This window comes from Azonexus sp., from assembly GCF_047638095.1.
Classification (GTDB): Bacteria; Pseudomonadota; Gammaproteobacteria; order Burkholderiales; family Rhodocyclaceae; genus Azonexus.
On the sequence record NZ_JBLJBW010000002.1, the window covers coordinates 55,930 to 110,025 of the forward strand.

General features: G+C 59.5%; 58 protein-coding genes and 1 tRNA gene (1 of these 59 only partly in view). 20 read left to right on the plus strand and 39 right to left on the minus strand.

Annotation, left to right across the window (positions count from 1 at the left end):
- A protein-coding gene (locus ACM62Q_RS00860; RefSeq protein ID WP_415033081.1) for an exodeoxyribonuclease III crosses the window boundary here: on the plus strand, positions 1 to 684 show its 3' portion. It extends 99 nt beyond the left edge of the window; 684 of the gene's 783 nt are visible here — the last part of the coding sequence; the start codon falls outside the window, past its left edge; the stop codon is at positions 682 to 684.
- Between the two features lie 9 nt (positions 685 to 693).
- Here ACM62Q_RS00860 and dtd read toward each other — a convergent pair whose 3' ends face one another.
- Both dtd and ACM62Q_RS00870 read right to left on the minus strand, forming a co-directional pair.
- Entirely contained in the window at positions 694 to 1,146 is a 453-nt protein-coding gene (gene dtd, locus ACM62Q_RS00865) for a D-aminoacyl-tRNA deacylase (protein ID WP_415033082.1), read from the minus strand.
- Positions 1,137 to 1,544 (minus strand): HIT family protein, encoded by a 408-nt coding sequence (locus ACM62Q_RS00870; RefSeq protein WP_415033083.1) that lies wholly within the window; start codon positions 1,542 to 1,544, stop codon positions 1,137 to 1,139. Before ACM62Q_RS00870 ends, dtd begins: the two co-directional genes overlap by 10 nt.
- Positions 1,545 to 1,700: 156 nt before the next feature.
- On the opposite strand from ACM62Q_RS00870, the gene ACM62Q_RS00875 reads away from it, so the two are divergent.
- From ACM62Q_RS00875 to ACM62Q_RS00910, 8 genes are all read left to right on the plus strand, one after another.
- Positions 1,701 to 2,687, plus strand: coding sequence for a LysR substrate-binding domain-containing protein (locus ACM62Q_RS00875; RefSeq protein WP_415033084.1), 987 nt, complete (start codon positions 1,701 to 1,703; stop codon positions 2,685 to 2,687).
- Between the two features lie 75 nt (positions 2,688 to 2,762).
- On the plus strand, positions 2,763 to 3,242 hold the full coding sequence (aroQ, locus tag ACM62Q_RS00880; protein WP_415033085.1) for a type II 3-dehydroquinate dehydratase: 480 nt from the start codon (positions 2,763 to 2,765) through the stop codon (positions 3,240 to 3,242).
- A 62-nt stretch (positions 3,243 to 3,304) separates the two neighbouring features.
- Positions 3,305 to 3,760 carry an acetyl-CoA carboxylase biotin carboxyl carrier protein gene (accB, locus tag ACM62Q_RS00885; RefSeq protein WP_415033086.1) on the plus strand — a complete coding sequence of 152 codons (456 nt, stop codon included), beginning with the start codon at positions 3,305 to 3,307 and terminating at the stop codon, positions 3,758 to 3,760.
- Between the two features lie 9 nt (positions 3,761 to 3,769).
- Positions 3,770 to 5,128: an acetyl-CoA carboxylase biotin carboxylase subunit gene (gene accC / locus ACM62Q_RS00890; RefSeq protein WP_415033141.1), complete on the plus strand. Its 1,359-nt coding sequence runs from the start codon at positions 3,770 to 3,772 to the stop codon at positions 5,126 to 5,128.
- Between the two features lies 1 nt (position 5,129).
- Complete coding sequence (gene prmA / locus ACM62Q_RS00895; RefSeq protein ID WP_415033087.1) at positions 5,130 to 6,023, plus strand: 50S ribosomal protein L11 methyltransferase; 894 nt, start codon at positions 5,130 to 5,132, stop codon at positions 6,021 to 6,023.
- A complete protein-coding gene (locus ACM62Q_RS00900; RefSeq protein WP_415033088.1) occupies positions 5,999 to 7,114 on the plus strand; it encodes a DUF3426 domain-containing protein in 1,116 nt (371 codons plus the stop codon). The genes prmA and ACM62Q_RS00900 overlap by 25 nt, the downstream gene beginning before the upstream one ends.
- Entirely contained in the window at positions 7,111 to 8,049 is a 939-nt protein-coding gene (locus ACM62Q_RS00905) for a carbohydrate kinase family protein (protein ID WP_415033089.1), read from the plus strand. Before ACM62Q_RS00900 ends, ACM62Q_RS00905 begins: the two co-directional genes overlap by 4 nt.
- A gap of 121 nt (positions 8,050 to 8,170) precedes the next feature.
- Positions 8,171 to 8,246 (plus strand) — tRNA-Lys (locus tag ACM62Q_RS00910).
- Positions 8,247 to 8,556: 310 nt separating this feature from the next.
- Here the strand turns inward: ACM62Q_RS00910 and polA are convergent.
- Positions 8,557 to 11,283, minus strand: coding sequence for a DNA polymerase I (gene polA, locus ACM62Q_RS00915; RefSeq protein ID WP_415033090.1), 2,727 nt, complete (start codon positions 11,281 to 11,283; stop codon positions 8,557 to 8,559).
- Between the two features lie 3 nt (positions 11,284 to 11,286).
- Between polA and ACM62Q_RS00920 the strand changes: the two genes are divergently transcribed.
- Genes ACM62Q_RS00920 through ACM62Q_RS00965 form a run of 10 tightly spaced genes read left to right on the plus strand, consistent with a single transcriptional unit; the run spans position 11,287 to position 16,758 of the window.
- The gene (locus ACM62Q_RS00920; RefSeq protein ID WP_415033091.1) at positions 11,287 to 12,015 is read left to right on the plus strand and encodes a TIGR00730 family Rossman fold protein; all 729 of its coding nucleotides are present in this window, start codon (positions 11,287 to 11,289) and stop codon (positions 12,013 to 12,015) included.
- Between the two features lie 30 nt (positions 12,016 to 12,045).
- Positions 12,046 to 12,384, plus strand: coding sequence for a DUF2782 domain-containing protein (locus tag ACM62Q_RS00925; RefSeq protein WP_415033092.1), 339 nt, complete (start codon positions 12,046 to 12,048; stop codon positions 12,382 to 12,384).
- Positions 12,385 to 12,394: 10 nt separating this feature from the next.
- Positions 12,395 to 13,192 (plus strand): BPSS1780 family membrane protein, encoded by a 798-nt coding sequence (locus ACM62Q_RS00930; RefSeq protein ID WP_415033093.1) that lies wholly within the window; start codon positions 12,395 to 12,397, stop codon positions 13,190 to 13,192.
- Between the two features lie 3 nt (positions 13,193 to 13,195).
- Positions 13,196 to 13,972 (plus strand): BPSS1780 family membrane protein, encoded by a 777-nt coding sequence (locus tag ACM62Q_RS00935; protein WP_415033094.1) that lies wholly within the window; start codon positions 13,196 to 13,198, stop codon positions 13,970 to 13,972.
- Positions 13,965 to 14,624 carry a nicotinate-nucleotide adenylyltransferase gene (nadD, locus tag ACM62Q_RS00940; protein WP_415033095.1) on the plus strand — a complete coding sequence of 220 codons (660 nt, stop codon included), beginning with the start codon at positions 13,965 to 13,967 and terminating at the stop codon, positions 14,622 to 14,624. The genes ACM62Q_RS00935 and nadD overlap by 8 nt, the downstream gene beginning before the upstream one ends.
- A gap of 10 nt (positions 14,625 to 14,634) precedes the next feature.
- The gene (gene rsfS, locus ACM62Q_RS00945) at positions 14,635 to 15,003 is read left to right on the plus strand and encodes a ribosome silencing factor (RefSeq protein WP_415033096.1); all 369 of its coding nucleotides are present in this window, start codon (positions 14,635 to 14,637) and stop codon (positions 15,001 to 15,003) included.
- Positions 15,000 to 15,470, plus strand: a complete 471-nt coding sequence (rlmH, locus tag ACM62Q_RS00950; protein WP_415033097.1) for a 23S rRNA (pseudouridine(1915)-N(3))-methyltransferase RlmH — start codon at positions 15,000 to 15,002, stop codon at positions 15,468 to 15,470. The genes rsfS and rlmH overlap by 4 nt, the downstream gene beginning before the upstream one ends.
- Positions 15,470 to 16,054 (plus strand): Maf family protein, encoded by a 585-nt coding sequence (locus ACM62Q_RS00955; protein ID WP_415033098.1) that lies wholly within the window; start codon positions 15,470 to 15,472, stop codon positions 16,052 to 16,054. Before rlmH ends, ACM62Q_RS00955 begins: the two co-directional genes overlap by 1 nt.
- A 48-nt stretch (positions 16,055 to 16,102) precedes the next feature.
- On the plus strand, positions 16,103 to 16,522 hold the full coding sequence (locus ACM62Q_RS00960; protein ID WP_415033099.1) for a putative toxin-antitoxin system toxin component, PIN family: 420 nt from the start codon (positions 16,103 to 16,105) through the stop codon (positions 16,520 to 16,522).
- The gene (locus ACM62Q_RS00965) at positions 16,519 to 16,758 is read left to right on the plus strand and encodes a CopG family transcriptional regulator (protein WP_415033100.1); all 240 of its coding nucleotides are present in this window, start codon (positions 16,519 to 16,521) and stop codon (positions 16,756 to 16,758) included. Before ACM62Q_RS00960 ends, ACM62Q_RS00965 begins: the two co-directional genes overlap by 4 nt.
- A 98-nt stretch (positions 16,759 to 16,856) precedes the next feature.
- On the opposite strand, the gene ACM62Q_RS00970 is transcribed toward ACM62Q_RS00965, so the two are convergent.
- The 29 genes from ACM62Q_RS00970 to ACM62Q_RS01110 form a co-directional block, all read right to left on the minus strand.
- Entirely contained in the window at positions 16,857 to 17,630 is a 774-nt protein-coding gene (locus ACM62Q_RS00970) for an enoyl-CoA hydratase (protein ID WP_415033101.1), read from the minus strand.
- Between the two features lie 158 nt (positions 17,631 to 17,788).
- The gene (locus tag ACM62Q_RS00975) at positions 17,789 to 19,411 is read right to left on the minus strand and encodes a methyl-accepting chemotaxis protein (protein ID WP_415033102.1); all 1,623 of its coding nucleotides are present in this window, start codon (positions 19,409 to 19,411) and stop codon (positions 17,789 to 17,791) included.
- Positions 19,412 to 19,735: 324 nt separating this feature from the next.
- A complete protein-coding gene (locus ACM62Q_RS00980) occupies positions 19,736 to 21,703 on the minus strand; it encodes a polysaccharide biosynthesis protein (protein ID WP_415033103.1) in 1,968 nt (655 codons plus the stop codon).
- A gap of 6 nt (positions 21,704 to 21,709) precedes the next feature.
- Complete coding sequence (locus tag ACM62Q_RS00985) at positions 21,710 to 22,261, minus strand: sugar transferase (RefSeq protein ID WP_415033104.1); 552 nt, start codon at positions 22,259 to 22,261, stop codon at positions 21,710 to 21,712.
- 4 nt (positions 22,262 to 22,265) lie between these two features.
- Entirely contained in the window at positions 22,266 to 23,198 is a 933-nt protein-coding gene (locus ACM62Q_RS00990) for an NAD-dependent epimerase/dehydratase family protein (RefSeq protein WP_415033105.1), read from the minus strand.
- 3 nt (positions 23,199 to 23,201) lie between these two features.
- A complete protein-coding gene (wecB, locus tag ACM62Q_RS00995; protein ID WP_415033106.1) occupies positions 23,202 to 24,332 on the minus strand; it encodes a non-hydrolyzing UDP-N-acetylglucosamine 2-epimerase in 1,131 nt (376 codons plus the stop codon).
- The gene (locus ACM62Q_RS01000) at positions 24,325 to 25,335 is read right to left on the minus strand and encodes a polysaccharide biosynthesis protein (protein ID WP_415033107.1); all 1,011 of its coding nucleotides are present in this window, start codon (positions 25,333 to 25,335) and stop codon (positions 24,325 to 24,327) included. The genes wecB (ACM62Q_RS00995) and ACM62Q_RS01000 overlap by 8 nt, the downstream gene beginning before the upstream one ends.
- Positions 25,336 to 25,398: 63 nt before the next feature.
- The gene (locus tag ACM62Q_RS01005; RefSeq protein WP_415033108.1) at positions 25,399 to 26,256 is read right to left on the minus strand and encodes a dTDP-4-dehydrorhamnose reductase family protein; all 858 of its coding nucleotides are present in this window, start codon (positions 26,254 to 26,256) and stop codon (positions 25,399 to 25,401) included.
- A gap of 7 nt (positions 26,257 to 26,263) precedes the next feature.
- Entirely contained in the window at positions 26,264 to 27,487 is a 1,224-nt protein-coding gene (locus tag ACM62Q_RS01010; RefSeq protein ID WP_415033109.1) for a glycosyltransferase family 4 protein, read from the minus strand.
- A 3-nt stretch (positions 27,488 to 27,490) separates the two neighbouring features.
- Positions 27,491 to 28,681, minus strand: coding sequence for a glycosyltransferase family 4 protein (locus ACM62Q_RS01015; RefSeq protein ID WP_415033110.1), 1,191 nt, complete (start codon positions 28,679 to 28,681; stop codon positions 27,491 to 27,493).
- Positions 28,682 to 28,761: 80 nt separating this feature from the next.
- Positions 28,762 to 29,886 carry a glycosyltransferase gene (locus ACM62Q_RS01020; RefSeq protein ID WP_415033111.1) on the minus strand — a complete coding sequence of 375 codons (1,125 nt, stop codon included), beginning with the start codon at positions 29,884 to 29,886 and terminating at the stop codon, positions 28,762 to 28,764.
- A 17-nt stretch (positions 29,887 to 29,903) separates the two neighbouring features.
- Positions 29,904 to 31,787, minus strand: a complete 1,884-nt coding sequence (asnB, locus tag ACM62Q_RS01025; RefSeq protein WP_415033112.1) for an asparagine synthase (glutamine-hydrolyzing) — start codon at positions 31,785 to 31,787, stop codon at positions 29,904 to 29,906.
- A 38-nt stretch (positions 31,788 to 31,825) separates the two neighbouring features.
- A complete protein-coding gene (locus ACM62Q_RS01030; RefSeq protein ID WP_415033113.1) occupies positions 31,826 to 33,277 on the minus strand; it encodes an oligosaccharide flippase family protein in 1,452 nt (483 codons plus the stop codon).
- Positions 33,255 to 34,556, minus strand: a complete 1,302-nt coding sequence (locus ACM62Q_RS01035) for a glycosyltransferase (RefSeq protein WP_415033114.1) — start codon at positions 34,554 to 34,556, stop codon at positions 33,255 to 33,257. The genes ACM62Q_RS01030 and ACM62Q_RS01035 overlap by 23 nt, the downstream gene beginning before the upstream one ends.
- A gap of 5 nt (positions 34,557 to 34,561) precedes the next feature.
- Positions 34,562 to 35,686 (minus strand): class I SAM-dependent methyltransferase, encoded by a 1,125-nt coding sequence (locus ACM62Q_RS01040; protein ID WP_415033115.1) that lies wholly within the window; start codon positions 35,684 to 35,686, stop codon positions 34,562 to 34,564.
- Positions 35,683 to 36,561, minus strand: a complete 879-nt coding sequence (locus ACM62Q_RS01045) for an NAD-dependent epimerase/dehydratase family protein (RefSeq protein WP_415033116.1) — start codon at positions 36,559 to 36,561, stop codon at positions 35,683 to 35,685. The genes ACM62Q_RS01040 and ACM62Q_RS01045 overlap by 4 nt, the downstream gene beginning before the upstream one ends.
- Positions 36,558 to 37,646, minus strand: coding sequence for an ATP-grasp domain-containing protein (locus ACM62Q_RS01050; RefSeq protein ID WP_415033117.1), 1,089 nt, complete (start codon positions 37,644 to 37,646; stop codon positions 36,558 to 36,560). The genes ACM62Q_RS01045 and ACM62Q_RS01050 overlap by 4 nt, the downstream gene beginning before the upstream one ends.
- Positions 37,612 to 38,316 (minus strand): metallophosphoesterase family protein, encoded by a 705-nt coding sequence (locus ACM62Q_RS01055; RefSeq protein ID WP_415033118.1) that lies wholly within the window; start codon positions 38,314 to 38,316, stop codon positions 37,612 to 37,614. Before ACM62Q_RS01055 ends, ACM62Q_RS01050 begins: the two co-directional genes overlap by 35 nt.
- Positions 38,317 to 38,326: 10 nt before the next feature.
- Positions 38,327 to 39,436, minus strand: coding sequence for a DegT/DnrJ/EryC1/StrS family aminotransferase (locus tag ACM62Q_RS01060; RefSeq protein ID WP_415033119.1), 1,110 nt, complete (start codon positions 39,434 to 39,436; stop codon positions 38,327 to 38,329).
- Between the two features lie 2 nt (positions 39,437 to 39,438).
- Positions 39,439 to 40,428, minus strand: a complete 990-nt coding sequence (locus ACM62Q_RS01065) for an NAD-dependent epimerase/dehydratase family protein (RefSeq protein WP_415033120.1) — start codon at positions 40,426 to 40,428, stop codon at positions 39,439 to 39,441.
- Between the two features lie 91 nt (positions 40,429 to 40,519).
- Positions 40,520 to 41,602, minus strand: a complete 1,083-nt coding sequence (wecB, locus tag ACM62Q_RS01070; protein WP_415033121.1) for a non-hydrolyzing UDP-N-acetylglucosamine 2-epimerase — start codon at positions 41,600 to 41,602, stop codon at positions 40,520 to 40,522.
- Positions 41,599 to 42,687 (minus strand): DegT/DnrJ/EryC1/StrS family aminotransferase, encoded by a 1,089-nt coding sequence (locus ACM62Q_RS01075; protein ID WP_415033122.1) that lies wholly within the window; start codon positions 42,685 to 42,687, stop codon positions 41,599 to 41,601. The genes wecB (ACM62Q_RS01070) and ACM62Q_RS01075 overlap by 4 nt, the downstream gene beginning before the upstream one ends.
- 173 nt (positions 42,688 to 42,860) lie before the next feature.
- Positions 42,861 to 44,240, minus strand: a complete 1,380-nt coding sequence (locus ACM62Q_RS01080) for a Fic family protein (RefSeq protein WP_415033123.1) — start codon at positions 44,238 to 44,240, stop codon at positions 42,861 to 42,863.
- A gap of 6 nt (positions 44,241 to 44,246) precedes the next feature.
- Complete coding sequence (locus tag ACM62Q_RS01085) at positions 44,247 to 45,698, minus strand: ATP-binding protein (RefSeq protein WP_415033124.1); 1,452 nt, start codon at positions 45,696 to 45,698, stop codon at positions 44,247 to 44,249.
- Between the two features lie 11 nt (positions 45,699 to 45,709).
- Positions 45,710 to 46,285, minus strand: coding sequence for a UDP-2-acetamido-3-amino-2,3-dideoxy-D-glucuronate N-acetyltransferase (wbpD, locus tag ACM62Q_RS01090; protein WP_415033125.1), 576 nt, complete (start codon positions 46,283 to 46,285; stop codon positions 45,710 to 45,712).
- 3 nt (positions 46,286 to 46,288) lie between these two features.
- Positions 46,289 to 47,347, minus strand: coding sequence for a Gfo/Idh/MocA family protein (locus ACM62Q_RS01095; protein WP_415033126.1), 1,059 nt, complete (start codon positions 47,345 to 47,347; stop codon positions 46,289 to 46,291).
- An 11-nt stretch (positions 47,348 to 47,358) separates the two neighbouring features.
- A complete protein-coding gene (locus ACM62Q_RS01100) occupies positions 47,359 to 48,654 on the minus strand; it encodes a nucleotide sugar dehydrogenase (RefSeq protein ID WP_415033127.1) in 1,296 nt (431 codons plus the stop codon).
- Positions 48,655 to 48,726: 72 nt separating this feature from the next.
- Complete coding sequence (locus ACM62Q_RS01105; RefSeq protein ID WP_415033128.1) at positions 48,727 to 49,095, minus strand: MarR family EPS-associated transcriptional regulator; 369 nt, start codon at positions 49,093 to 49,095, stop codon at positions 48,727 to 48,729.
- Between the two features lie 174 nt (positions 49,096 to 49,269).
- The gene (locus ACM62Q_RS01110; RefSeq protein WP_415033129.1) at positions 49,270 to 49,836 is read right to left on the minus strand and encodes a Uma2 family endonuclease; all 567 of its coding nucleotides are present in this window, start codon (positions 49,834 to 49,836) and stop codon (positions 49,270 to 49,272) included.
- Between the two features lie 126 nt (positions 49,837 to 49,962).
- Here ACM62Q_RS01110 and ACM62Q_RS01115 point away from each other — a divergent pair, with 126 nt between their 5' ends.
- Positions 49,963 to 50,196 (plus strand): PIN domain-containing protein, encoded by a 234-nt coding sequence (locus ACM62Q_RS01115; protein WP_415033130.1) that lies wholly within the window; start codon positions 49,963 to 49,965, stop codon positions 50,194 to 50,196.
- 397 nt (positions 50,197 to 50,593) lie between these two features.
- Here ACM62Q_RS01115 and ACM62Q_RS01120 read toward each other — a convergent pair whose 3' ends face one another.
- From ACM62Q_RS01120 to ACM62Q_RS01150, 7 genes are all read right to left on the minus strand, one after another.
- Positions 50,594 to 50,920, minus strand: a complete 327-nt coding sequence (locus ACM62Q_RS01120) for an addiction module antidote protein (RefSeq protein ID WP_415033131.1) — start codon at positions 50,918 to 50,920, stop codon at positions 50,594 to 50,596.
- Complete coding sequence (locus ACM62Q_RS01125) at positions 50,913 to 51,236, minus strand: type II toxin-antitoxin system RelE/ParE family toxin (RefSeq protein WP_415033132.1); 324 nt, start codon at positions 51,234 to 51,236, stop codon at positions 50,913 to 50,915. The genes ACM62Q_RS01120 and ACM62Q_RS01125 overlap by 8 nt, the downstream gene beginning before the upstream one ends.
- A 290-nt stretch (positions 51,237 to 51,526) precedes the next feature.
- On the minus strand, positions 51,527 to 51,829 hold the full coding sequence (locus tag ACM62Q_RS01130; RefSeq protein ID WP_415033133.1) for a BrnA antitoxin family protein: 303 nt from the start codon (positions 51,827 to 51,829) through the stop codon (positions 51,527 to 51,529).
- Positions 51,830 to 52,073: 244 nt separating this feature from the next.
- A complete protein-coding gene (locus ACM62Q_RS01135) occupies positions 52,074 to 52,388 on the minus strand; it encodes a type II toxin-antitoxin system RelE/ParE family toxin (RefSeq protein WP_415033134.1) in 315 nt (104 codons plus the stop codon).
- Positions 52,385 to 52,636, minus strand: coding sequence for a type II toxin-antitoxin system ParD family antitoxin (locus tag ACM62Q_RS01140; RefSeq protein WP_415033135.1), 252 nt, complete (start codon positions 52,634 to 52,636; stop codon positions 52,385 to 52,387). The genes ACM62Q_RS01135 and ACM62Q_RS01140 overlap by 4 nt, the downstream gene beginning before the upstream one ends.
- Positions 52,637 to 52,817: 181 nt before the next feature.
- Positions 52,818 to 53,531 (minus strand): transposase, encoded by a 714-nt coding sequence (locus tag ACM62Q_RS01145; RefSeq protein ID WP_415033136.1) that lies wholly within the window; start codon positions 53,529 to 53,531, stop codon positions 52,818 to 52,820.
- A gap of 33 nt (positions 53,532 to 53,564) precedes the next feature.
- Positions 53,565 to 54,096, minus strand: a 532-nt coding sequence (locus ACM62Q_RS01150; RefSeq protein WP_415033137.1) for an ISAs1 family transposase, incomplete at its 5' end; no start/stop codon positions are given.

A 54,096-nucleotide genomic window follows, 5' to 3' on the forward strand; every position in this document is an offset into this window, starting at 1 on the left:
GTCCAGGAGCTCAAAGCCCAGCTCCCCGATTTGAGCGCCGAAATGCAGCAGCCCGCCGGCTTGCATGCGCACTACCATGCGGCGCAAAAAAAAGGCTACAGCGGCGTCGGCATCTGGTCGCGCGAAGCGCCGACAATGATTCAGGCCGGTTTCGGCGTGCCAGAGTTCGATGCCGAAGGCCGCTTTTTACGCGTCGATTTGCCCGACCTGACGGTCATTTCTTTGTACCTGCCCTCCGGATCGGCTTCGGATGAACGTCAGGCGTCCAAATTCCGCTTTCTTGCTGCTTTTTTACCGCAACTGGCGGCATTGCGCGCAGAAGGTCGCGAAATCGTCATCTGCGGCGACTGGAATATCGCGCACCGGGAAATCGATTTGAAAAACTGGAAATCGAACCAGAAAAACTCCGGTTTTCTCCCCGAAGAGCGCGCTTGGCTCAGCCGTGTTTTTGACGAACAAGGCTGGGTCGATGTCTATCGCAGCCTCTACCCAACGGCGGGTGACAGCGCCTATACCTGGTGGAGCAACCGTGGTCAGGCCTGGGCTAAAAATGTCGGCTGGCGCATCGATTATCAAATTGCCACTCCCGGCATCGCCGCCCGCGCCCGCGAAGGCGCGGTATACAAAGAGGAGCGCTTTTCCGACCACGCGCCACTCATCATTGATTACGACTGGCCGGCTTGAGCGGTGATTTCACTGTGTTTGGCGCGAATCGACAAACAGGCTGACCGGGCCATCGTTCACCAGGGCAACTTGCATATCCGCGCCAAATACCCCGGTTGGCACGTTTTTGCCGGTAATTTCGTGCAATTTGGCGACAAAATCGGCGAACAAGGGCGCGGATAACTCGCCGCGTGCCGCTTGACTCCAGGAAGGACGATTGCCCTTTTTCACCGAGGCGAAAAGCGTAAATTGCGGTACGGCCAGAATCTCGCCGTCACAGGTTTGCACGCCACGATTCATGACCCCTTCCGTATCCGGAAAAAGGCGCATATTGGCGATCTTGTGTGCCATCCACGCGATATCCGCAGCGCCGTCTGCCGGCTCAAACCCCGCCAGGACCATCAAACCCGGGCCAATCGCGCCGACAATTTTCCCTTCGACCTCAACGCTCGCCGAGCGCACCCGCTGAATAATCACCCGCACGACAAAGCCTCCCGCAAACGCCTGGCGTAATCTTCCAGAATCGGGCGCGCCGGCTCCTTGCGCGGCCAGGTCAGCGCCACGCCGTCATCGGCATGGCGCGGCACAAGGTGCAGGTGTACGTGGCCAACGGTTTGCTCCGCCGCCTTGCCGTTACATTGCAAGAGCATCAAACCGGGCGGCGCAAATGCCGCCGCCACCGCTTGCCCCACCCGATGCGCTGTGCGCATCATGGCTGCGGCCTCGTCTGCCGTCAGTTCGAGCAAGGTCGGCGCATGCCGCTTATGCACCACCAACACATGCCCCGGATTCACCTGCCCCAAATCCATGAAAGCAAGCGTGTGGGCATCTTCAAAAACGCGAGCCGCCGGTAGCTCACCGGCGATAAGGCGGCAAAACACGCACTGTCCAGGTGGCGACTCATCAACAAAATACGGCATCTGATTTTCTCCTCGGCAGGCAGCCAAGCCCTATTTTCCTCTTTCGCTGCCCGCCGTCCTGCGCTAGGCTGCATGGATCAAAATTTTTTCATCGCAACACACGAAAGATCAAGAAAAATGAATTTCGTACGCAATCTTACCTTGCGGCAGCTGCAAATTTTCGTTGTCGCAGCGCGCCACCTCAGTTACGCCCGGGCTGCGGAAGAATTGCATTTGACCCCGCCGGCGGTATCCATGCAACTCAAGCAGTTGGAAGACAACGTCGGCCTGCCATTGTTTGAGCGCCTGGGGCGCGGCGTGGGTTTGACTGGGGCAGGAGAATTACTCGTCCATCACGCTTTGCGTATTCTGGGCGAAATCAAAGATGCCGAAGCCAGCCTGCAAGCCTTGACCGGGGCCGAAAGCGGACAAATTACCGTGGGCCTGGTGAGCACCGCCAAATATTTCATGCCACGTCTTTTGGCCAAATTTGCCCAGGCAAACCCGGGCATCGATGTGCAATTCACCGTTGGCAACCGCGCTTCCTTATTGCAAAAATTACAGGACAAGACCATTGATCTTGCCGTGATGGGGCGTTTGCCACAAGAAATCGATGCCCATACCGAACCGCTTGCCAGCCACCCCTATGTACTCATTGCGCCACCGGATCATCCCCTGGTTGGTGCGAAGGGCTTTGAAATGCACGAATTGCGCACAGATACCTTCTTGTTGCGCGAAGATGGCTCCGGATCGCGCCGCGTTGCCGAAGATATGTTCAAGCACCACCTGTTCATTCCGGGGCGCAGCTTGAGTCTGGGCAGCAATGAAACCATCAAGCAAGCCGTTATGGCCGGCATGGGAGTGAGCCTGATTTCCCTGCATACCCTTTCCTTGGAATTGCGCACCGGGGCATTAAAATGTCTCGATTTACAGGGAACACCCATCGAACGCACCTGGTACATCACGCATATGGCAACCAAACGCCTGATGCCGGCGACGGCAAAATTCCGTAATTTCTTGCTCAATGAAACGGTGTATGCGCTCTCGGAGGAGTTCGATAGCTATCTGCCGCCACAGCGCCGGCGCGGCAATCAACACATCGCTTGCATACCTCTCAATGATTAAAAAGCGCCCGCTGCGCTGCGCCTTGCTCTTCAGTAAACTGGACAAAGTTCCTGTAATTACGGCAAACTTGCTGCCATGACGAAGCGAAAAACTGCGTCCAAGCCAACAGAAAAGCCCCGCATCCTGGTCATGCACGGGCCTAATCTGAACCTGCTTGGCACCCGTGAACCCGAGCACTACGGGCGTTTGACCCTGGCCGACATCAATCTGGGCTTGGTGAAATTTGCAGAAAATTCAGGCGTTGAACTGGAAACCTTTCAAAGCAACCACGAGGGCGCGCTGATCGAGCGCATCCATGCCGCGCGCGAACAGGGTGTGCGAGCGATCATCATCAACCCTGCCGCTTACACGCATACGAGCGTTGCGCTGCGCGATGCCTTGGCAGGCGTCGCCATTCCCTTCATCGAGGTCCATCTTTCGAACGTGCACGCACGGGAGGGCTTTCGCCAGCATTCCTATTTTTCCGATTTGGCCATTGGCGTCATCTGCGGTCTGGGGCACGAGGGTTACCGGTTGGCCCTGGAGTACCTGCTCAACCGAATCAATCTCGACTAAAACGGCAATTTGCCGACATCTTACGATTACATGCGCACAAACTGCGCGAATACGGAGTCAACATGGATTTGCGTAAACTCAAAAAATTGATCGATCTCGTTCAGGAATCGGGTATTTCCGAACTGGAAGTCACCGAAGGCGAGGAAAAGGTGCGTATCGCCAAGCATGTCGGCGTAGCCGCTGCGCCCATGCAATACGCCCTGCCGGCAGCCGCGCCGCAAATGCTGCCGGCAGCCGGTGGTGGCTCGTCGGTCAATCTGGACGAAGAGGACGATCTGCCGGCAGGCCACATCGTGAAATCGCCCATGGTCGGTACCTTCTACCGCTCGCCTTCGCCGGGGGCGGATGCCTTTACCCAGATCGGCAGTGTCGTCAAAAAAGGCGACACCCTGTGCATCATCGAAGCCATGAAGCTGCTCAATGAAATCGAGGCAGACGCCGATGGCACGGTCAAAGCCATTTTGGTCGATAACGGCGAACCGGTCGAATTCGGCGAGCCGCTTTTCGTGATTGGTTAAGTCATGGCGATGTTCGAAAAAATCCTCATTGCCAACCGTGGGGAAATCGCCTTGCGCGTGCAGCGCGCTTGCCGGGAAATGGGCATCAAAACTGTCGTCGTGCACTCTGAAGCCGATCGCGAAGCGAAATACGTCAAGCTCGCTGACGAATCGGTGTGTATCGGCCCCGCCGCTTCCGCGCAGAGCTATTTGAATGTGCCGGCCATCATTTCTGCCGCCGAAGTCACGGATGCTCAGGCGATTCACCCCGGCTACGGTTTTCTTTCCGAAAACGCTGATTTTGCCGAGCGTGTGGAATCTTCGGGTTTCGTTTTTATCGGCCCGCGTGCCGAAACCATCCGTCTGATGGGTGACAAGGTCTCTGCCAAGGACGCCATGAAGGCCGCCGGCGTGCCTTGCGTGCCGGGTTCTGACGGCGCATTGCCCGAAAATCCGCAAGAAATTCTGCAAATTGCGCGCAAAATCGGCTATCCGGTCATTATCAAGGCGGCTGGCGGTGGCGGTGGGCGCGGCATGCGCGTGGTGCACACCGAAGCGGCATTACTCAATGCTGTCGCCACGACCAGCCAGGAGGCCGGCACTTTCTTCGGGAATCCGTCGGTATACATGGAGAAATTTCTGGAGAATCCGCGCCATGTGGAAATCCAGATTCTCGCCGACCAACATCGTAATGCCGTCTATCTTGGCGAGCGCGACTGCTCGATGCAGCGCCGCCACCAGAAAGTGATCGAAGAAGCCCCGGCCCCGCACATTGCTCCACGCATGATTGCGCGCATTGGCGAACGTTGCGCCGATGCCTGTCGCAAAATCGGCTATCGCGGTGCCGGCACTTTCGAGTTCCTCTACGAAAACGGTGAATTTTATTTCATTGAAATGAATACCCGCGTTCAGGTGGAGCACCCGGTGACCGAGATGATTACCGGCATCGACATCGTGCAGGAGCAAATTCGCATCGCCGCCGGTGAGAAACTGAGCTTTCGCCAGCGCGACATCGTATGCAAGGGGCACGCCATCGAATGCCGCATTAACGCCGAAGATCCCTTCACGTTCGTGCCATCTCCCGGCACGATCGAGTTTTATCACCCACCGGGCGGCCCGGGTATCCGGGTTGATTCGCACATTTACCAAGGCTATCGCGTACCGCCGCATTACGACTCCATGGTCGCTAAAGTGATTGCTTACGGCGACACCCGCGACCAAGCCATTCGCCGCATGCGTATCGCCTTGTCGGAAATGAACATTCAGGGCATCAAGACCAATATCGCGCTGCACCAGGAACTGATGTTCGACGCCCGTTTCAACGAAGGCGGCACCGCCATTCATTACCTGGAGCATAAGCTCGCCCAGAAGGACGAGGTCAAACGCTGACATGGCATGGCAAAACCTCAGCTTCCTGACCGACGCGCACAGCGCCGAACCCTTGTGCGATGCCTTGATGGAGCAGGGGGCTTTGTCCGCCAGCATCGAGGATGCTGATGCCGACACGCCGGACGAACAGCCGCAATTCGGCGAACCCGGCAGCCCCACCACGCCCGGCTGGCAGCGCTCGCGCGTTCTTGCGCTGTGTGACGCCGATGCCGATGTCGTGCAGTTTTTGCGACAAGCCTGTGCGCAACTGAATCTGCCGCAAATCACCGAATTCACCGTCAGCCCGGTGGAGGAGCAAAATTGGGTGCATATGACACAAGCCCAATTCGAGCCGATCCGGATTTCTGAGCGCCTGTGGATCGTCCCCTCCTGGCACGACAGCCCGGACCCGAAGGCGATCAACTTGGTGCTCGACCCCGGCATGGCCTTTGGCACCGGATCGCACCCCACGACCCGCCTCTGTTTGGAATGGCTGGAAAAAACGATTACTCCCGGCTGCAGCCTGTTCGATTACGGCTGCGGCTCGGGCATCTTGGCCATCGCCGCAAGTAAACTTGGTGCCAGCGAAGTGTGTGGCCTGGATATCGACCCGCAAGCCGTCGAGGCGGCGCGCAACAACGCCAGGCAAAATGACGTTATCGCCGATTTTTCGCACAATTCGCCACCAGATCACCAAAAATTCGACGTAGTTGTCGCCAACATTCTGTCGAATCCACTGCGTGTTCTGGCTCCGGCGATTTGCGCCCTGGTTCGCCCTGCTGGCGGTCAGCTGGCGCTTTCCGGAATTTTGCGCGAACAGGCAGAGGAAATCATCGCGGTGTACGCGCCGTGGATTACGCTAAAGGTGGCCGATGTCTGTGAGGACTGGGTATGTCTGAGCGGCCGCAAAATCTGATGCGCAGCCGCTGTCCAGAGTGCGCCACGATCTTTCGTGTCACCTCTGAACAGCTGCGCTTGAAGGCGGGCAAAGTGCGCTGCGGCCAATGCCGAGCGGTCTTCAATGCTTTCGATCAGCTTCTCGTCGGCAGCGGGGCGCAAGACAATCCGCCCACCATCATGCCCATGCCGTCGATCGCCCCGCAGCCGATCCCGGCCAAGCCGGAAAAATCGACGCAAACGGCACCCGCACCAACGCCCCCTGCACCCGCTGTGCCCAATATCCCAGAAGAACCGGCCCAGACGGCTCCCCCTGGAGACGCGCACAGGCTCACGCAAGAAACCTTTGCCGTAGAAATGACCAGCGCTGACGCTATGGCGGCGGCGCCCCCCCCCGCTGCCAGCGCAGTGCCTCCGGAAACCTGTACCCCCCCCGCAGAGCTGCCGGAAACCCTGGCGGCTGCGCCAATTCCGGCTCAGCTCGTGGTGGCAGATGCGCCACCAGAAACCCTGGAACAGACCTTGCACGCTGCGCGCGCCGCAGGTTTGGTCGCCGCCCGCGAAGTCGGCGACAGCCCGGCCTACAACCGCTGGTCGGCCGCAGCGCTATCCACCGGCGGCCTGAGCGATTTCGACGAACCTGCCCGCCGCCCCCTCTGGCCCTATCTCATTCTTGCGCTGCTGTTTGCCTTGAGCCTGCTCGGCCAGCTTGCCTATCACTACCGCACCGCACTCACGCTGCGCCTGCCCGCCCTATTGCCCGCCTACCAAACACTGGGTGTCGACGTTCCCTTGCCGCGCGAGGCGTCGCTCATTGCCATTGAAGCCTCCGATCTGCAAGCCGATCCGGCGCGTGGCCTGTTCGTTTTGCGCAGCACGCTAAAAAATCGCGCCAATTACGACCAGGCTTGGCCACAACTGGCACTCAGTTTGACCGACGTCAACGACCGCACGCTCGCCCGGCGCATGATTAACGTCGCTGATTATTTGGGGGCGCAACACCCGCCGGCATTCGCCGCGGGCAGCGATGTCGACGTGCGTTTATGGATCGATGCGCGCGATATCGAAGCGGCCGGTTACCGACTTTATCTCTTCTATCCACCATCATGAAAACACTTATCTGCGGCTCGCTGGCTTACGACAACATCATGGTTTTTCCCGATCGTTTCCGTAACCACATCCTGCCAGAGCAAATCCACCTGCTCAACGTTTCCTTCCTCGTACCGGAAATGCGCCGCGAATACGGTGGTTGCGCCGGCAACATTGCCTACAACCTTAAACTGCTGGGCGGCAACCCCTACATCATGGCCACGGTCGGTGACGACTGCGCTCCCTATCTAGAACGCCTGGACGCCTTGCGTCTGCCGCGCACCCATGTTCGTCAGATCGCGGGCAGCTTTACCGCGCAAGCCTTCATCACCACCGACCTGGACGACAATCAGATCACCGCCTTCCACCCCGGCGCGATGAGTTTTTCACATCAAAACAAAGTTGCCGATTCCGGCGCGCAGCTTGGCATTGTCGCCCCCGACGGGCGCGACGGCATGTTGCAACACGCCGAAGACTTTGCCGCCGCCGGCATTCCCTTCTTTTTCGATCCCGGCCAAGGCCTGCCGATGTTCGATGCAAACGAACTCCTGCATTTCCTCGACCTCGCCGATTACGCCTGTTTCAACAGCTACGAAGCGCGTCTGGCTTGCGATCGCACCGGTCAAAATATTGAACAACTCGCCACCCGCGTCAAAGCGCTCATCGTTACCAGCGGTGGTGAAGGTTCGCAAATTTACGCCGACGGCGAAACCATTCACATCCCCTGCGCCCCGGCACAGGCCATCGTCGATCCCACCGGTTGCGGCGACGCTTACCGCGCCGGCCTGCTCTATGGCATCGCCAATGGCTACGATTGGCCCACCACCGGCCGCCTGGCAGCCCTCATGGGGGCGATAAAAATCGCTCACCGTGGCGGCCAAAATCATCACCTCACCCGCCGCGAAATCGACGAACGCTACCGTCAAGCCTTCGGCGAACTCCCCTGGGCCAAATAAAGACCGACGAAGGATAGGACTTGCCGACAAAAACAACACTTTGCGACTCGCTTTGAGTTTTTCACCGCGAAGCCTTGACCAGTACAGCGCAGTTTTCCTATAATTTCGCCTTTCAGCATGCGGGTCGGTAGCTCAGTCGGTAGAGCAGCGGACTTTTAATCCGTTGGTCCCGAGTTCGAATCTCGGCCGACCCACCAACAGAAAAGCCTTCCGGGGCAAGCAAAAAAGCCAACCAGTCGGTTGGCTTTTTTGTTTTCTACGCACCCACATCCGTTGCTCGAGTCCGTTTGCCGGGGCATCTACGATCGTTTGTTTTTGCGCGCACCGCATAAACCTCGACAGGTAAAAACGCACACCTTGGTTAAGCGCCCGCACCACCAGCGCATCATGCACGTCCTGCAGGTGCTTGATGCCGATCTGCTGCGGCAACATGGCTGTCTCTTCGGCGGCGGTAGCTGCATCGCCTTGCGTTAGGTCACCCTTGGCAGACTAAATTTCGGGGGAAGCTCAGTGCGCGGCTTCCCAGTTTGGTCCGATGCCGATATCCACGACCAAGGGGACTTTTAGGCTCAAGACCTGCGTCATCAAGCCGGGTAGTTGGGCGCGCACGGCATCGAGCTCGGCGGTGGGGACTTCGAGCAGCAGTTCGTCGTGCACTTGCAGCACCAGGCGGGTGGCGAGGTTTTCGCGCTCCAGCCAGTTTTGCACGGCGATCATGGCGCGTTTGATGAGATCGGCGGCGCTGCCTTGCATGGGGGCGTTGATGGCGGCGCGTTCTGCGCCTTGGCGGCGCATGGCCTGGCTGGAGCGGATTTCGGGCAGCCATAAACGGCGTCCGCAAACGGTATCGACATAGCCTTTTTCGCGCACCATGGCGCGGGCTTCTTCCATATAGCGGGCGACACCGGGGTAACGCGCGAAGTAACGGTCGATATAGGTTTGCGCGGCGCTGCGCTCCAGCCCGAGCTGGCGCGCCAGACCGAAGGCGCTCATGCCGTAGATCAGACCGAAATTGATGCTTTTGGCGACGCGCCGCTGCTCCGCATCGACCGCTTGCGGCGTGCTGCCGAAAATCTCGGCCGCCGTGGCGCGGTGCACGTCTTCGCCCTGGGCAAAGGCGTCCATCAGGCGCGGGTCGCCGGAGAGGTGCGCCATGATGCGTAATTCGATCTGCGAATAATCGGCCGACACGATGTGGCTGCCGGCCGGTGCGATGAAGGCGGTGCGTATCCGGCGGCCTTCTTCGCTGCGCACCGGAATGTTCTGCAAATTCGGCTCGCTGGAAGCGAGTCGCCCGGTGACCACGGAGGCTTGCGAAAAATGCGTATGCACCCGGCCGGTGTGCGCATTGATCATGCGCGGCAGTTTGTCGGTATAGGTGTTTTTCAGCTTGGCCAGGCTGCGGTGTTCGAGCAGCAGCTTGGGCAGGGGGTAATCGAGCGCCAGCTCGGAGAGCACTTCTTCGTCGGTAGAGGGCGCGCCGCCCGCTGTTTTTTTCTTGACCGGGAGTTTTAGCGTGCCAAATAAAATTTCGCCCAGCTGTTTGGGGGAGGCGAGATTGAAAGGCTGGCCAGCGAGTTCAAAGGCGCGCTGTTCGAGCTGGAGAATTTTCTGCCCCAGTTCATGGCTTTGCCGGGCCAGCTTGTCGGCATCGACCAGAATGCCGTTGCGCTCCATTTGCCAGATGACTTGGCGCACCGGCAGGTCGATTTCGCTATACACCGCATTCAGGCCGGGTTCTGCCGCCAGGCGGGGGTGCAAAACCTGGTGCAGGCGCAGGGTGAAATCGGCGTCTTCTGCTGCGTAGGGTGTGGCTTGTTCCAGCGCCACCTGGGCAAAACCTATCGCTTTTGCGCCCTTGCCGCACAGACTTTCATAGGAGATCGGCGTCAGCCCCAAATGGCGCTGGCTGATGGCATCGAAACCGTGTGCCGCGCCGCTCCATTGGCCGGCTTCCAGGACATAGCTTTGCAGCAAGGTGTCGTGGGCGATGCCGGCGAGCGTGATGCCGTGGTTGGCGAAAACATGCTGATCATATTTGGCATTTTGCAGTACTTTTTTGTGCGCGGCGCTTTCCAGCCAAGGGCGCAGCCTGTCCAGCACTTCGGCCAGCGGCAGTTGCGCCGGCGTGCCGGGGGCGGCATGCATCAACGGCAGATAGGCCGCTTCGCCGGTGCTGACGGAAAAAGACAGGCCGACCAGGCGGGCGGCGAAGGGGTCGAGATCGGTGGTTTCGGTATCCAGCGCGGTCAGCTCGGCTTGACTGATTTTGTCCAGCCAGTGGGCCAGGCTGGGCCAATCGAGGATGCAGTCATAGTGCAGTTGGGCGGGGGCGACGGGGATTTCTGGCACCGCGCTCGGGGTGCCAGAGGTTGTGCTGTCTTCGTCCGCGCCCTCGAGCTCGCGCAGCCAGGAGCGCAGGTTATAGCGGCTATAGAGGGCGCGCAGCGTTTGCGGCTCAGGTGGCCTTGGCGCAAGTGTTTCCGGGGCGGGTAAAGCGGGCAAATCGCAGGCGACGGTGACAAGCTTTTTCCCCAGCGGCAGAAATTCCAGGTGCTCGCGCAAATTTTGCCCGACCACGCCTTTGATCTGCGCGGCGTGCGCCATCAGGTTTTCCAGGCTGCCGTATTCGCTCAACCATTTGACGGCGGTTTTCGGGCCGCATTTGCTCACCCCGGGAACGCCATCGACGTTGTCGCCGACCAGGGCGAGGTAGTCGATGATTTTTTTCGGCGGCACGCCAAATTTGGCCTCGACGCCGGCCACATCGAGCAATTCTTCGCTCATGGTGTTGTACCAGCGTACGCGGGGGCTGACGAGCTGCGTCAAATCCTTATCGCCGGTGGAGATCAAGACGTCCATGCCGGCCTTTTCAGCCTGGCGGGCGAGCGTGCCAATGACATCGTCTGCTTCGACACCGGCCACGCTCAGCACCGGCCAGCCGGCGGCGGCAATGGCGGTGTGGATGGGTTCGATCTGGGCGCGTAGATCGTCCGGCATGGGGGGGCGATGCGCTTTGTAGGCGGGAAACCAATCATCGCGGAAGGTTTTTCCCGGCGCATCGAAAATGACTGCTCGATACTCTGCCTTGTGGTCATTCTGCAGACGACGTAGCATGCCGAGCACGCCGTAAATTGCGCCCGTCGGCTCGCCGCTGGGGCTGCGTAAATCGGGCAGGGCGTGATAAGCGCGGTAAAGATAGGACGAACCGTCCACCAACATCAGGAGAGGCATGGCATGACCGAGTGTGAAAAGCTGGTAAAAGGCGTGGAAGTCGAGGCCTTGCGCAAAAGCGCGCGGGCGCGTGAATCCTGGCGCATTCTGGGCATTATGTCAGAGTTCGTCGAAGCCACTGACCGTCTGGCGGCGATCAAACCGGCGGTGAGTATCTTCGGTTCGGCGCGTACCGCGCCCGGCACGCCCTATTATGAGTTGACGGAAAACATTGCCCGTCTGCTTTCGGATTCCGGGTTTTCGGTGATTTCCGGCGGCGGCCCCGGCATCATGGAGGCCGCGAACAAGGGTGCGTTTTACGGCAAATCGCCGTCGATCGGCTTGAATATCCAACTGCCGCACGAACAGCAAAGTAATCCCTATCAGGATATTTCGCAGACGTTCCGCCACTTTTTTGCGCGCAAATACATGTTTGTGCGCTTTGCCAGCGCCTATGTCGTCATGCCCGGCGGGTTTGGTACCCTCGATGAGCTGATGGAAGCGCTCACCCTGATCCAGACCAGCAAAACCCAGCGCATTCCGATTATTTTGGTGTGCTCCGATTTCTGGCGCGGTCTGGTCGATTGGTTTCGCGATACGCTCGTGCGCGAGGGGGTGATTGCGCCGCAGGACATGGACTTGATTCAGCTGATCGACGAACCGAAAGCCATTGTTGAGGCAATTTTCAAACACTACGAATATTCTTCCTTCCTTCCCCACCCGGGCGAGCACGACCCCCTTCTCAACCTGTAATAAAATCGCGCCTCTTGCCAAGGAAAGCCCATGCGCCGTCTTTTGCCGCTTCTGTGTTTGTTCGCCCTTCCCGTTTTTTCCGTCGGGGCTCAGCCAGCGGGCAATCAACCGCTGCCTGCCGTGCCGCCGCCACCGCCGGAGATGGAGGCCTTCGATGCGGCGCTCGAACCGCAGGTGACCATCGTCAAGAACGAAAAAGAAACCCGCGAGGAATATCGTTCGGGCGGCAAGCTCTACATGATCAAAGTCACGCCCGCCGTCGGTAAGCCCTATTACCTGGTGGACCGTCACGGCGATGGCATCATGTTAGAGAGCGAAACCAACCCACATCCCGTGCGCCCGCCGATGTGGATCATCCACCGCTGGTAAATTCAAACGCATGAGCGAGCAAAAGCCGATCGACGGCGAATCCAGGCGTCTGGATGCGGACGGCAACAGCCTGCCCGCCTTTCCCGTGCCGCCCAAGAATTTCCAGGGCAACAGCCAGACCGTAGATGCCGGGGCCTGCTTTGACTGGCTGACCCAAGGCTGGGCGATGTTCATCGCGCATCCTGGCATCTGGCTGGGCAGCAGTGTCTTGTTGCTCGTGTGCATCATGGCGATTGCCATGCCGCCCTTGATCGGGCAAATCGCCATTCATCTTTTATTGCCGCTTTTTGGTGCCGGCATGTTGCAGATTTCGCGCAGCATCGCCGAAGGGCGGGAGCCGCAGATCGCCGAGCTGTTCGCCGGTTTTCGTCACCAGGCCGGGCAGCTCGTCATGGTCGGCGTATTTTTTGCCTGCGGAATTTTCGGTATTGCCTTGTTCGCCACGCTCCTGGTGGGCGGTGGGTTGATCGGTGGCGGGCTGGTCGGCAATGTGGCGGGCTTGAGTATTGCCCTGGGCGGTGTCGTGCTCACCGGCTTACTGGTGCTCATCCTTTCTGCGCCGGTCATCATGGCCACCTGGTTTGCGCCGGCGCTGGTGTATTTTCACGACATGCCCGCGCTGGACGCCATGAAGGCGAGTTTCGCCGCCGGAGCAAAAAACTGGCTGGTGATGATCGTGTTTGGCTTGCTTTTACTCATTGCCGCATTTTTTGCCTTGCTGCCGGTGGGCATCGGCATGCTCTTGCTCTTGCCGATTGCCTCGGCGGCGGTTTACGCCTCTTACCGCGACATTTTTCCGGGAGCCTGAACGGTGCGCGCCCAAAATTTGCCTGCCGTTGCCGGCTGGCACTGGCTACAACAAGGCTTTGCGATTTATCGGCGTAATCCCCTGCTTTTCGCCATGCAGGTGATGAGCTACTGGTTCATCATCGTTTTCATTAATCTGCTGCCGGTTTTGGGCGCGCTGGTGGCGGCCCTGATCAACCCGGCCCTGCTCGTCGGCTTGATGCTCTCGGCGCGTCATCTGGAGCACAACCGGCCGATTTCACTCGCCACCCTGTTTGATGCCTGGCGTGGCAATTACAAACCTTTGCTCTGGCTGGGCGGTTTATACCTGCTGGCCTCTTTGGCGGCCCTTGCGCTTTCTGCACTGGCCGACGGCGGTGATTTTCTGCGTTTTTTGCTGGCCGGCGACAAGGTCGAGCGGGCGGCGCTGGAAGATGGCGATTTCGGCTTACCGGTCTTGTTTGCGCTGCTCGGGCTGGTCCCCGTTTTCATGGCCTGGTGGTTTGCGCCGGTGCTGGTCGCCTGGCATCAGCAAGGCGTCGGCAAGGCCTTGTTTTTCAGTTTCATGGCCTGTGTGATCAACTGGCGGCCCTTTCTGGTGTATGGCCTGGGGCTGTGCCTGGTCGGCGGTGTCTTGCCGGGCATGGCCTTGGGCGTGCTCGGGATGATTTTGCCGAGCGGCCTGGCTCCCCTTTTGGGGGCGCTCGCCATGTTTGCCCTGGTCGGCGTTCTGGCCCCGACAATTTTTGCCAGTTTTTACGTTGCCTACCGCGATATTTTCGGAATTTCAGAAATTGTCTGAGGCGCGCCGCGCCATCGGGCTTTATGGTGGCACCTTCAATCCGGTACATCATGCCCATTTGCGTCTGGCGGAAGAGGCCTGCGACAGCCTGGGTTTGCAGGAAGTGCGCTGGATTCCCGCCGGTTGGCCGCCGCATCGCCCGCCGCCAGAAGTCAGCGGCGCACAGCGCCTGGCCATGGTGCGCCTGGCGATTGCCGACAATCCGCGGTTTTCGCTCGATAGCGCAGAAGTAGACGCGAGCACCCGCAGTTACACCGTGCATACCCTGCAACGCTTGCGCGCACACTTTGGCCCGCAGCAGCCTTTGGTGCTTTTGCTGGGGGCGGATGCGGCGGCGGCTTTGACGACCTGGCATCAATGGCCGGAATTGTTCGCGCTGGCGCATCTGGCGATTGCCGAGCGCCCTGGTTATGCGCTCGATCCGGCACAGTTACCGAGCGCCTTGGCGGCAGAGTTTGCGCAACGCGCCGCCCCGGCCGAGGCGGTGCACAAGGCTCCCGCCGGTTACGTCGTGCATTTTCCCCTGACGGCGCTGGCGATTTCCGCCACCGGCATACGCCAGGCACTCGCGGCCGGGCAGTCGGTGCGTTATTTGCTGCCGCAGAAGCTTGTCGACTATATTCGGGCGCATTCCCTTTACACCTCTCTTTGAAACGAAACGTATGGACATTCACACCCTGGAAAAAATCGTCGTCGACGCCCTGGAAGACATCAAAGGCAAAGCGATCGAAGTCATCGACACGCAGCAGCTGACCCCGCTTTTTGAGCGCATGGTGATTGCCACCGGCGACTCCAACCGGCAGGTGCGCTCGCTTGCCGACAACGTGCAGAAAAAAGTACGCGAGGCCGGTGGCAGCGTGGTGTCGGTCGAAGGCGAAGACAGCGGCGAATGGGTGCTGGTGGATTTGGGCGAGATGATCGTGCACGTCATGCAACCGGCCACGCGCGCGTACTACAACCTAGAAGAGCTGTGGCAGGCCAGCCCCGCCCAGCCCCGCAAACCGGCGCTGGCCCCCGCGCGCGAGGCATGAAACTTGCCGTTTTCGCCGTCGGCCATCGGCAACCCGACTGGGTCAATGCTGGCTGCAGTGAATACCTCAAGCGCCTGCCGCCGGAAATGGCGGCGCGCATCGTCGAAATCAAGCCGGAGCCGCGCGGCAGCAAAACCCGCGAACAACTGTTGGCCGCCGAGCGCACGCGGATCGAAGCAGCGCTCGCCGCCGGTACCCGTTGCGTCGTGCTCGACGAAAAGGGCAGCGACCTCACCACCTTGCAGCTCGCCCGGCAGCTCGAACTTTGGCAGGTCGACGGACGCGATGTCAGTCTCATCATTGGCGGTGCCGACGGGATCGATCCTGCCCTGAAAGCCCGCGCGGCTGAAAAAATCCGCCTCTCCAGCCTCACCCTGCCCCACGGCATGGCCCGCCTGATTTTGTGCGAACAGCTTTACCGGGCGGTGAGCGTGCTCAAAAACCATCCTTATCATCGCGAGGGCTGATGCGCCTTTACCTTGCTTCGCGCAGCCCGCGCCGGCGTGAATTGCTGCATCAGATCGGCATCGAGTTCGATACCCTGATCGGTGCCATTGCGGTCGATGAAACACCGCAAGCGGGCGAAGCGCCGGCCGCCTATGTCGAGCGGGTCAGTCGCGCCAAGGCAGCGCAGGGCATTGCTTTGATCCAGGAACGCCGGCTCGTGGCACATCCTGTGCTCGCAGCGGATACCACGCTCGAAATGGATGGCGAAATCATCGGCAAACCCAGGGATGGTGCCGAGGCCAGCCGCATCTTGCAGCGCCTTTCCGGGCGCAGCCACCGCGTGCTGACCGGCGTCGCCGTGGCGACGGCCCAACGTAGCGACTACGTTTTGTCGCTCAGCGAGGTGCGTTTTCGTGTGCTGGATGCCGAGGAAATTCGCCGCTATGTGCTTTCCGGCGAACCCATGGACAAAGCCGGCGCTTACGGCATCCAGGGCCGCGCCGGCTTGTTCGTGGCGCATATCAACGGCAGTTACAGCGGCATCATGGGCTTGCCCTTGTGCGAAACCGGCGAGATTTTGAAGGGCTTTGGTTTTCGTTTTTGAAATGTCCCGCTTCTTGCCCAATAAAATGCTGTCGTATATGCTGTCACTATGGTTCGACTGGTTATTGATACGAATGTGTTTGTGGCAGGGTTGCGCTCGGGAGGTGGTGCGTCGCGTGCAGTCTTGCGCCGTGTGCTTGATGGGCGCTATCAGCCGTTGTTTGGGAATGCCTTGTGGCAAGAGTATTGCGATTTGCTCGGGCGGGATGTCTGGGGCACTGCAACGACTGCACGGGAGCGGGAGCAGGTGCTGGCAGCACTGGCTCAACGTGGTCGGTGGGTGACGATCTACTATGGGTGGCGTCCCAACCTTCCCGATGAAGCGGACAACCATTTGGTGGAACTCGCACTGGCCGGAGGGGCCGCCGGGATCGTGACGCACAACCTGCGGGATCTTGGTCGGGGGGAGCTGGTCTTTGGTCAACTGCGGGTGCTGACACCTGCACAATGTCTGGAGGAATGGCTATGACAACATTAACGATACGCTTGCCGGATGATACGGCAGAGCGTTTGAAGTCGCTGGCAAAGAGTCGCGGTCTCAGCACCAACAAGCTGGTTGAGGAAATGAGTGCGAGGGCATTGGCAGCATGGGATACCGAGAATCACTTTCGGGCAATGGCCGCAACCGGTGATGTCAAGCAGGCACTGGCAGTTCTGGATCGGCTGGATGCCGATGATCAACAGGCACAGGGATCGATGATGTGAGCTCGCCGCCCTCGAGGCCGATCAGCTGACATCACTCATCAGCGATGCGATGGGCCTGCTGCACGATGAGCAGGCGTATTCGCACAGCCATTTCCTAATCAACGATTCTTGAAATTCGCCTTACGTTTTTCGGCAAATGCTGCCATGCCCTCTTTTTGATCTTCCAGGGCAAATGAGGCATGAAAAACGCGCCGCTCGAACAGCAAACCTTCGTTCAAGGAAGATTCAAAAGCGCGATTCACGGTTTCCTTGATCATCATGATTACCGGTAGCGAGAAGCCGGCGATGGTTTGTGCGGCTTTCAAAGTCTCATCGAGCAGTTGCTCGGCCTGAATCACGCGTGCCACGAGGCCGGATTTTTCTGCTTCTGCGGCATCCATGAAGCGCCCGGTGAGGCACATGTCCATGGCTTTTGCCTTGCCTACGGCGCGCGGCAGACGCTGCGTGCCGCCGGCGCCGGGTAGCGTGCCGAGCTTGATTTCGGGTTGGCCGAATTTAGCGGTGTCGGCAGCAAAAATCATGTCGCACATCATCGCCAACTCGCAGCCGCCCCCCAGCGCAAAGCCGGCCACGGCCGCAATCACCGGTTTGCGCGTGGTCTTGATGCGTTCCCAGTTGCGCGTGATGAAATCGGTTTTATAGGCGTGCATGTAGTCAAACTCTTTCATGAAGCCAATATCGGCCCCGGCGGCAAAGGCCTTTTCGTTCCCGGTGAGGACGATGCAGCCGATGTTTTCGTCGGCTTCAAACTGGTCGATGGCGGCGGCGATGCCGTCTACCACTTCATTATTCAAGGCATTCATCGCTTCCGGGCGATTGATGCGGATCAAACCCACCTTGCCGTGGATTTCGCTGAGAACGATCTGGGTCATGTGCTGTTGCTCCTGTTGATGTTGTCGCCGCTGGGACGCGCCGTTTTGTCATGGAGGCGCGCCGGGCTGGGGTTTTGCCGAAGTGAGGATGCCCGGCGCGCCAGCCGACATAGTAATGATCCCCGGCGCACTTGTGTGCACTCGGGGTGCGCCGGGGTTTAGCGAATGAAGCGGAAATAGGTGACCAGTTCGCGCAGCCGCGCCGTGGCTTCCTGGATGCGCGTGCTGCGCGCCGTGACTTCTTCGATCGTGCTGGAGGTCTGGCTGATGCCGCTGAGAATGTCTTCCATCTGTAGGGCAATATCGCTGCCTGCCGTGGCTTGCTGGCGGGTGCGATGGGCGATGTGATCGGCCAGCTGGCCGATGGTGGTGCCCTGTGCGGCGACCGTATCCAGACCTGTACGCGCGCTTTTGGCCGTTTGATTGACGGCATCGACCTGCGTGCCTGCCACGGTCATGGTGCTCAGCGCGGCCTGGGTGCTGCTCTGGATGCGCTGAATGCTGCTGCTGATTTCGCTGGTTTGCTTGCTCGAATTTTCCGCCAGCTTGCGTACTTCGTCCGCCACCACGGCAAAGCCGCGCCCGGATTCCCCGGCGCGCGCCGCTTCGATTGCGGCATTGAGTGCGAGTAGATTAGTTTGGTCGGCAATTTCACGGATCACCTGGCTGACCCGTTCAATCGCTGAAATGGAATGAAAGAGCGCATCCATGCTGCGCCCGGCATCATGCACCGTATGCACCACATGATCGGCGGCCGTCTGGCTCTGCTGCATGCCTTCGGAGGCCGCCGTGAGCAGCGTGTGTGAGGTGGCGACCGCCTGCGCGGCCTGTTGTGCGTCGCCGGCAATCTGATCGACGGCGCTCACTAACTGTTCGACCGAGGCGGCAATGCGCTGGGCTGCGTTCGATTGCGCGCTGGTCGCCCGTCGTGTGTCTTCGATGTCGCCGCCCAGGGCCTGGATATGCGTATCGACCGTGCCGCTTTGTTCGGCAATTTCTGCCAGCATGGCGCGCAAATGGGTTTGCATGGTGACCAGGGCATCATTCAAGCGGCCCAGTTCATCGACCCGGTGCAGCGGAATATCGTCGGTCAAATCGCCCTGGGCGATATGCTGCAAGCGCCCCGTAATGCGCCCAACGATGGTCATCAGGCGGTTTTGCAGCAGGAGTAGCGCCAAAGCGGCGGCAATGCCGCCGGCGCTCAAAAGTGTCACCAGGGTATTGAGCGTGCCGGTGGGAATCCCCAGCTGCGCACCGAACGACTCTGCACCGACGGCCAAAAGCTGCGCCGTGATCATGCCCACTACCAGTGCCTGCAGCTTGCCGCGCAGCGGCAGTTGCGCCCAACGGCTGGCTTTGGGCGTACTGGCTTGCCCTGCTTGCAGTTTTTTGTAGAGCGCCTCGGCCGCCACGATTGCCGCGCGCTCCGGGCGGGTGCGCACCGACATGTAGCCAATTTTTTCGCCCGCCTGCAAAACCGGGACGATCAGCGCATCGACCCAGTAAAAATCCCCGTTTTTGCAGCGGTTTTTGACCAGTCCGCGCCAGGGGCGATCTGCCTTGAGCGTATCCCAGGCCCAGGCGAAGGCTGCTGGCGGCATATCCGGGTGGCGTACGATGTTATGGTTTTTCCCCAGCAATTCCTCGCGCGAAAAACCGCTGACGTCGACAAAAGTATCGTCGGCGTAGGTGATGATGCCCTTCAGATCGGTGCGTGAAACGATGTATTTGCCGAGGGGAAACTCCCGTTCGATGGTGGTGACTGGGGTATTGATTTTCATGAACGACTTTCCCGCGTACGGCGCGATGTTTGGGGCGCTATCCGATGCTGTGCGCGATGGTTTGCGCGATGGTATGTGTACAGAAAGCGCGAAAAACGGCGGTCAAAATCGGGTAAAAGCCCGCGCTGCCTTGTTGCGCAAGCCTTCCGGCTTTGCCTGTCGCATTCTTTCCGGCTTTGCTAGCGGGAGAAATACCTAAAAAGGCGTAGTAGCTAAGATTTTTCCTGTTTTGCGTGCTTTTGACGGCTATTTAAGCGGGCTGCGCAAGCTTGGTTTTTGACAGATGCCGGCAAGTTGTTGAAATTTTTGGCGAATTGTCGAGAATCAGGCGTTTTCTTTGTTTGCGGTTTGCACCCGTGCGCCCTGTTCCAGATAAACCCAATCGACGATGTCGTCGCTGGGGCTGTAACCCGCCACCCACTGCTGCAGCATCTGGCGGATGCGCCCAACGTCATTGGCGTTCAGTGCCAATTCCAGGGCGGCAAGCTTGGGCGCAAACTCGGCCCAAGGGATGAATTCTTCATGCGCTTTCATGATGCGTGGGTGCTCGGTGGGTTTGGGGTTGTCGCCGATCAGCAGCTCTTCGTAGAGTTTTTCACCCGGGCGCAGGCCGGAAAGCGCAATGGCGATATCGCCGTCAGGATGCTGTTCGTCTTTCATCGTCAGCCCCGAAAGTTCGATCATCTGCCGCGCCAGGTCGATGATTTTCACCGGTTGGCCCATGTCGAGCACGAAAACGTCGCCGCCCTGGGCCATGGCACCCGCCTGGATCACCAGTTGCGCCGCTTCGGGAATGGTCATGAAATAGCGGGTGACTTCGGGGTGCGTCAGGGTAAGCGGGCCGCCCTCACGGATTTGCTGGCGAAACTTCGGCACCACCGAGCCGGATGAACCCAGCACATTGCCGAAACGCACCATGCTAAAGCGGGTGCCTGTCGTGCTGGCTGCAAGCGCCTGCAGAGCCATTTCGGCCAGGCGCTTGCTGGCCCCCATCACATTGGTCGGGCGTACCGCCTTGTCGGTGCTGATGAGCACGAAATCGTCCACGCCGTTTGCCAGCGCCGCCTGGGCCGTGCGCAGGGTGCCCAGCAGGTTGTTTTTGATGCCCGCCGCCGGGTTGTGCTCGACCAGTGGCACGTGCTTGTAGGCCGCCGCGTGGTACACCGTATCCGGCTGCCAGGTGGACAGGATCTCGTGCATGCGCGCAACATCCTGCACCGAGGCCAGCAGCGGCAGCAGTTCGGTGCTGCCGCCTGCCAGGCGGGTTTCCAGCTCATGGTGGATGGCATAGAGGGCAAATTCGCTCTGCTCGATCAGCAGCAAGCGGGCGGGGCCCACCGCCAGAATCTGCCGGCACAGCTCGCTGCCGATGGAGCCGCCCGCCCCCGTCACCAGCACCGTTTTTCCCGCAATATTTTTCGCCAGCAAAACCGGGTCGGGTGTCACCGATTCGCGCCCGAGCAGGTCGTCGATATCCAGCTCGCGCAAGTCCGACACACTGATCTTGCCCTGCGCCAGATCGACCAAACTCGGCAAGGTGCGCACGGCCACCTGGGCCAGACGGATTTCTCCCAGGATTTCATTGCGGCGATGACGTGACAAGCGCGGCATCGCCAGCAGAACATCCGCGATACCGAGCGTCTGCACCCGTTCCGGCAGATCTTGCGGGCGGTAAATCGGCTGGCCATTCAAGACCTGGCCGTGCAGGCGCTCATCGTCGTCGAGAAAGCCCACCACCTGCATTTCCGTGCTGTGGATCATCGCCTGCGCCAGCTGCCGCCCGGTCGTTCCCGCCCCGTAAATCAACACCTTGGGCCGCGCCGCCCGGCGCAGCAGGCTGCGGTATTCATCTCCCAGCCACAGCCGCACCATGAGCCGCGACAGGCCCACCATGAGCAACAGCAGAATCGGCTGGATGATGCCCACCGTGCGCGGCACGCCGGGCACACCGATGGCCATGAAAATGGCCGCATACACCACACCATACACCGCCACGGCCCGCGCCACCGCCAGCAAGGCAGGCCAGCCGCTGTAGCGGAAAATGGCGCGGTACAGCCCGAAAACGATGAACACGGGCATGGCCAGGGCAATGGACACGGCGGCGGCCAGCATCGCGCCCTGAGCCCAAGGCGTGCCATCCATGAGCGATACAAAATCGCCCAGGCGTAGGAAATAAGCCAGCCAGACGGCCAGGATGCAGAGGCCCGCATCGAGCAGCAGGGCGACCAGACGCTTGGCTGCGCGTGGCAGAGCGAGCATGGGGGAAGCCAGACGCTGAGGCAGGGAACTCATGCTCTGCTACCCCTTGGCGGCATCGCCTTGGCCGCCGCCCAACACGGTCTGGACGATATAGCGGAAATAGGCTGCCAGCGTCAGATTGGCCAGCATGTGGGCGTCGGTCTGCGCCAGCAGTTCCGGCGTAGACATATCGATGCCGCTGATCTGAGCCAGGCCGGTAATGCCGGGACGGGCGGCGAACACGCCATGTTTTTCGCGCGCTGCCAGCAGTTCCGTTTGATTGAACAGTCCGGGACGTGGGCCGACCAGACTCATCTCGCCTTTCAATACATTCCATAGCTGCGGCAGTTCGTCGAGCTTGCTGCGCCGCAGAAATGTGCCCATGCGGGTAATGGCCGCCGTATCGGCTAGATGGCTGGCCACCGAGGCCGTCCCCACGCGCATGGTGCGAAATTTGACGAGGGTGAAGGGTTTTTGGCCCCGCCCCACGCGCACCTGACGAAACAACGGGGAGCCGGTATCGAACAGCCCAACCAAATAGACCGCCAACAACAGCGGCGCGCCAAAAATCAAACCAAGCAGGGAAAACAGGATATCGAATATACGCAGCATGGTTTTACTTCCCCGCAACACGTCGCAAACCTTCGTCCAGCGTCAGTGGTGGACGCCAATTCAGTTGCTGGCAGGCGGCATTATCGACTTGCAGGGAACCGCACAGACGCTGGCTAATAGCCTGTTTTCCCAGCACTCGGGCGGCCCACTGCATGAGGCCGGCCGGTAGCCACAGCAAGCGTGCCGACCTGCCCTGAGCTTGCGCCATGCGCTGCAGCAATGCGGCGGTGGACACATCTTCGCCATCGCTGACCAGGAAAATCTGACCGGCGGCCTGCGCATGGTGCACACAGGTCAGTAGCAGATCGACCAGATTGTCGAGCGCCACCAGGCTGCGCCGGTTTTGCGTCAGTGCGGCAAAGGGTAAGGGAATGCCCGCTGCCACCCAGCGCCACAGGCTGGCGAAATTGCCCTGCACCCCGGGGCCATAGATCAGCGGCGGGCGCACGATCACCAGAGCCATGCCGGTGTGCCGGGCAATTTCCTGCAAACCGGCTTCGGCTTCCGCCTTCGAGCGGGCATAGGCATCTTCCGGTGCCGGTAGATCGGCGGCGGTGAACGGTTTGCCCGGCAGGGTCTGTTCGCCATTGACCTTTACCGAGCTGACAAACACAAAACGTTGAACGCCAGCCGCAGCGGCCTGGCGCGCCAGTTGCAGGGTGGCCGCAACATTGATCTGGCGATAAGCCGCCCTGGGATCGGCTGCCTCCGCCGGCGTGACTCGCGTTTGTGCTGCGCAGTGAATCACGGCCGACACGCCCGCCAGCGCCGGCTGCCAGTCGGTCTGTTCGTTCTGCTCCGGCAGCACCACATCATCGGTGGAGTGCTGCAGGGCCGCACGGCGCACCACACCACGGCAGGCTACACCGCGCTGGTGCATGGCGTTAATGAGGGCCCGACCGACCAGCCCATTGGCTCCGGTCACGAGAACGGTCATCGGTCAAGTCTCCTGATGCCACACCGTACGGTTGACGTAATCGGTGTAGCTCGTCACGACCCGCAGCACCTGTCTCGCCACCGCGGGGTTCTCATACTCCGCCACCGGACGCGTCGCGTGCTGCTGGCGGTCATACTGGGCAATGATGATGCCGACGGCTTCCAGCACCCGCTCCCGCTTCAGTCCGGCCATGATGAGCGTGCCGGCATCCATGCCTTCCGGGCGCTCGTGCGCATTACGGATGGTGACGGCCGGCAGGTTGAGCAGGGAAGCCTCTTCGGTAATCGTGCCGCTATCGGAGACCACGCACAGGGAATCCATCTGCAGGCGGATGTAATCGCAGAAACCAAACGGTTTCATGAACTGCACGCGCGCATCCAGGGAAATGCCGGACAGGGCATCGAGGCGCTTACGGGTGCGCGGATGGGTGGACACGATCACCGGCACATCGTAGGTTGCCGCCAGTGCGTTGAGTGTTGCCAGCAGATCGCGCAGATTCTCCGGGGTATCGACGTTTTCTTCGCGGTGAGCGCTGACGATGAAAAACTTGCCCGGCGTTAGCCCCATGTTCTGTAGCACAGTGGAGGCCTGGATCTTCGGGCGGTAGTAATCCAGCACCTCGCGCATGTGCGAGCCGGTCTTGATGATGGTTTCCGGGCGGATACCCTCGGCAATGAGGTAGCGGCGGGCATGCTCGGTCAGCACCAGGTTGATGTCGCTGAGATGATCGAGCACCTTGCGATTGATTTCTTCCGGCACACGCTGATCGAAACAGCGGTTGCCCGCTTCCATGTGAAATACCGGAATTTTGCGCCGTTTGGCCGCAATGACGGCGAGACAGGTGTTGGTGTCGCCATAGAGCAGCAGCGCATTGGGTTGTTCCAGCGCGAACACCGCATCCGCCTTGGCGATCACTTCGGCGATGGTTTGCGCGGCGGTTTCGCCGGCGGCGCCCAGGAAATGATCGGGCTTGCGGATGCCCAGATCGTCGAAGAAAACCTGGTTCAGTTCGTAGTCGTAGTTCTGTCCGGAATGCACCAGCACATGCTGGGTGTGGCGGTCGAATTCGGCGATCACCCGGCTCATCTTGATCAGCTCCGGGCGGGTGCCGACCAGGGTCATGACCTTAAGCATCGAGCTGCTCCCTGATGTAGTCGAGCCGGCGCAGCAGCACTTTGATGCCGGCTACGTCCAGACGCTGGGTGTTGTGCGAGGTGTAGTCGTCCAGACCGGAGATTTTTTCCTCGCCTTCGACGAAGTATTTTTTGTAATTCAGGTCACGATTGTCCGCCGGGATGCGGTAGTAGCGCCCCATGTCTTCGGCCTTGGCCATTTCCTCACGCGACACCAGCGACTCGTAGAGTTTTTCGCCGTGCCGGGTGCCAATCACCCGCACCGGGTTGTCGCAGCCAAACAGCTCCTTGAGCGCTTGGGCCAGCTCGCCGACGGTGGAGGCCGGGGCCTTCTGCACGAATAAATCGCCCTGTTGTCCATGCGTAAAGGCGTACAGCACCAGATCGACCGAGTCTTCCAGCGACATCAGGAAGCGGGTCATCTGCGGATCGGTCACGGTCAGTGGCTCACCGGCGCGCAATTGGTCGACAAACAGCGGAATCACCGAACCGCGCGAAGCCATCACGTTGCCGTAGCGGGTGGCGCAGAGTACGGTGCCGCCTTCGGGGATCATCCGCGACTTGGCCACCATCAGCTTCTCGGCCATGGCCTTGGAGATGCCCATGGCGTTGATCGGATAGACCGCCTTGTCGGTGGACAACACCACCACCCGCTGCACGCCGCTGGCAATCGCCGCGTTGAGCACGTTTTCGGTGCCGTTGATGTTGGTGCGCACCGCTTCCATCGGATAAAACTCGCAGGACGGCACCTGCTTCAAGGCTGCCGCGTGAAAGACGTAATCGACACCGACCATGGCCTGCCGGAGGCTGTCGTAGTCACGCACGTCGCCGATGTAGAACTTGACCTTGTCGTTGGCCAGGGCGATGCGCATGTCTTCCTGCTTTTTCTCGTCGCGGGAGAAAATGCGAATCTCGCGCACGGAGGTGTTGAGAAAGCGCCTGAGCACGGTATGACCAAAAGAGCCGGTGCCCCCGGTGATCATCAAAACCTTGTTATCGAACATGGAACTTTCCTGAACATGAACGCAGCACGGCGGCTGCGTGGATTCTTCTTCATTAGCGAATAGTTAGCGCTGCGTATGCATGCGCCGGATCAGCTCGGGCCAGACCGGTGCCACATAGCCGGTGGCCGCGCGGAAATGCGAACCCTCCAGCGAACGGTCGATCACCAGTGCATCATCCGGACGAATCTCGATCGGCTTGCTGTACTGCGCCGCCACCAGGTTGAGCAGGCTGAACTTGTCGATCGGCTCGGCGGCGACATGATACAGCCCATGTAGCGCCGGGTGCGGAAGCACGTAATCTTTCATGACCCGCGCCAGCTCGACGGTCGGCAGGCCGGAAAATACCGCCCGGGTAAATCCCCGAACCTCCCCCTGCTGCGACAGAAACCAGTCGACCAGGGCATGACTGGAGTCGAGTTCGTGCCCGATGATCGAGGTGCGCAGGGTGATGACATGCGCCGTATCGTGCACTTCGCCGATGTATTTCGATTTGCCGTAGAGGTCTTCGGCGTCCGACACGTCGCTTTCCAGATACTTCCCTTTGCGCCCGGAAAAAACGCAGTCGGTGCTGACATGGATCAGGCGCGCCCCCGCCAGCGCGCACAGGCGAGCCAGTCGGTGCGGCAGCATGGCATTGATCGGCAGGGCCGTCAGCGGGTCGCCAGCATCGGCCAGTTGCTTGATCAGGCCGACGCAGTTAATGACAATTTCCGGTTTCACCCGCGCCATGACGGCCAGCAAGGCATCCTGATCGAGCACATCGACACCGCAGAGCAGCCGGGCGTGGGTGGCTTCGGGAAAATGCCGCAAACCCGCCGCACTGCGCAGGGTACCCCAGGTGTCGTGGCCGGCAGCGGCTGAAAAAACGCGAAAAACGACATGGCCCAGCATGCCGGTCGCACCCAATACGAGAACTCTCATCCTGACCTCAGCTTTCCGTTGTGCCGGACAAATGCTCGACCAGCGCTGCAACCTGTCGGTGCATATCGAAATGTGCATCGAAATACATCCGGCCGGCGGCCCCCATGGCCGCCCGGCGCTCAGCCCCCAGATGCTTCATGCGGCGGATGTTTTCCACCAAGGGCTGCACCTGCCCGGCCGGCGACACCAGGCCGGCACCCGCTTCGCTCACTACCCGCGCGCCTTCGCCATTGATGCTGGCGAGGATCGGCCGTCCCGCCGCCAGGTAGGCCTGGATCTTGCTGGGAATAGTCTGGGCGAAGGCCGGCTCGTCCTTGAGCGATACCAGCAGGGCCGAGGCCTGCGCGAAAATGGCCGGCATGGCCCCCGTCGGAAATCTTCCCGCGATGATGAGCTTATCCAGCCCCAAGGCCTGCTGTTGCGCCCGTAACCAGTCCAGGCGACTGCCGCTGCCAATCACGACCAGGCGGATATCTGGCTCGTCACGCAACTGCTCGGCCGCTTGCACCAGTATATCCAGCGCCTGCGCCGTGCCCAGGTTGCCGGCAAAAACGACACAGAAATTTTGCTTCAACACGCGCTCGAGTTCTTCCGGAATGGCAACCGCCGCATTGTCGGTGTGCACATCGATGGAATTGGGGTAGTAATGAATCTTGTCGCGCTCGGCATAGTGCGCCACCGGCTCGATGAAAGCGCGCGATTGCACCAGCAAGGCATCGCAGTGGCGATAAATTCGCCGCACCATCCTGCCGGCCAGCCACAGCAGATGGCGATTGCGCACATAGCCCGTCGCCGCCAGGCTGTCCGGCCACAGATCCTGCACCCATAACGCCAGCCGGGCGCGCTTCAGCGACTTCAGGAGAATGGCCGGAATCACCTGAGTGACGGGCGAAGGTGCAAACACCAGGATGGCATCAAAGTCGTATTTGCGCAGCATCCAGGGCAGGCAGGTCAGGCCGGCGATGACAAACGAAAGGTAGTTGAGCGACAGGTTGAGCGCGCCACCATTACGGCGCGGCCACACCGGTACGCGCAGCACTTCGATGCGCTCCAGATAGGATTCGCGCTGCGTTCCCAGGGCGCGGTAGCCCGGAAACACCTTGCCGTCAGGATAGTTGGGCTTGCCCGTCGCCACCACCACCGTGTGCCCCTGCGCTTCCAGAATGCGCACGATGTCATTGATGATGAAACTTTCCGGCCAGAAATATTGAGAAAGCACCAGGATACGCATGATTTAACGCCCCGCCATTTTGGAAACAACCGCTTGGTAGAGTTCCGCCATACGCGCCGCATTGACCTCGATGGTGAAAGTTTGCTTCGCCCAGATCCTGGCCTGGGTGCCGAGCCGGCATCGCAGTTCGGAGTCCTCGACCAATCTTTGCAGGGCATTCGCTATCAGCGGCGGCTGCGGCTCCGCGATCGCCAAGCCGGTCACCTCATGGATCACCGCATCCGCAACCGGATCACGCACCGCCACGACACTGGGAATACCGTAGAAAGCCGCCTCGAAAACCGGCCGACCTGCGGCGTTCAGGTGGGATGGAAAACAGAGGATATCCAGCTGTGGGTACAACGTCCGCACATCCGCGACAAACCCGAGCAGCTCGACATGCTGGTGCAGCCCGTGGTGCTCGATCAATGCCTCCAACTCAGCCCGGACATCACGCCCGAAGCCAAATTTCGCCAATAGCCATGCCTTCCAGCGCGACAGCTGACGAGCGTTCTCGCCGGCCACCAGGCAACGGATGTTAACTCCTCGCTGCTTAAGAATCTGCATGGCTTCCAGCAACTCGAAGATGCCCTTCAACTCCACCAACACACCGAGAAAGCCGACCTTAACCGGCTCGATTTCGCCTGCTGGGCGGGATAGGGAAGCGCCGACATCGATACTCAGCCCGTTGTGGATGACGCTCAGCGGCAGGCCGTCGGCAAGAGTCGCTGCCACCGTGTGATCGATCGCCACCACCGCGTCGGCGTGCCTCCGAAGCAGGCCGGTAAGCCAGTGCGTCCGCCACCCTTTGCCGAGCAGTCGCTGCAGGGAGCGCACGTGCACCACCATTGGCACGCGCCACAGGTGCTTGGCTAGCAGGCCCAGCGGCAGTAGGGTCAACTCGTTGATGTGGATCAGGTCGAAGGCCTCATGGCGCATGCGCCACAGCCCCCAGATCGAAAATGGCAGCAGATACAGCTCACGTAAAAGAATCAGCCAACGCAAGCGTCGGTAGAAGCCGAAACGAGTGTTGTCGAACTGGCTGAGTCCGCGCACGACCCGCACATCCAGACCGGCCGCAGCAAACGCCCCCTGGGCTGAGCCGGCCGGAGTCAGGACCGTCCCAACGACGCCATGTCCGGACAGTTGCCGGTACAGCTCGATGAGGCTTTTCGAGGCACCGCCGAATGCTCCGGCTGGATGCAGATAGAGCACGCGCACAGGCTAGTCTCCTACTCCGCGGCCCGATAACGACGAGCCCCGCCTTGCCAAAATAGGCGAACGTTGCGTGTACTTCATCCCAGCCGCTCGATTTCTGCCAGCAGAAGCTGGCCGCTGCGCTCGTAGTTGAGCTCCTGCGCGGCGATATTCGATGCCTGCTTGAAGCCACTGACAGCAGCAGCATCGAGTTTCTGGATCACCGTCGCCAGCGCCTGGGGGTCGAACGACTCCGCCACCACGCCACACTGATACTGACGAAGGAGCGTCGCCATCTCCGGAGACGGGCCAATGGCCACGGCCAAGCGCGCCTGGATGAATTCGAAAAACTTGTTCGGCAGTGCGTGTTCATGATTGAAATTGACGGGCGGCAAGAGATAGATCCCCACATCAAATTCGTTCAGACGCTGACAGATATCCTGCATCGCCACCGGCTCGATGAATCGGATCCTCGAATCAGCCTGGGCCGCGGCCCGCAATTCCGCCATGTAGGCGGCATCGGTTTCGACCAGCATGAAATCCAGGGTAAAGCGCGCATCTAGATACTTCATCATGTCGATCATCACACCCAGATGGCGGGAGCGGATGGCCGAACCGTGGTGAACCAGGCGGATGCACTCAGCATCAACCGTAGAAGGCGACCGCTTCTGATCCAGCGGCGCATTATGAATAACCTTGCACTGGACCCTGTACTCGCGCTCGTATTCGTCAGCGATACCCTGGCAAACGGTGGTCATCGCCGCAGCCCTGGGTAGGTACCGACGGCACAGATCATGGTGATAAGGGCCGAACAGAAGCCTCCAGAGCAACTTGTCATCAAACTCCTTCGGCGAATATTCGTGCGCATCCATGAGTACCGGACAATTCCCCGCCAGCTCCAGAGCCAGCGGCAACGCCGAAATATCGTTGGCGATAATCAGATCAAAGCTGCGCTGTGCCAACCGATGCTGGGCATGCCGCACCTGCGGCAAGCGCCAGTAGTAACTTTCAAAAGCCCTCAGCAGCAGCTTGCCTGCCCAAATGCCTTTTTGCAGCAGGCCGGTCGGCGGTTTGTTGAGCGCAATGAACTCGATGTTCGCATCCGGCGCGCGGCCGTAGCCTGCCACCGTGACTCGATGAACATTCTCAAGCAAGCGCACCTGGCGCATCACGCGCGGGTCGCTGTGAATGACCGAAAACGAAATGATCAGAACAGACTTCAAAATTTATAGGTCCAATGTCATGCAATAAAATGGCTGTACCAGCGGCAGAAATTAATCCAGCGCCACACCTGCCAGGAAAAGTCTTTTTTGCCGGCGATGATCAGTTCAAACTCGCGTAAAACTTCTGTCTGATTGAAAAACAGCAGTTGCAGATCCTCGCGCAGCCAACCCCGCACGGTGTCCGCCATCGAGAGCAGCCAGGCCTGCTCCGGTGTGGCAAAGCCGATTTTGTCACGACGATCAAGAACATCATCCGGCACGATGCCTCGCATTGCAGCACGAAAGACGTGCTTGGTCTCGCCTTTGGCGGAAATTAGGTAGGACTCGGGCAGAGATAGCAGCAGGTTGACCATGTCCAGGGTCAGGAACGGCACCCGGCTTTCCACTGAAAATCGCATCGAATTACGATCGCCATGTCGGAGCAATGCCGGCAACCCGCGCTGTGTCAATGACAGCCCAAGTTCTGCCACGACCCGGCGCCCGGCCTCGCTCTGCGCTGATCGCAACCGCGGGAAATGGCTGATTACGCCGCGCTCAATCAGTGGCTCACCGTTGATCCAGGCAGGCAGCGCATCGGATCCGTTGATCTTGCGCAGAAGCGCGTAAAGCCAGCCTTCGGTCATTTCCGCAACTAGACGCTTGGCCCCGCCAATGCGGTTTCTGCCGGGCCATTTTGACCACTCATTGAGAAAACTAGCTGCCTCCACCAGCCGCCCCTTTTCGACCAGACTGCGCAAGCGCTGACCGGGGTAGCCGTTGTAGCCGGCCAGCATTTCGTCGGCGCCCTGTCCATCCAGGGTGACAGTGACGCCCGCATCGCGTGCAAGCTGAAAAACTCTATATTGCGCATAAATGCTGGTACTACCGAACGGCTCACCCTGGGCCAAGATCATCGAATCCAGATCACGCACCAATTCGTCGGAATTGACCGATATCTTGTGCGGCACAGCACCCACATGCGCGTTGATGCGATCAACCCAGTCCTCCTCGCTCACCTCGCTTCCCGCTGCGACGTAGCTGAAGGTATGTATCGGCAGGTCTGGCTCGACATGCCGCATGGCACAGACCACCGCCGAGGAATCGATGCCGCCGGACAGCGCGGCACCCAGCGGCACGTCGCTGCGCAGATGCAGGCGGATGTTGTGCAAAAACTGTGCGCGGACCATTTCCGTTGCGCTGGCGAAGGACAGATCGGTGCGTTCGACAATGCTCGGCGTCCACCAGCGCTCGGGCTTGCCAATCCGTCGGGCCTGCAGATCAACGGTAAACAAATGACCCGGCAACAAATGACTGACGCCTTCGAAGAAAGTGCGCGGACCACTGTCGTAATCGCCGTGAACCAGATAGTCGTAAGCACGCTGCCAATCCAGCGCAGGCTTGCTCGGCAGCAACTCCTTGAGCGCCGGTATTTCCGAGGCAAAGTAGAACTCGCCCCCCTGGGCTGCGTAGAAGAAGGGTTTGATGCCGAATGCGTCGCGCACGCAGGTCAGGGTGCCTGCCTGCTGATCCAGTACGACAAAGGCGAACATGCCGACTAGCCGTACCAGGCAGGCTTGCCCCCACTGGGCCCAGGCGGCCAACAGAACTTCAGTGTCGGAATCGGAAACAAACCCGTGACCCAAATCCTGCAGATCGGCTCGCAGTTCGCGATAGTTGTAAATCTCACCGTTGAAAACGATCGAAAAGCGCTTGTCGTCAGACAGCATCGGCTGATGTCCGGCCGACGACAGATCCAGGATTGACAATCGAGTATGTCCCAGGGCGATCACTAAATCTACTGCCGGATACAATTCATAACCGCTGTCATTCGGCCCACGGTGCCGGATTTTCTCAAGCGCTCTGCCCAGACGCAAATCCGCCTGCGCGTTGCCTTTCCACCATCCTCCCGCTATACCGCACATACTCTTTCCTCGAGACGCCGTGCTTTGAGCGCACGTGCCTATGAACGTCTGAACCGGTTACACAGTATCCGGTAACCGGTTTGTAATTCAGTCACCGAAACCAAGCGTAATCCTACCAGCATCAGCGCCAATACCAAGAGAACGGCTGCCTTAGCCACAAGCGCCAGCAACGCCGGCTGGATCAATGCTTCGATCACCCGACCTGCTACTACACAAGCGAAAAAAGCCAGCAAACCCAGCGCCAACTGCCGCCATGCGTAGGGCACGGGGTACAGCCGCTGACTGACCCAAAACCAGCCCCACAGGAACACCGTTGAAGAAAGCAGGGTCGCCCAAGCCGCTCCAGGCATGCCGAAGGTCGGCACCAACAGCCAGTTGGCCAACACACTGACGGCTGCCGCCAGAAGTGTTACGCCCAGCTGGTAGAGGGTTTTCTTGCGAATGCCGATGCCGGGCGCAAACACATACATCTGTGACAGCAGCATTGCCGGTGCCAGGATAAAGACCAGGGGCGCTGCGCTGGCGTAGTCCGCAGTAGCAAATACCTGCACCAGTTCACCCGCCAGTAGTCCCAAGCCCAAACAGCCAAGCAGTGCAAGAGCTCCAAACCAACTGAATAACCGAGCAATCTGACCCGGTGTTTCCGGCTCGTTGGCATGTTGATATACCAGCGGTGTCAGCGCTGCCTGAACGCCTAGAATCAACAAGGTGATCAACCCTGCAATTCGGGTCGCCAAGCCGTAGATCCCGACCTCTTCGACGCTCGTGTATTGAATTAAGGCAAAACGGTTGATGTACAGGCTGGTGAAAATTGCGATACCGGAGGGAACCAGGGGCAGGGAAAACACCAACATCTTCTGCAGCGCTTCAGCATCGAAGGCCGGCCGGAAGCTGCTCCTCAGCCGCCATAACGCCACAAGCAAACAGAGCAGAGTCGCGGCAATCTGCGCCAGCAGCACCCCTTCGAGCCCTAATTCCAGCACCAGACAAAACAGCAACGCAAAGCCCAGCGTGAGCAGCGCATAACCTAGACTGATCACCGCGAACTCGCGGCTGCGCAACTCCCAGCGGAACTGGTTCAAAACTAGGTAATACAACCCGTTGAGGGCGATAAATGCCATGCCCAGCCGGAAGGCGTTCACATAGACGGCGTCACCCGTTAGCAACATCGTAAACGGCTCGGCAAACAACAGCGCGAAACCACAAACGAACAGGTACATGCCCGCGGTAAACCACAAGGCTGTACTTGCAAAACGAACGCGTGCAGCGCCTTCGTGGTTATCGGACCAATAGCGCGCCAGCCCCTGGGACACCTCCAGCGCCACCACCAGATTGGCCAAGGCAACCAGGGTCACCAGCAGGTCGTAAACCCCATAGTCCGCCGGCGACATAACCCGGGTGTAGATGGGCAGCAGGAAGATCGCCAGGCCGCGAGAAAGGATCGAGGCCAGGCCGTAGATCAGGCTGTCATGCAGGGCGAGTCGTAGCATTAGCCCCCCCCCGTGCCTGCTCGGCCAGCGCCAGCAGGCACCCTTCCAATTTGGGTTTGTCGCTCAGGCACAAGCTATCACGCCTGTCCCCCTGCACAAACTGATCGACTAATTGGGCCAAGCCCTGCGACGGCAGACCGAAGCCATGAAAATATTCGATCTGCTGCGGGTCAAACCACCACTCGGCCGGGATCTGGTCACGGAACAACAGCATATAGCGACGCGCAACTTCCTGCGAGGACCAACGGCTCGACACGAACTGCTGCGCTCGCTTGCCCAGCTCTTGCCGGTACTCGACATCCAAGACCAAGCGGCGGATAGCGTCCTGCAGTTGTTCTGGGTGAACGAAAAGCGTCGGCGGAATATCTTCGGCCGGGAGAAACCGCTCGATCTGCTCGGCAAGGTATCCACCCACCACCGCCGGCTTGCCCTGGTGGGCCGCCTCGGTGGGAAAGGCGGACATGGGCGTATCCGAATAGAGCTGATCGACCACGAAATCGCACTGGCCGATTTCGCTCAGTACGCGTTCGTTGGAGGCGTTCTCGAGTCGGACATACTCGATGCGGTGCCCCTCGGCGGAGAGGTTATGGATTGCTTCCTCGATGAACTTCGAGCCCTTGGCGGCCAACTGGGACGGTGCATGCAGGATGCGCACTGCGCCCGTATTGCCAAGCGTCGGCGCGGTCTGCACTGAACCAACGAAGTGCCGGGGTATACCCAGGGAAAAGCATTTCACGAAGGCACGTTCGTGAAACTGACCGGAAAAGGGCGAGCCGATACAAAGGCTCGCATACTTTTCACAGGCAAGAATCTGGCGCTTTTTCGCCAGCGTGAGCTTGCGCAGTTGTTCGATCGACGGCGCTGGGTTGCCCAGGCATACCGCGCCGTCCATGAACGGCGGGCGCTCATCGCTGCCGACGTAGAAAACGATGACACTCTTACCAAGCAGGCGCAACAGCTTGAATTCCAGAAGCGAGTTGGTCACCCCGACGCCAAACAGGTACAGAAAGCTATCGAAGCGGCGTATCGCCCAGGCCAATACCAGCAGCGACCAGCAGGACCTGGCCACCCGCGCCAGCGCACGCCCCACCAGCCCCATGCCCGCAGTCTGGTGCAACCGGTGCCAGATCCGAATCAACGCAGGCGATCGTTCACTCGCATAAGCGAACCGATGCGGGTGTCTGAGGACCAGTTGGGCATCTTCCCCCGCCAGGCAAAGCGACTTGCACAAATCCGCCGCGAGACCGGAAATCTCGGTCGTGCCAATAAGAATCCGCATGCTGGTTAACGAATCTCAATGTCTTCGAGCAAGCGAATCCGTGTCGCCGGCAGTTGCGGTTCGAGCACGGCCTTTAGCTTGCGGCCAAAGGTTCTGGACATGATCCAGAGCTCATCCACCGGCTCTGCCAGCAACGCATCACGACTTTCCACCGCCACCGGGAACGGCGGATAGTAGCGGCCCTGTAGAGACGGCGAATCGTCAAAGAAGCGCAAGCCGTCGATATCCTGCGGCATGACCGCCAGCGCGCGCGCAGGGCAGAAAATGCCGACACTGCCTGCCAGGGCCGCATCCCGGATGAGCTGACGCGTGGACGACACGAAATCGGCGCAATGCTGCGCGTAGGCACGCCCGGCCTGAATCTCCGCGGCATCCACCTCGACCCGCGCCGAAGGGTCTTGCCAGGCGACGGCGTAAAGCAGTCGCCCATAGCCTGCACGCTCTACCCGGCACGCGAAGCCGGCCTGCGCCAGGCAGCGAGCCAGACTTGCCTCAGTGAAATAAAAATAATGCTCGTGGATCAACATGCCGGGGTCGCCGGTCAGCACTTCTTCGGTGCAGTCTGGAACGGCCAGCACGAGTTTCCCGCCCGCGGTCATGTGGGCCGCCATCTGCTGCAGGCAGGCAACGGGGTCGGCGATATGTTCGAGCACTGCGTAGGAGACGATCAGGTTGTAGGGGCCGACAGCCCTGGGGGTCGGGAAAAAGTCATTGATGACTTCAACTCCGTATTTTTTCCAGTGCGCCTCGTAGCCGGAACCCGGCTCCACGCTGTCGACCTGCCAGCCAGCCGCCTTCAGGCAATGGCTGACATATCCAACGCCCGCCCCCACCTCCAGCGCCCGCCCCTCGGGCCGGCCTTGGGATGCGATGAAACCGAGGAAGTCTTCGGCATAGCCCTTGCCCAGCTCGAACTCGGAAACCGGCGTGCCCATCTCCATGCCCAGCCGATAGCTACGTTGCAGCAGCCCATCAAGCTCGGGGGTCTGCTGCTGGCACACTAGCGAGAGCTGCGGGTCGTACCACAGGCCAAGCGGGTAAGTACTGGGAAGCTCATCAGGGTTGCGCGGCTGATCGAACACGCCGATGCAGAACGGCACATCCTCCAGAATCACGGGACTGTCTGTCATAGCCTGAATTGCTCCCCTTTCAGTTCGGCCAGCATGCTCGCCAAGGTCTCCTGTGCAACCCAACCCAGCAGGCGCTGTGCCTTGGTTGTGTCGTAATCCGCGCGTTCGCGCTCGTTTGGGTCCGGCGTATCGGCGTACTCGATGCGGCCCGCACCCATGACGTCGATCACCGTTTCCGCCAGCTCGCGCATGGAGACCGGATGCGGCGCTGCCACATTGAAGACGCCTCGCACGTCGCTCCCCAGTGCCAGGCGGACGAAGGCCGCGATGTCGGCCACGGAAATAAAGTTCTGCTGGCGCGCTCCGCTACCCCATAAACGAATGGGAGCTTCGCCAAGCGCGGCTTCCACGAAGCGACTGACGATGGCGGTCTTGCGCATTCCACGTCCGATTGGAGCAGATATCCGCATGACTACCACATTGCCGTAGTCCAGGAACAGGCGTTCACCATCGTATTTGGCGCGCAAGTAGGGCGTGCAGGGATCCAGCGCCTCGTCCAGGTCCTCGACCTTGGGCAGGTCGCTGCCCTTGCGATACAGGCCGCAACTCGACGCATACAGGACTGGGCATTGGAAGCGCTTGGCCAGAGCCACCACATTGGCATCCATCGCCCGCGTCAGGGCCGCTACCTCCTCGGTATCCGGAAACTCCGCAGCCATGGGCACGGCGGCAGCCAGATGCACGATCGCCGACACCGGTACTTCAATACCCACCAGCGCATCAGGTTGCGTCAGATCGCACGGAAACCCGCGATCAACACACGCCCCCTGGCGCACGATTGGCAACAGATCCATCGAACTGCCTTGCAGAACCGAACAAACGGCCTGCCCGACTAGGCCCGCGGCTCCAGTGACTACCACCACGCCCTTGTTCATGAAATGCGCAGTTCCTTGAGTTCACGCAGCACCAGGCCTTCCTCGTAAGGGAAATCCACCTCGACGGCCTCGTTCATCAGGTGCCGACGCAGCAGCACGTCCGGCTCGTTGTAGCCCACCATCGCACGAATGGAGGTGGTTCCCGAGAATCGCGGGTTGATCTCGAACACCCTGACCACCCCATCCACCAGCCGGCACTGGACGTTCACCGCGCCGCGCGCGCCGAGGGCAAGAGCGATATCGCGGCACTGACGTGTCACTGACTCGAAACGCCCGACATGGCCCTGGCTCACGCCGGAACTGATCACCAGACGCGGCCCCAAGCGTTGTTCACCGGTGCGGTTCAGGACACTGGAACGGATATTCAGCTGGCCGGACATCACGCGCCGTACAGCGATCGAGTTGATGTAGTCGCCGGCGAGGTCATGCAGGACCCCGACCGTATATTCCTCTTCTGGCGTGCCGACGTATTCCTGGACGATGAAAGAACCTGCAATGTTCTCCAGGCCCAGGTAGTCGCAGAGCGCCATCAGCTCCTGCCGATTCTGGGCAATGAAGCAGTTCGCCGAGCCACCGGCGCCAATCGAGGGCTTGACCACCACCGGGAACCAGTCGACTTGGGCCAGCGTTTCCCGATCAGAAACCTTCAGATAACGCGGCGGCGCGTAACCCAGCTCGGTCAGGCGCTGGTTGGCCTGTTCCTTGTCGAGACACAGCTCGATGAACGCCTGCTCCGCAGCCATCAAGAGGATGCCGCGGGCATCGAACTCCTGCCTGGCGGCAGCCATCACTTTCAATTCCGGCTCACACCCGGGAAAGACCGCTCGAATCTGGAACTGCTCGCACAGGGCGAACAGCGCATCCAGGTAGCCCTGGTCACGCGCCAGCGGCAACTGAGCGGCATGATCGACTTCCTTGAACTGCGGGCAGCTCTCGGAGGCGTCGGCGCCAACCAGCAGGTAACGCTGCGTTGGCGCCTGACGCAGGGCTTTGAGGATCTGCCCGCCGTAACCACCGCCACCGATGGCGGTGATCAGCACCGCTGATTTTTCAATTGGATTCAATGATTTCACCCAAGACTTCATCTTGTCTGCGCTGGAACAAATTCGTTACCGAGGGGTGCACGTGCCGTCCTGCCAGGTAAGCGTCCGCGTCGAAGAACGACAATTCCAGACGAATCAGTCGCACATGGCCGTTTTCCGGATCGAAGAGCACAGCGCTGGCATAGCGCCCATCATCGCGAGGCAAACCGCAGCTACCCACGTTGACGAACCGGCGCGCACCTTGCTGACGGACGAAAGCTCTGTGCGTGTGCCCCACGAACACCAAGTCATGGGGGACGTCAAACACATCCAACTCGGTATCCGGATACACGTAGCCGTTCTGGTGATCGTGTGGACTCCCATGCACGAAGAGCGCACGGCCGCAGGGGTATTCAATTTCCCGACATCCCGGCCAGCTGGCTATGAAGGCCGCTTGTTCGGGGGTCAGCAGCGCCCGGGTTGCTTGGATCTGGTAAACCGATTCGAGGCGCTCGGGGTATTGGCCATCCAGCAGCATTTGCTCGTGGTTGCCGAGGATACACTGCACCCTCGGCCCCATATCCATAAGCGTTGCAAGGACGTCCACCGACGGAATGTAGCCCACCGCGTCACCTAGGAAAATAAAGCGCTCGGCACCCAGCTTCGACAAGGCACCGAGCATGCGCCGAAATAACGGGGCGTTTCCGTGCGCGTCCGACAGAATTCCGATCATGGTGTCGGCTTCAAGCAGCGAAATACTGGGTTAACGCCTGGGCGACCGTTTCCAGCATTGCCTCGCTGTACTGCTCACAGAACGGCAGCGCGATACCTTCCCGGTACAGGTTGCCACCACAGGGAGCAGCCTGCTCGCTGCCGCCATAGATCCCAAGGGCGCTCAAGCTCTGAGCGCCGAGATTGGCTTCCACCCCCGCGTCCCGCAGAGCCTGGATGATCTCGCTGCGCGGTTGTCCGGAAGTATTGACCACCATAAAGGTCTGCCAGCTATGGCCAGCAGCATGGTCGGGCAGGCGCAGCAAACCCCTCGCCTGCAGCGGCGCCAAGAGTTCCAGATAAACGCTCGCCAACCGTCTGCGCTGAGCGATCCAGTTATCCAACAAGGCCAATTGAGCCCGTCCAAGCGCGGCCTGGAAGTTGGTCAGACGATAGTTGGTAGCCGGTTCAAAGAAGCGCATGCCTTCTTCGGTGCGCTCCATGCCATGGTTTCTCAGCCTGCGCATACGTGCGGCCAACTCGACATTGTCGGTAGAAATAGCGCCACCTTCGCCAGTGGTCAGTGTTTTACGGGGGTGAAACGAGAAGCAACCGGCATCTCCCCAGGTGCCTGCCTTGCGATCCGCCAGGCTGGCACCCAACGCACAGGCGGCATCCTCCACCACAGCCAGGCCATGCGCTTTGGCGATCCGGTTGATTTCTGCCATGTCAGCCACATAGCCAAACTCGTGCACAGGTATCACGGCGCGCAGACGCTCCGGGCCTGTCCAGCCACTAACAACCCTCTCGAACTGCGCGGTATCCAGCGTGTAAGTATCAGGCATGACGTCGACAATGACCGCGCGCGCGCCCGTCAATGCCACCACATTGGCCGTGGCGGGGAAAGTGAAATCGGGGACAATGACCGCATCTCCCGGCCCGATGTCCAGCGCCAGCAAAGCCACGTGCAACGCAGCCGTGCCGGACGAGACCAGGACCACCTCGCTACACCCCAGATAGGCCGCCAGCTCCCGTTCAAACGTCTCGCATTCCTGACCATGCACGAGTTGCCCGGAACGGAGGACGTTAGCAACGGCAGCGATGGCTTCCTCGCTGATGTTAGGCTGGGACAATTTCAACATGATCAATTTTTGAAGAGACTGGAGAGTTGTGGCAAGGAGGCTTCATTTTCAGCAACCCAAGCCGCCGTGCGGCGCAATCCTTCGTCCAGATCGACTCTGGCCTCGAAGCCGATCAATTCCTTGGCCTTGCCCACCTGGGGAATGCGCAGTTCAATGTCCGCTGACAGGGCATTACGGAAAACGATCTTCGAGGAGCTGCCGACGATGCGGCAGACCGCCTGAGCCAGGCCATAGACGGTGGTCACCGCGCGCGAGTTGCCGATATTGAAGGACTCGCCGATCGCATTCGGATGTTCCAGGGCACAGAGCACGCCCTCGACCATGTCGTCCACATAGCACCAAGCACGAATCTGGCTGCCGTCGCCAAAAATCAGGATGTCTTCGTTCTTCAGCGCCTTGCGAACGAAGATCGACAAGGCACCCTCACCGGTCTGGCCGGGGCCGTAAACGTTGAAAGGACGAACGGTTACAGTCGGCAGAGCATATTGCTTGAAGTAAGCGTGCGCCAGATGTTCACCAGCTAATTTACTGACTGCATAGGTCCAGCGCGCCTCACCGACCGCACCGGTGACGGTCTGCTGGCCTTCATCCACCTTGAAAGCATGCGAACCGAACACTTCCGAGGTTGAAAAGTCGACGAATCGCTCCACGCCGCCCAACTCCTGGGCAGCCTCCATGGCGTTGGCAGCGCCGATCATGTTGACTCGCATAGTAGTGACAGGATTACGCACCGTCGATTCGATTCCAGCAATCGCCGCAGCGTGGACAACCAGCTGTGCGCCGGTCATAGCTTCCTTGAGCGCCGGGTAGTCGAGAACGTCGCCCTTTACCTGACGAACATTCGGGTGATTCGCGTAGGGGGTATCCTTCAAGGTGTTGCGGGTGTAGTTGTCATACACCACGATTTCGTTCTGATCGGCCAAGCGGGAGATAAGCATGCTGGCGATGAAGCCCGCACCGCCGGTGATGAAAATTTTCTTGCCTGTGATCATTTGTTGGAACTCCAATCGCTGTGTTGAATTTGGGAAGTCGCTGTGGCTGGTTGTACGGCTATCGGACGTACCGATAGTTTGGTGCTCATGCCTACAGCATTAAATTTTCAATAATCTTCTTGCTGGCAAAGCCATCACCATAGGGCGTTACCCCGGCATTTGGCGCAAACTGCAGCCTCTGTTGATACGCACTTAGAATGCGTAGGGAATCAGCGCCCACCAGCTGGTTGCGCCCGGACACCAGGGTTTCCACCCACTCGGTTTCATCGCGTAGGGTGATGCAGGGCACGCGGTAGAAGAACGCCTCCTTCTGCACGCCGCCTGAATCGGTGAGGATCACCCGGGCCGCCTGTTCCAGCGCCACCATATCAAGAAATGGCAGCGGTTCGACCACGGTCAGCGCCGTCAGATGCCGTTCCAGGCCGAATTGCTGCAGCAGTTTGCGGGTACGCGGGTGCAGCGGAAGTACCACGGGCATGTCGCGGGCGATCTGCGCCAGCGCGCTGACGATGCCTTCCAGACGCGCAGGGTCGTCGGTGTTCTCGGCCCGGTGACAGGTGGCTAGGGCAAAATTCTTTTCCCGCAGCGCCAGTGTCTGCAAGATGCGGCTGTTCGCCTTGGCGCGTTCGCGGTAGTAAAGCGCCACGTCGTACATGACGTCACCGACGTTGTGCACGCCTTGGCTGAGGCCTTCGCGGGCCAGGTTATCGACAGCCAAAGCAGTCGGGCACAGCAACAGGGTCGACACACGATCGGCGAGGATGCGGTTGATCTCCTCGGGCATGCGCATGTTGAAGGAACGCAGACCGGCCTCGACGTGCGCCACCGGGATATGCAGCTTGGCGGCTGCCAGGGCACCGGCCAGGGTCGAATTGGTGTCGCCATAGATCAGCACCCAGTCCGGTTTTTCATCCAGAAGGATGCCCTCGATGCCTGCGAGCATGCGTCCGGTCATGGCACCGTGTCCGCCCCCGGAAATTTCCAGGTTGTAGTGCGGGGCGGGAATTTCCAGCTCGTCGAAGAACACCTGGGACATGTTCGGATCGTAGTGCTGACCGGTATGCACCATGACTTCATTCAGACTGCCGGCATGCTTGAGGATTTCCCGCGACACCGCGGCAGCCTTGATGAATTGCGGGCGGGCACCCACGATGGTGACGATTTTGCAACTCATGGCTGCAGGCTTTCGCGCAAGGTGTGGACAACTTTCGCCTGTTCGGCGGCCTCGAGATAGGGATGCATGGGCAGGCTCAGTACCTTTTGCGCCACCGCATCGCCTACAGGCAAATGTGCGGTGGCGTCCGCTACGGCGGGCTGCTTGTTCAGCGGAATGGGGTAATGCACGGCGCTAGGGATGCCGGCCACTTTGAGCCGTTCCTGCACCCGGTCGCGCTCGGCAATCTGCACGGTGTATTGGGCCCAGGCGCTGCGGTTGTGCGCCTCGACAAAAGGTGCGGCGATGCCGGTTTCGTTCAGCAGGCGGGCGTAATTTTGGGCGGCCTGTTCACGCTGCTCCAGCTCGTGCGGGAAGATGTCCAACTTGGGCAGCAGGATAGCTGCTTGCAGGGTGTCCAGGCGGCTGTTGATGCCTACGCGGATGTGGTGGTAGCGCCGGTCTTGTCCATGGCGGGCGATCTGGCGCATGACGGTGGCCAGTTCGTCGTCGTTGGTGAAGATGGCTCCGCCGTCGCCGTAGCAGCCCAGGGGTTTGCTGGGGAAGAAGCTGGTGCAGGCAACCGTTGTCAGGTTGCAGCTTTTACGGCCTTTGTAGGTCGCGCCAAAGCTTTGCGCCGCATCCTCGATCACCGGAATGCCGTACTTCGTGGCAATGGCATTGATGGCATCGTAGTCGGCGCATTGGCCGTACAGGCTGACGGGGATGATGGCTTTGGTGCGGGGGGTAATGGCCGCTTCCAGCCGTGCCGGGTCGAGATTGCAGGTGCGCGGGTCGACATCCACATACACCGGCTTGGCGCCGAGCAAGGCGACGGTTTCCGCGGTGGCAATGTAGGTAAAGCCGGGGGTGATGACTTCATCGCCTGGGCCGATACCGAGTGCCATTTGGGCAATTTGCAGGGCGTCGGTGCCGTTGGCAACGCTGATGCAGTATTTGGCACCGGTATAGGCGGCCAGCTTTTCTTCCAGTTCAGCGACTTCGGGGCCAAGGATATATTGGCCATGTTCCAGCACCTTCCGGATATTGGCGTCAATGTCGCTTTTCAGGCGCTGGTATTGGGTTTTGAGGTCGATGAAGTTCATAGCGTGGAGGGTTTGGATGTGATGCAGCACCGCTGCAAGCGGTTGCGGGATTCTATCAGGTCGACGTGCATGGGCCGTTTTGCCTTCTGTGTGGCAAAGGCGCACAGCCATTTCAGGAGGTCGTCCTTCTGTTGACGTTTGTATTCGACGTGCCGGGATTCGGGCATGGTTCGCTAAGCCTTGGCAGGTTTGTGCGTGGCCGCCAGCCATTGCCTGCCAACTTCTGTCAGGCGGTATTTTTGCAAGCGGCTGCGTGGCGTTTTCGGCAAGGTCATTTCAATCACCCCGAAGGCCATAGCGGCTTGCTGGTAGTACTGACGAAAATGTTTCTCATCGCGCAGTCCTAAGCACTGCATCAGTTCCTGCCGTCCCATTTCGCCCTGCAACACGGTGAGCAGGCGCACCACTTCGGGGGTGACTTCGGGGGTGACTTCGGGGGTGACATCTTCAGGCGCGTAGCCAAAGGTGACCCACCACCCGCCCGGCTCCAGCGCCCATGTCGGCGTGGGGTAGCCGTCTTGGGCACAAGCATCTTTGATGCGCTCTATGCCCCGCCCCCAGGATTCGATCAGGCCGGCGCGGAAGAAGGCGTTGGCGATGTCGGGGTTGTGCGGGTGTGATGCGTGTTTGCCCAGTAGTTTTTCCAGCGTCCAGGCTTCGGGCAGTTGGCCAGGGTTCCAGATCATCAATTTATCTGGATAAACGCTAATCTGGATGGCGACGGGGGTGGCGTAGTCTTTGTGTACCACGGCGTTCAGGATGGCTTCGCGCAGGGCGGCCATGGGCAGGGGGAAGCGCTCTTGGCGGTACAGGCCGTCGTAGCTGATGCGTGCCTTGAGGTATTTGAGTTTGAGCACCTCGATGGCGGTTTCCACCTGGGTGAACAGGTTGCCGGTGATTTCGTCGTGGTGCAGCAGGTCGGCATCGTTTTTGCCAAAGGCGCCGATTTTGATGGCTGCGCCGGTCACGTAGCGATCTGGCTCGGGGTGAAACAACAGGGCGGCGGCACGTTTGAGGTAGCCGTCTTTGGTCAGGCGCAGGCGTTCGAGCAGTAGCGGGTTGCCTTCTTCGCGGATGGTTTCGGGCAGGCGCTGGTTGTGAATGGCCAACTCACGAAAGCGCTTCATGGTGCTATCTTGCAGGTCTGAAGCTTGCAGGTGGGGCACGGGTACGCCATCCCAGGTGATGCCTTGCTTTCTGAGCAGAAAGCGGTCAAGTGCCGCGCCTTTGAGTTCTTGCTTGGTGCTGCCGCTGCGGTAGTGATATTCGCCTTTGTAGCTGATGGGGTAAGGATAGGCGGGCACGTGGATGTGCAGAGTGGGCAGGGTGCCGTGCATGACCGGGTTCACATCCACCACCATGCCCAGCACGTCGCGCACCTTGTTGGGGATGCCTTCCAGCAGTTTGCCAGCTTGATCTACACCCACAGCCTGGCCTTGATCGTCGTAGCCGACCTTGAGCGTGCCGCCTTCGGCGTTGGCAAAGGCGCATAGCCATTTCAGAAGGTCGTCCTTCCACTGGCGTTTGTATTCGGTGTGCTGGGATTCTGACATGGCTCTTTAAGTCCCAGCGGGGTTATGCATGGTTGCCGCCAGCCATTGCTTGCCAGTTTCGGTCAGGCGGTATTTTTGCAGGCGACTCTTGGGTTTGTCGGGCAGGGTCAGTTCAATGTGTCCAGCGGTCAGCAGTGCTCGAATGATTTTGTTGAGCTGACCAGAGATTTCCTTTTGCCCCAAGGCTGCGGAGATTTCGCGCTTGCCCAAGGGGGTTTTGGCCAAGAGGCTCAGGACTCGGGCCTCTAGTGATAGAAAGGACTCTGGCTGTGACTCTGGCTGTGACTCTGGCTGTGACTCTGGCTGCGACTCTGGCTGCGACTCTGGCTGTTGCCAGGAAAAAGTCACCATCACCCCGCCGGCAAATTCCTGGACAGTGAAATTGATCTCCGGGTAGTCCTCCAAAGCTTTGCGGATGCGGATGAAGCCGCTGCCGTATTTTTCAATGGCGCGGGTCAGGTAAAAACCTTCGGCCACAAGCTTGTTGCGCAGGCTGGAGCGGTAGTTGTCGGCCTGAATGTCGGCCACGCTGATACCACCGTAAAAACCGCCTGGGCTGAAGAGGGTGATGCGATCGTCAAAAATCTTGATCTGGATGTCGCTCGGGTCGGTGTAGCTGCGGTGTACCACGGCGTTGAGCAGCGCTTCGCGCAGCGCGGGCAGGGGATAGGCAAAGCGCTCTTTGCACTGAATGCTGCCGTCAAATTCTAAGGCCACGCTGATGTGCGAGACGATGAAGGCCATGCTTTGTTCGACCACCTCGAACAAGGTGTCGGTCAATTGCCGATCATCAATGATCATGCTCGGCGTTTTGAAACGGCCGATGTGGACGTGGTGGCGCATGGGCTCGCTGGCAAACAGCAGCAGTGCGGCCCAAGTGGGCTGGCCTGCGGAGGTCACGTAGTTGAGTTTTTGCAATGCTGCCAGTGGCGTGCCGGTTTCCAGGGCAAATCGCCCGCCGGCATTCACCTGTTGAATAAAGCTTTCAATTTTGGCTGGCGACAACTCTGCCACGCTGCGCCCAGGGGCGGGGTGGGCGTCCCAGGATACTTGCAGCGTCTGCAAATACAGGTCAGATATTTCATTGAGCGCCAGTGCATGGTTGGCACTGGCAATGCGTTTGTAATAACGCCTACGGGTGCTGACGGGTTTGACCGGAAATTCTGCTACCTCGATGGCAACGATGGTTTTTTCTTCGATTTGGTGCGCCGTTAATTCCGGGATGAGCGATGGACTGGTGCTTGACTTGATCTGGCCCAGCCATTCGTTGAGGGTTTCTTTACCGAGTGAGACGCCTTGCAGCGCACCTTTGTCCGTGACACCCCCCCACACCGTACCGCCCTGGGTATTGGCAAAGGCCACCAGGGAGGTAATGCAGGCTTTGTCAAACGAGGTTTTGAATTCCTGTGTTTGTGATTCGCCCGCCGTGATGCGCTGCAATAGGTTGGAGGTTTTCACGGGGGATCAAGTCAGGTTTTAGTGACGCCTTGGGCGGACAGCACATAGCGTGCGCCGGTGTGCGTGCATGTGGTCTCGCCTTCGCCCTGCAGCGGCAGCGCCAACTGTTCGCCAAACTCGCTCATCCAGCCGATTTGTTTGGCGGGGACGCCGACCATCAGGGCGTAAGCGGGGACGTCTTTATTTACCACGGCACCGGCCCCGACGAAGGCGTATTCGCCTACCGTCACGCCGCAAACGATGGTGCAGTTGGCCCCCAGCGTGGCACCTTGCTTGACCAGGGTGTTGCGGTATTCGCTTTTGCGCTCGATCAGCGAGCGCGGGTTGTATACATTGGTAAACACCATGCTGGGGCCGCAGAACACGCCTTCTTCCAGCGTCACGTTGTCGTACACGCTGACGTTGTTCTGCACCTTGCAATGGTCGCCAATAATTACCTTGTTCCCGACAAAGACGTTTTGGCCCAGGGACACGCCCTTGCCGATTTTTGCGCCGCCGCAGATGTGGACAAAATGCCAGACGCGGCTTCCCTCTCCGATCTGCGCACCTTCATCCACGATGGCGCTGGGGTGAATCGTCACGCTCATGGCTTAGTACTCCAGCGGCAGCGAAACGGTTTTGCCGTCGCGGGCGGCGAGGTAGGCGGCGATCAAAAGCTCAAGGGATTTCAGCCCTTCGCGGCCGTCGGTTTCCGGTTCGGCGTCGCCGCGCAACACGTCGATCACGTTCTTGTAGTAAAGCGGGTGGCCAAAGCCATAGACCGAGGTGGTTTCGTAGTTGGCGCTCTGAATCTGCGCGTCGTAATCGCGCGCTTCATCGAACTGCCAGAGCTGAATGTCGTTCACCGCCACGCCGCCGATACGCACCGTGCCTTTTTCGCCGAGGATGGTGATACTGCCTTCGAGATTTTTCGGGTAAGTGAGCATGGTGACGCTCATCGAACCGAGCGCGCCGTTACGCCATTTGATGTTGAGTACGCCGGTATCTTCGACCTCGATGTCGCGCGTGGTGCTCATCATGGCCTGGATTTTTTCGACCGGGCCGATCAGCCAGTCGAGCAGATCGACGTAGTGGCTGGCTTGGTTCATGAACGCGCCGCCGTCGAATTCCCAGGTGCCGCGCCAGCCGTTGCCCTGGTCGTAATATGACTGTGGCCGGGTCCAGAACACATTGAGATGCACCATGTGAATCTTGCCGAAACGCTTTTCGCTGACGGCGCGTTTCAGGAGTTGCAGCGTGGTATTGCGCCGGTTCTGCTTGACCACGAACAGGCGCACGCCCGCCTCGTCGCAGGCTTTGACCATGCGCACGCCGTCGTGCCAGCGGGTGGCCATGGGTTTTTCGGTCATGACGTGGCGGCCTGAGCGGGCAATTTCAATCGTCTGTTCCGGGTGTAGGCCGCTCGGCGTGGTCAGCACGACGACATCGGCGGTCGTGGTCTGCAGCATCTTGCCCAGTTCGATGTGCCCCTTGGCGCCGGTGCGGGCCACCGCCTTTTCCAGCGCAGCCGGGTCGACGTCGCAAACATCGACCAGTTCGATCTGCTCGGCATGTTGTTCCATCGCTCCGAAGTGGTTGGCGGAAATGCGGCCGCAACCGACCAGGGCCAGGCGAATCTTGCGATTCTCTATTTTTTCGTAAACGCGCACGCTCGATCTCCTTACAGGCGGAACACGGTAAAGCCCGCTGCCGCGGCGGCGTGGCGGTCATAGAGTGATTTCAGGTCGGCCAGTACGGGCTTTTCACCCCGGCAAAGCTGGCGCAGTTCCTGAACGTTTTCCTTGCGAAATTCGTTATGCCCGACGGCGACGACCAGCGCATCCACCGGGTTTTGCGCGTCGATTTTGCCCAGGCGGATGCCGTATTCGTGCTCGACCTCCGCCGCACTCGCCCAGGGATCATCCACCACCACCGTGACGCCCCAGTTTTCGAGTTCGCGCACCAAGTCGGCAACTTTGCTGTTACGGATATCCGGGCAGTTTTCCTTGAAGGTGATGCCCTGCACGCCAACGGTGCTGCGCGCCACGTCGATGCCGTTTTTGAGCATCAGACGGATGACGTTACGCGCCGCGTAACGCGCCATGTTGTCGTTGATGCGCCGCCCGGCCAGGATCACCTGCGGGTGATAGCCCACCTGCTCGGCCTTGTGCGTCAGATAGTAGGGATCGACCCCGATGCAATGCCCGCCGACCATGCCCGGACGAAACGGCAGGAAATTCCACTTGCTGCCGGCCGCCTCCAGCACTTCCAGGGTGTCGATCCCGAGGCGCTGAAAAATCACCGACAACTCATTGATCAGGGCGATATTCAAGTCGCGCTGGGTGTTCTCGATTACTTTGGCCGCCTCGGCGACTTTCAGCGAAGTCGCCGGAAAGGTGCCGGCGGCGATGATGCTGCCGTAAAGCGCATCGACCGCCCGGGCTGCCTCGGGTGTCGAACCGCTGGTTATTTTGCGGATCTTGGTCAGGGTATTGACCTTGTCGCCCGGATTGATGCGCTCCGGGCTGTAGCCGCAGTAGAAATCTCGGTTGAATTTAAGGCCGGAGGCCTTTTCCAGCTCGGGCACGCAGATTTCTTCGGTGGCGCCGGGGTAGACGGTGGATTCATAAATCACCACGTCGCCCTTTTTCAGCGCTGCGCCTACGGTTTGGCTGGCTTTGATGAGGGGCGTCAAGTCCGGACGGTTGGCACCATCAACCGGCGTAGGCACGGTGACGATAAAAACCTGGCAGGCTTTCAAATCTTCCCGGTTGCAGCTATAGCGCAGGTGCTGTGCTGCCTGGAGCTGATCCGGGCTGCATTCCAGGGTGTGGTCGTTGCCGGATTGCAGTTCAGCAATGCGGCTCGTGTTGATGTCAAAGCCGAGCGTGGCGCGCTGTTTGCCAAATTCAACCGCCAGCGGCAGGCCGACGTAGCCCAGGCCGATGATGGCGATGGTGGAGTTTTGCAGGTTCATGGTGTTTTTTGTTTTGCTGGCGGTATGTGCTTGGTTGATGTGTGTTTTGACCGGTTTTCTGTAAATTTAGCGTTAGCTTGCCGCCGCTGCTGATGGCTTCTGGGTTTGGGCTATTTCGTGTTGGAGCTCAGTAATTTCTTGCTTCAGGCGCTCGTATTCGGCTTGCTTGCGCGCCAAGAATTGCGCGGTGATGCGGCTTTTAGCGGCGATGCCGGCGGGAGTGAGCTGGTAGAGGTAGGCGCGTTTGTTGTCGCTGTTTTTGAAGTTGACGGCTTTGATATAGCCCTTGGCCAGCAGGGCTTTGAGGCAGTAGTTGACCTTGCCCAGGCTCATACCCAGCTCCGCCGCCAGCTCGCGCTGCGAGGTATCAGCCCCTTGCGCCAGGCGGCGCAGCAGCTGGGCGTGTTGGGTTTCGTCGTGGAGGTAGGTTTGTTCAGACATTGAACGTGGATTTTAACCTGGGATGGGAGAGATGGGAATGTTGCGCTTGCACAACGAATGCAGATCGGTGCTGATTTTGGCTTGGAGACGGTCCGCAACGTTAGCGGCGGGTACGAATTTTTACTTACGGATGAAGGTCGAATTTCCGGCGGTGCCGACTCGGCGTGCGCTAAATTACAGACCTTCCGTGCCCCGATACAACTCCGCCACAGGCAGGGAAAACTCCAGGCTGGGCAGGGTCAGCATGCCGTCCGGTTGTGGGCGCTGGGTGGACCACTGCTTCTCCGTGCGCACATAGGCCACCACCTCCGGGCTGTCTTGTCCGATCAGAACGTACTCGCGCAAGGAGTTTAGCGTTTGGTAAGCAAACAGTTTTTCGTGCCGGTCAATGCGCTCGGTGCTGGGCGACATCACTTCCACCAGCACCGAGGGCTGCGTGCGAAAGTGGCTGGCCTGGTCTGCCGGGTTGCAGGCCACCATGATGTCCGGGTAGTAAAAGAAATCTTCTTCATTGACCGACAGGCGAACTTTGAGATCCGCCATGAACACCCGGCACGGATCACCCGCCAGGTGGCGATGCAGGGCGGCTGCCAGATTGAGGCAGACAATGTTGTGACGCGCGCTGGCACCGCTCATGGCATGCACTTCGCCGGCCAGATATTCATGCCGTACGGCGGCGATTTCCTCCCCATCAAGATAATCTGCGACGGAAACTGCTTCACGAATTTGCGCGAGGGTCATGGGTCATCTCCATTTGTCTGGGCATTCGATACGAATTGCAGCCGTAGATTGTCGCATGTCGCAGCGCGGCAGTGCGATGTAGGTTGATTGTGGGTGCGCTGAAGCGATGATGACGCTTGGTAGCGCTTGAATTTGCCTCTGGTTGTTCACCAGAAGTTGGTCTACGAATACAGCGACGTTCTCAGTCGTCCGGACATCCAGGCGGAGACGGGGTTGGCTTGGGCGGATATTGAACTGGTGCTTGCCCATCTGGTGGCAGGTGCTCACGAGGTTAAGGTGCGCTACCTCTGGTGCCCTAATCTCAAGGATGAAGCCGATAACTTCATTCTGGAAATTGCTGTTGCGGCGTGGCCTTACTGAGCTTCCCTCATTTTTTTCGTCTGCCGATGGCTGGGTTTCATGTGCCAGTTTTTCCTGATGCTGCCTGTTGGGCCAATTCACCAGAAACTGCGTTCGCGCCCTCAAACGTCCATGAGCACCAGATCGACATCCACCACAAAAAAACCGTTAGATCATTCGCAAAAACAAGAAACCGTGGTCTGTCCCCGGTTGGTCCGCAAAAACAAGAAACCGTGGTCTGTCCCCGGTTGGTTTACGGTTTATTCAAATAGCAGGTCTTTGGCATGATTTTTCGATGGTTAGTGGAACCCGCGGGCTTCTCTACACACCAACGCCTCCAACTTGCCAACATGCAAATAAATGCCTTCCCCCAGCGGCAACCAGCCGATGAACTCCGCCTCGATGGCGGCGAGCAATATCAGGCGTGAACGTGGTGTCGCCCTTGATGGCTCAAAGGCTGAATTGCCAAGCGCATACCCATCGCCTTCAAAATCGCAGAGAGGGTCTTGAGCTCGGGGTTGCCTTTCTCGGAGAGTGTCCGATATAGGGTGTGGGCATTAACGTCAGCCTGCCGCGCCACCTCCTGTACTCCGCCAAACGCCTTGCTCAGGGCCCGCAAGGCCAGCATCAGGTCCGTCTCGTCGCCGTCTTGCAGCACAGAGTTGAGGTAGTCGGCAGCCAGCTCCGGATCCTTGCGGAACATCTCTGCCGTTGCGTCCTCATGGGTTCGATGTGTCTTAGCCATTTCGCTTCTCCCAGTCCTTCAGCAAGTTCACAGCACGCTCGATGTCGCGGCTCTGCGATTTTTTGTCGCCACCGCTGGTCAGCAGGATCACCATGTTGCCGACATGTGCGTAATAAACGCGATACCCGGCACCGATGTCTATCTTGAGTTCACAGATACCCTCGCGCAGGGATTTGCAATCACCGAACAGGCCCACTTCCATACGGGCAACGCGCTTGATGATCGCCACCTTGGCCACCCGGTCACGCAGCGAGTCGAGCCAGTCCTGGTACAGGTCGTTCTCGGCTTCATCGAGGTAGTGGATGATCTCGTGCATGCCTTATTTTAGCTTTAAAGCGAAATATAGCAAGTCTCGGCGTTTGCCTCACTACGAGCCTTTGCTTATCCTTCGCCCCTTTTTTGCTTAAAAGGCGGGAGAAGGAAATGCCAAAAATGACAACAAGTATCTCGCCTAGGTCGCAGCCATGATTTGAAGAAACGGGCGTGATCGGCAACTGCAAGCGGAGAGGATGAGCTTCAAAACCGGCGGCTGGCGCCGCCATGGATTCGTGTGCTCGCTTGACACCGGCCGGCTAATGGGTGTCCCCTATTAAACCCTGGGCGTTATCACGCTGGTGAATGTGTCTTGAGCCAATCCTTGAGTGCCGCATCGACGCGCGTTTGCCAGCCATCGCCCGTCGCACGAAAAGACTGCACCACCTCAGGCGAGAGACGAATGGTGATGCGCTCCTTGATCACATTGGCCTTGGGGCGTCCGCGCAGCTTGGCTTCGCGGTTCATCGCCAGCAGGCCAGAATGAAGATCGGGCGGCAGTACCTCGGCGGCATGGCGAAATTCGCGCAGATCTTCCGCTACCAGTTCTCTGACCTCGCCATCGTCGTCAATGAGTGGTTTACGTGCGTTGATCATAAATACGTTGCTCCCGTGAATTGGCCTTGCGAAAACTGATAACCCGAATGCCGCCGGTCACTGATGAAAAGCACAGCACATGCAGCCGCGCATCGAGCCATCCGACCGCTACGGCCAGAAACTGCGTTCGCGCCCTCAAACATCCGTGAGCACCAGATCGACATCCACCACAAGAAAACCGTTAGCTCATTCGCAAAAACCAGAAACCGTGGTCTGTCCCCGGTTTACCGGTTTAGAAGGTTGGTTAGTCTGCGTTGAGGATGGCCAAAATATCCTGTCGCTCTCCGAGCAGGCGCACGACATCAAGAAAGTCCTCTCGCTCAAAGTAGAACCAGACCAGCGGAAAACCCGACACACGCCAGCTGCGCAGATCAGGGATGTCGAGCAGTTGGCCGATCCGGGGCGACCCCATGCCGGGATTTTGTTCGATCTGATTCAGCGCCTCTCGTACTGCAGCGACCATTTCTGCGGAAATGCGCGGGCTGGCAACGCGACGGTAGTGACGCGCTGAATCCTTACGATCCGACAGCGCCTGCGGGCGCAGGTGAGCGGGCTTCAATCGATCTCGCCGTGCGCGATGGCGAGCAACTCATCCTCGTCGGCCTGTGTCAGCGGACGGCCAGGGCCAGAAGCCAAGCCCTCTTCGATCAGTGCGCGCAAACGTGACTTGGCTTCCTCGGCCTGGTCTTTGCGGACCAATTCGCGGATGTATTCGCTGGTGTTGCCGTAGTGGCCGGAGGCAACACGCGCATCGATGTAGGAGCGCATGGCTTCAGGCAGGGCAAAACTGAGTGTGTTTCGGCTCATGGTTTGGCCATCGTATGCCAAGTTAGCAACTGTTGTCAAAATGCTGCTACCACACCCGCCTCGCTTATCCTCCGTCTCTTTTTGCCCATGCTCGTTTGGTTCCTGCTGCTGGTCGGGCTACTGGCCCTCTTTGCCTTAACTCCGAAACCAAATTTCAAATGGATTGCTCCAGAATACTTACTCAAAAAAGATCGCCCGATTCGGGTTCCAACAGCTTCCTCGGCCGACCGGACTTGCCCGGCGTCACCCGCCGGCCCAGCGCTGCGGCAATCTCCTCGGCAAAGCGGGAGCTGCCCAACGCGAAATTGCCATTGCTCGCCTGGCGGATCTGTTCAACCAGCCCCGGTTCCAGTTCTGAACGAAAGAGTTCCCGGTAGGTGGCCTGCCGACTTGCTTCAGTGGTGCCCAGCCCAAGATAAATCTCATGCGGCGTCACCAGGGCATCCTCTTCCCCTTGGGCATTGGCGCGATAACTCGACCAGCGATAATTCGCCGGATGTTCCACCATGCCGGCCCGCACCGGGTTCAATTCGATGTAGCGCTGGCAGGCCAGCAAGTAATCTTCCGCCTGGGTCAGGCAAGAACGATAGCGACCTTCCCACAAGGTACCGCTGCGGCGATAAGTACGATTGAAATACTGGACATAACGCTGCCCGAGCGCCTTCATCAACGCGCCGGGCGACTCGCCACCATCTGCGCTGACCAACAAATGTACATGGTTGGTCATCAAAACATAGGCATGAACCCGGCACCCTGTCTTGCCAGCAAACTCCTTCAGCCAATCCAGATAAAACCGGTAATCCCCATCAGCCACAAAGCAAACTTGTCGATTATTTCCACGCTGAATCAGGTGCAGCGGAATATGGGGTAATACCACACGGGGGCGGCGCGGCATGGTGGCTCCTGAACGTTCACAGGGCAATCGCATTTACCCCCGAGGAAAAAGGCCGAGCAAAGAGGCTCTGTATTCAGGGAGGCGCTCAGCAGTTTTGCGCCTGGATCGCAGGCTGCGTTTTGGGTATTGCTTATCCAGACGGAGCAAGGTGAGCGCGAATTTTCGCAAGGCTGCGAAGTTGTGCGGAGCGTGGTTTTTACGCACACGACAATCATCTTCGCGGAAGGTGACATCGAGCACCCAATGCAGGCTATTCTCGATCCCCCAATGGCTGCGCGCAGCGGTGGCGAAAGATTCGGCGCTGGCAATACCCTGGCTGCCGATGTAGAAAGCGCACTCGGTGGAGGTCTTGCCGTTGATCTCCCGCTGCCGCTCGATCATGCCGACACCCGCGAGTTTCGGCCAGTGTTTCCGTAGGGATTTATCCATCCAGGACAAATCGCTGATCCACTGGGCCCGGCGGGTCTCGATCCGGCCATGATCTTTCTCGATGTTCTGGTGCTCACTGACGGACAAGCACCCAAAGCCCCCCGCGGCCCCCCTTGGCTGCAATGTCGGCCAGCAA

Bases quoted from the DNA above. Each gene is read 5' to 3' on its own strand.
- ACM62Q_RS00875 (WP_415033084.1), top strand. From the start codon at position 1,701: ATGAATTTCGTACGCAATCTTACCTTGCGGCAGCTGCAAATTTTCGTT.
- aroQ (WP_415033085.1), top strand. From the start codon at position 2,763: ATGACGAAGCGAAAAACTGCGTCCAAGCCAACAGAAAAGCCCCGCATC.
- accB (WP_415033086.1), top strand. From the start codon at position 3,305: ATGGATTTGCGTAAACTCAAAAAATTGATCGATCTCGTTCAGGAATCG.
- accC (WP_415033141.1), top strand. From the start codon at position 3,770: ATGTTCGAAAAAATCCTCATTGCCAACCGTGGGGAAATCGCCTTGCGC.
- prmA (WP_415033087.1), top strand. From the start codon at position 5,130: ATGGCATGGCAAAACCTCAGCTTCCTGACCGACGCGCACAGCGCCGAA.
- ACM62Q_RS00900 (WP_415033088.1), top strand. From the start codon at position 5,999: ATGTCTGAGCGGCCGCAAAATCTGATGCGCAGCCGCTGTCCAGAGTGC.
- ACM62Q_RS00905 (WP_415033089.1), top strand. From the start codon at position 7,111: ATGAAAACACTTATCTGCGGCTCGCTGGCTTACGACAACATCATGGTT.
- polA (WP_415033090.1), bottom strand. From the start codon at position 11,283: ATGCCTCTCCTGATGTTGGTGGACGGTTCGTCCTATCTTTACCGCGCT.
- ACM62Q_RS00920 (WP_415033091.1), top strand. From the start codon at position 11,287: ATGACCGAGTGTGAAAAGCTGGTAAAAGGCGTGGAAGTCGAGGCCTTG.
- ACM62Q_RS00925 (WP_415033092.1), top strand. From the start codon at position 12,046: ATGCGCCGTCTTTTGCCGCTTCTGTGTTTGTTCGCCCTTCCCGTTTTT.
- ACM62Q_RS00930 (WP_415033093.1), top strand. From the start codon at position 12,395: ATGAGCGAGCAAAAGCCGATCGACGGCGAATCCAGGCGTCTGGATGCG.
- rsfS (WP_415033096.1), top strand. From the start codon at position 14,635: ATGGACATTCACACCCTGGAAAAAATCGTCGTCGACGCCCTGGAAGAC.
- rlmH (WP_415033097.1), top strand. From the start codon at position 15,000: ATGAAACTTGCCGTTTTCGCCGTCGGCCATCGGCAACCCGACTGGGTC.
- ACM62Q_RS00955 (WP_415033098.1), top strand. From the start codon at position 15,470: ATGCGCCTTTACCTTGCTTCGCGCAGCCCGCGCCGGCGTGAATTGCTG.
- ACM62Q_RS00960 (WP_415033099.1), top strand. From the start codon at position 16,103: ATGGTTCGACTGGTTATTGATACGAATGTGTTTGTGGCAGGGTTGCGC.
- ACM62Q_RS00965 (WP_415033100.1), top strand. From the start codon at position 16,519: ATGACAACATTAACGATACGCTTGCCGGATGATACGGCAGAGCGTTTG.
- ACM62Q_RS00970 (WP_415033101.1), bottom strand. From the start codon at position 17,630: ATGACCCAGATCGTTCTCAGCGAAATCCACGGCAAGGTGGGTTTGATC.
- ACM62Q_RS00975 (WP_415033102.1), bottom strand. From the start codon at position 19,411: ATGAAAATCAATACCCCAGTCACCACCATCGAACGGGAGTTTCCCCTC.
- ACM62Q_RS00980 (WP_415033103.1), bottom strand. From the start codon at position 21,703: ATGAGTTCCCTGCCTCAGCGTCTGGCTTCCCCCATGCTCGCTCTGCCA.
- ACM62Q_RS00985 (WP_415033104.1), bottom strand. From the start codon at position 22,261: ATGCTGCGTATATTCGATATCCTGTTTTCCCTGCTTGGTTTGATTTTT.
- ACM62Q_RS00990 (WP_415033105.1), bottom strand. From the start codon at position 23,198: ATGACCGTTCTCGTGACCGGAGCCAATGGGCTGGTCGGTCGGGCCCTC.
- wecB (WP_415033106.1), bottom strand. From the start codon at position 24,332: ATGCTTAAGGTCATGACCCTGGTCGGCACCCGCCCGGAGCTGATCAAG.
- ACM62Q_RS01000 (WP_415033107.1), bottom strand. From the start codon at position 25,335: ATGTTCGATAACAAGGTTTTGATGATCACCGGGGGCACCGGCTCTTTT.
- ACM62Q_RS01005 (WP_415033108.1), bottom strand. From the start codon at position 26,256: ATGAGAGTTCTCGTATTGGGTGCGACCGGCATGCTGGGCCATGTCGTT.
- ACM62Q_RS01010 (WP_415033109.1), bottom strand. From the start codon at position 27,487: ATGCGTATCCTGGTGCTTTCTCAATATTTCTGGCCGGAAAGTTTCATC.
- asnB (WP_415033112.1), bottom strand. From the start codon at position 31,787: ATGTGCGGTATAGCGGGAGGATGGTGGAAAGGCAACGCGCAGGCGGAT.
- ACM62Q_RS01030 (WP_415033113.1), bottom strand. From the start codon at position 33,277: ATGCTACGACTCGCCCTGCATGACAGCCTGATCTACGGCCTGGCCTCG.
- ACM62Q_RS01035 (WP_415033114.1), bottom strand. From the start codon at position 34,556: ATGCGGATTCTTATTGGCACGACCGAGATTTCCGGTCTCGCGGCGGAT.
- ACM62Q_RS01040 (WP_415033115.1), bottom strand. From the start codon at position 35,686: ATGACAGACAGTCCCGTGATTCTGGAGGATGTGCCGTTCTGCATCGGC.
- ACM62Q_RS01045 (WP_415033116.1), bottom strand. From the start codon at position 36,561: ATGAACAAGGGCGTGGTGGTAGTCACTGGAGCCGCGGGCCTAGTCGGG.
- ACM62Q_RS01050 (WP_415033117.1), bottom strand. From the start codon at position 37,646: ATGAAGTCTTGGGTGAAATCATTGAATCCAATTGAAAAATCAGCGGTG.
- ACM62Q_RS01055 (WP_415033118.1), bottom strand. From the start codon at position 38,316: ATGATCGGAATTCTGTCGGACGCGCACGGAAACGCCCCGTTATTTCGG.
- ACM62Q_RS01060 (WP_415033119.1), bottom strand. From the start codon at position 39,436: ATGTTGAAATTGTCCCAGCCTAACATCAGCGAGGAAGCCATCGCTGCC.
- ACM62Q_RS01065 (WP_415033120.1), bottom strand. From the start codon at position 40,428: ATGATCACAGGCAAGAAAATTTTCATCACCGGCGGTGCGGGCTTCATC.
- wecB (WP_415033121.1), bottom strand. From the start codon at position 41,602: ATGAGTTGCAAAATCGTCACCATCGTGGGTGCCCGCCCGCAATTCATC.
- ACM62Q_RS01075 (WP_415033122.1), bottom strand. From the start codon at position 42,687: ATGAACTTCATCGACCTCAAAACCCAATACCAGCGCCTGAAAAGCGAC.
- ACM62Q_RS01080 (WP_415033123.1), bottom strand. From the start codon at position 44,240: ATGTCAGAATCCCAGCACACCGAATACAAACGCCAGTGGAAGGACGAC.
- wbpD (WP_415033125.1), bottom strand. From the start codon at position 46,285: ATGAGCGTGACGATTCACCCCAGCGCCATCGTGGATGAAGGTGCGCAG.
- ACM62Q_RS01100 (WP_415033127.1), bottom strand. From the start codon at position 48,654: ATGAACCTGCAAAACTCCACCATCGCCATCATCGGCCTGGGCTACGTC.
- ACM62Q_RS01105 (WP_415033128.1), bottom strand. From the start codon at position 49,095: ATGTCTGAACAAACCTACCTCCACGACGAAACCCAACACGCCCAGCTG.
- ACM62Q_RS01110 (WP_415033129.1), bottom strand. From the start codon at position 49,836: ATGACCCTCGCGCAAATTCGTGAAGCAGTTTCCGTCGCAGATTATCTT.
- ACM62Q_RS01120 (WP_415033131.1), bottom strand. From the start codon at position 50,920: ATGGCTAAGACACATCGAACCCATGAGGACGCAACGGCAGAGATGTTC.
- ACM62Q_RS01125 (WP_415033132.1), bottom strand. From the start codon at position 51,236: ATGCACGAGATCATCCACTACCTCGATGAAGCCGAGAACGACCTGTAC.
- ACM62Q_RS01130 (WP_415033133.1), bottom strand. From the start codon at position 51,829: ATGATCAACGCACGTAAACCACTCATTGACGACGATGGCGAGGTCAGA.
- ACM62Q_RS01140 (WP_415033135.1), bottom strand. From the start codon at position 52,636: ATGAGCCGAAACACACTCAGTTTTGCCCTGCCTGAAGCCATGCGCTCC.
- ACM62Q_RS01145 (WP_415033136.1), bottom strand. From the start codon at position 53,531: ATGCCGCGCCGCCCCCGTGTGGTATTACCCCATATTCCGCTGCACCTG.